At 62.0% G+C, this 56350-nt stretch carries 57 protein-coding genes (2 of these 57 only partly in view); 20 read left to right on the top strand and 37 right to left on the bottom strand.

Annotated features, from left to right (window positions below):
• The 15 genes from glpK to D3242_RS24520 all read right to left on the bottom strand — a co-directional run.
• A protein-coding gene (gene glpK / locus D3242_RS24590) for a glycerol kinase GlpK (protein WP_064985743.1) crosses the window boundary here: on the bottom strand, positions 1–1371 show its 5' portion. Its footprint begins 120 nt before the window's first position; the window shows 1371 of its 1491 coding nt (coding positions 1–1371); the start codon lies at positions 1369–1371; its stop codon lies beyond the left edge, outside the window.
• An 89-nt stretch (positions 1372–1460) separates the two neighbouring features.
• A complete protein-coding gene (locus D3242_RS24585; RefSeq protein ID WP_019858260.1) occupies positions 1461–3185 on the bottom strand; it encodes an ABC transporter substrate-binding protein in 1725 nt (574 codons plus the stop codon).
• A gap of 79 nt (positions 3186–3264) precedes the next feature.
• Positions 3265–3552: a DUF2160 domain-containing protein gene (locus tag D3242_RS24580; RefSeq protein ID WP_064985619.1), complete on the bottom strand. Its 288-nt coding sequence runs from the start codon at positions 3550–3552 to the stop codon at positions 3265–3267.
• 2 nt (positions 3553–3554) lie between these two features.
• Entirely contained in the window at positions 3555–4436 is an 882-nt protein-coding gene (locus D3242_RS24575; protein WP_394811856.1) for a carbohydrate ABC transporter permease, read from the bottom strand.
• A 37-nt stretch (positions 4437–4473) separates the two neighbouring features.
• Positions 4474–5340: a carbohydrate ABC transporter permease gene (locus tag D3242_RS24570; protein ID WP_019858264.1), complete on the bottom strand. Its 867-nt coding sequence runs from the start codon at positions 5338–5340 to the stop codon at positions 4474–4476.
• Positions 5341–6405 (bottom strand): ABC transporter ATP-binding protein, encoded by a 1065-nt coding sequence (locus tag D3242_RS24565; protein ID WP_064985621.1) that lies wholly within the window; start codon positions 6403–6405, stop codon positions 5341–5343.
• Between the two features lie 10 nt (positions 6406–6415).
• Entirely contained in the window at positions 6416–7495 is a 1080-nt protein-coding gene (locus D3242_RS24560; protein WP_019858266.1) for an ABC transporter ATP-binding protein, read from the bottom strand.
• A gap of 42 nt (positions 7496–7537) precedes the next feature.
• The gene (gene glpD, locus D3242_RS24555; RefSeq protein ID WP_019858268.1) at positions 7538–9064 is read right to left on the bottom strand and encodes a glycerol-3-phosphate dehydrogenase; all 1527 of its coding nucleotides are present in this window, start codon (positions 9062–9064) and stop codon (positions 7538–7540) included.
• A gap of 127 nt (positions 9065–9191) precedes the next feature.
• A complete protein-coding gene (locus tag D3242_RS24550; RefSeq protein ID WP_010909603.1) occupies positions 9192–9959 on the bottom strand; it encodes a DeoR/GlpR family DNA-binding transcription regulator in 768 nt (255 codons plus the stop codon).
• Positions 9960–10085: 126 nt separating this feature from the next.
• A complete protein-coding gene (locus tag D3242_RS24545) occupies positions 10086–11498 on the bottom strand; it encodes a pyridoxal phosphate-dependent decarboxylase family protein (protein WP_064985623.1) in 1413 nt (470 codons plus the stop codon).
• Positions 11499–11706: 208 nt separating this feature from the next.
• Positions 11707–12438 carry a proteasome-type protease gene (locus tag D3242_RS24540; protein WP_019858273.1) on the bottom strand — a complete coding sequence of 244 codons (732 nt, stop codon included), beginning with the start codon at positions 12436–12438 and terminating at the stop codon, positions 11707–11709.
• Between the two features lie 31 nt (positions 12439–12469).
• Positions 12470–13261 carry a transglutaminase family protein gene (locus D3242_RS24535; RefSeq protein ID WP_019858274.1) on the bottom strand — a complete coding sequence of 264 codons (792 nt, stop codon included), beginning with the start codon at positions 13259–13261 and terminating at the stop codon, positions 12470–12472.
• A 7-nt stretch (positions 13262–13268) separates the two neighbouring features.
• Positions 13269–14210 (bottom strand): alpha-E domain-containing protein, encoded by a 942-nt coding sequence (locus tag D3242_RS24530; protein WP_038646939.1) that lies wholly within the window; start codon positions 14208–14210, stop codon positions 13269–13271.
• A gap of 132 nt (positions 14211–14342) precedes the next feature.
• Complete coding sequence (locus tag D3242_RS24525) at positions 14343–15755, bottom strand: circularly permuted type 2 ATP-grasp protein (RefSeq protein WP_064985746.1); 1413 nt, start codon at positions 15753–15755, stop codon at positions 14343–14345.
• Between the two features lie 170 nt (positions 15756–15925).
• On the bottom strand, positions 15926–16162 hold the full coding sequence (locus D3242_RS24520) for an Lrp/AsnC family transcriptional regulator (protein ID WP_010909609.1): 237 nt from the start codon (positions 16160–16162) through the stop codon (positions 15926–15928).
• A gap of 253 nt (positions 16163–16415) precedes the next feature.
• On the opposite strand from D3242_RS24520, the gene D3242_RS24515 reads away from it, so the two are divergent.
• On the top strand, positions 16416–16835 hold the full coding sequence (locus D3242_RS24515) for a DUF4864 domain-containing protein (RefSeq protein ID WP_027046864.1): 420 nt from the start codon (positions 16416–16418) through the stop codon (positions 16833–16835).
• Between the two features lie 4 nt (positions 16836–16839).
• On the opposite strand, the gene tgt is transcribed toward D3242_RS24515, so the two are convergent.
• From tgt to coaD, 7 genes are all read right to left on the bottom strand, one after another.
• Positions 16840–17970, bottom strand: a complete 1131-nt coding sequence (gene tgt / locus D3242_RS24510; RefSeq protein ID WP_064985625.1) for a tRNA guanosine(34) transglycosylase Tgt — start codon at positions 17968–17970, stop codon at positions 16840–16842.
• Positions 17963–18232, bottom strand: a complete 270-nt coding sequence (locus D3242_RS24505; RefSeq protein WP_064985627.1) for a hypothetical protein — start codon at positions 18230–18232, stop codon at positions 17963–17965. Before D3242_RS24505 ends, tgt begins: the two co-directional genes overlap by 8 nt.
• Complete coding sequence (gene queA, locus D3242_RS24500; RefSeq protein WP_064985629.1) at positions 18225–19310, bottom strand: tRNA preQ1(34) S-adenosylmethionine ribosyltransferase-isomerase QueA; 1086 nt, start codon at positions 19308–19310, stop codon at positions 18225–18227. Before queA ends, D3242_RS24505 begins: the two co-directional genes overlap by 8 nt.
• Entirely contained in the window at positions 19310–19759 is a 450-nt protein-coding gene (locus D3242_RS24495; protein ID WP_019858280.1) for a DMT family transporter, read from the bottom strand. The genes queA and D3242_RS24495 overlap by 1 nt, the downstream gene beginning before the upstream one ends.
• Before the next feature lie 12 nt (positions 19760–19771).
• The gene (locus D3242_RS24490; RefSeq protein WP_019858281.1) at positions 19772–20284 is read right to left on the bottom strand and encodes a peptidylprolyl isomerase; all 513 of its coding nucleotides are present in this window, start codon (positions 20282–20284) and stop codon (positions 19772–19774) included.
• 28 nt (positions 20285–20312) lie between these two features.
• Complete coding sequence (locus D3242_RS24485) at positions 20313–20807, bottom strand: peptidylprolyl isomerase (RefSeq protein WP_010909616.1); 495 nt, start codon at positions 20805–20807, stop codon at positions 20313–20315.
• A 110-nt stretch (positions 20808–20917) separates the two neighbouring features.
• Entirely contained in the window at positions 20918–21418 is a 501-nt protein-coding gene (gene coaD / locus D3242_RS24480; RefSeq protein ID WP_019858283.1) for a pantetheine-phosphate adenylyltransferase, read from the bottom strand.
• Between the two features lie 298 nt (positions 21419–21716).
• Between coaD and D3242_RS24475 the strand changes: the two genes are divergently transcribed.
• Complete coding sequence (locus tag D3242_RS24475; protein WP_019858284.1) at positions 21717–21869, top strand: hypothetical protein; 153 nt, start codon at positions 21717–21719, stop codon at positions 21867–21869.
• A 57-nt stretch (positions 21870–21926) separates the two neighbouring features.
• On the opposite strand, the gene gyrA is transcribed toward D3242_RS24475, so the two are convergent.
• Entirely contained in the window at positions 21927–24731 is a 2805-nt protein-coding gene (gene gyrA / locus D3242_RS24470) for a DNA gyrase subunit A (RefSeq protein WP_064985631.1), read from the bottom strand.
• A gap of 174 nt (positions 24732–24905) precedes the next feature.
• On the opposite strand from gyrA, the gene D3242_RS24465 reads away from it, so the two are divergent.
• Together D3242_RS24465 and D3242_RS24460 are read left to right on the top strand one after the other, a co-directional pair.
• A complete protein-coding gene (locus tag D3242_RS24465) occupies positions 24906–26645 on the top strand; it encodes a SulP family inorganic anion transporter (RefSeq protein WP_223217728.1) in 1740 nt (579 codons plus the stop codon).
• Complete coding sequence (locus D3242_RS24460) at positions 26642–27265, top strand: ParB-like protein (protein WP_010909621.1); 624 nt, start codon at positions 26642–26644, stop codon at positions 27263–27265. The genes D3242_RS24465 and D3242_RS24460 overlap by 4 nt, the downstream gene beginning before the upstream one ends.
• A gap of 74 nt (positions 27266–27339) precedes the next feature.
• Here the strand turns inward: D3242_RS24460 and D3242_RS24455 are convergent, their stop codons facing one another.
• Positions 27340–28206: a helix-turn-helix transcriptional regulator gene (locus D3242_RS24455; protein WP_064985633.1), complete on the bottom strand. Its 867-nt coding sequence runs from the start codon at positions 28204–28206 to the stop codon at positions 27340–27342.
• Positions 28207–28291: 85 nt separating this feature from the next.
• On the opposite strand from D3242_RS24455, the gene D3242_RS24450 reads away from it, so the two are divergent.
• The 4 genes from D3242_RS24450 to D3242_RS34020 all read left to right on the top strand — a co-directional run bounded on the left by D3242_RS24450 (position 28292) and on the right by D3242_RS34020 (position 31268).
• Positions 28292–28822 carry a hypothetical protein gene (locus D3242_RS24450; RefSeq protein WP_064985635.1) on the top strand — a complete coding sequence of 177 codons (531 nt, stop codon included), beginning with the start codon at positions 28292–28294 and terminating at the stop codon, positions 28820–28822.
• A gap of 257 nt (positions 28823–29079) precedes the next feature.
• Positions 29080–30207, top strand: coding sequence for an acyltransferase family protein (locus D3242_RS24445; protein WP_081296200.1), 1128 nt, complete (start codon positions 29080–29082; stop codon positions 30205–30207).
• A 219-nt stretch (positions 30208–30426) separates the two neighbouring features.
• On the top strand, positions 30427–31056 hold the full coding sequence (locus D3242_RS24440) for a MarC family protein (RefSeq protein ID WP_019858292.1): 630 nt from the start codon (positions 30427–30429) through the stop codon (positions 31054–31056).
• Positions 31057–31064: 8 nt separating this feature from the next.
• On the top strand, positions 31065–31268 hold the full coding sequence (locus D3242_RS34020; RefSeq protein ID WP_223217727.1) for a nuclear transport factor 2 family protein: 204 nt from the start codon (positions 31065–31067) through the stop codon (positions 31266–31268).
• A 208-nt stretch (positions 31269–31476) separates the two neighbouring features.
• Here the strand turns inward: D3242_RS34020 and D3242_RS24430 are convergent, their stop codons facing one another.
• On the bottom strand, positions 31477–31902 hold the full coding sequence (locus D3242_RS24430; RefSeq protein WP_019858295.1) for an OsmC family protein: 426 nt from the start codon (positions 31900–31902) through the stop codon (positions 31477–31479).
• A 107-nt stretch (positions 31903–32009) separates the two neighbouring features.
• Positions 32010–32528: a single-stranded DNA-binding protein gene (locus D3242_RS24425; RefSeq protein WP_064985641.1), complete on the bottom strand. Its 519-nt coding sequence runs from the start codon at positions 32526–32528 to the stop codon at positions 32010–32012.
• Between the two features lie 228 nt (positions 32529–32756).
• On the opposite strand from D3242_RS24425, the gene D3242_RS24420 reads away from it, so the two are divergent.
• From D3242_RS24420 to D3242_RS24380, 9 genes are all read left to right on the top strand, one after another.
• A complete protein-coding gene (locus D3242_RS24420; RefSeq protein ID WP_019858297.1) occupies positions 32757–33071 on the top strand; it encodes an ArsR/SmtB family transcription factor in 315 nt (104 codons plus the stop codon).
• Between the two features lie 14 nt (positions 33072–33085).
• Positions 33086–33556 (top strand): SRPBCC family protein, encoded by a 471-nt coding sequence (locus D3242_RS24415; protein ID WP_120145526.1) that lies wholly within the window; start codon positions 33086–33088, stop codon positions 33554–33556.
• Between the two features lie 22 nt (positions 33557–33578).
• Positions 33579–34184 carry an ATP-dependent Clp protease proteolytic subunit gene (locus tag D3242_RS24410; RefSeq protein ID WP_019858300.1) on the top strand — a complete coding sequence of 202 codons (606 nt, stop codon included), beginning with the start codon at positions 33579–33581 and terminating at the stop codon, positions 34182–34184.
• Between the two features lie 468 nt (positions 34185–34652).
• Positions 34653–34907 (top strand): hypothetical protein, encoded by a 255-nt coding sequence (locus D3242_RS24405; RefSeq protein ID WP_223217726.1) that lies wholly within the window; start codon positions 34653–34655, stop codon positions 34905–34907.
• A 703-nt stretch (positions 34908–35610) separates the two neighbouring features.
• A complete protein-coding gene (gene uvrA / locus D3242_RS24400; protein ID WP_064985644.1) occupies positions 35611–38532 on the top strand; it encodes an excinuclease ABC subunit UvrA in 2922 nt (973 codons plus the stop codon).
• On the top strand, positions 38532–38942 hold the full coding sequence (locus D3242_RS24395; RefSeq protein WP_019858302.1) for a DUF302 domain-containing protein: 411 nt from the start codon (positions 38532–38534) through the stop codon (positions 38940–38942). The genes uvrA and D3242_RS24395 overlap by 1 nt, the downstream gene beginning before the upstream one ends.
• Positions 38939–39403, top strand: coding sequence for a GNAT family N-acetyltransferase (locus tag D3242_RS24390; protein ID WP_064985646.1), 465 nt, complete (start codon positions 38939–38941; stop codon positions 39401–39403). The genes D3242_RS24395 and D3242_RS24390 overlap by 4 nt, the downstream gene beginning before the upstream one ends.
• Before the next feature lie 59 nt (positions 39404–39462).
• On the top strand, positions 39463–40269 hold the full coding sequence (locus D3242_RS24385; protein ID WP_064985647.1) for a DUF72 domain-containing protein: 807 nt from the start codon (positions 39463–39465) through the stop codon (positions 40267–40269).
• 183 nt (positions 40270–40452) lie between these two features.
• The gene (locus D3242_RS24380) at positions 40453–41601 is read left to right on the top strand and encodes a GGDEF domain-containing protein (protein ID WP_064985749.1); all 1149 of its coding nucleotides are present in this window, start codon (positions 40453–40455) and stop codon (positions 41599–41601) included.
• A gap of 145 nt (positions 41602–41746) precedes the next feature.
• Here the strand turns inward: D3242_RS24380 and D3242_RS24375 are convergent, their stop codons facing one another.
• From D3242_RS24375 to urtA, 6 genes are all read right to left on the bottom strand, one after another.
• Positions 41747–41923 carry a hypothetical protein gene (locus D3242_RS24375; protein ID WP_019858306.1) on the bottom strand — a complete coding sequence of 59 codons (177 nt, stop codon included), beginning with the start codon at positions 41921–41923 and terminating at the stop codon, positions 41747–41749.
• 266 nt (positions 41924–42189) lie between these two features.
• Positions 42190–42885: an urea ABC transporter ATP-binding subunit UrtE gene (gene urtE / locus D3242_RS24370; RefSeq protein ID WP_013895283.1), complete on the bottom strand. Its 696-nt coding sequence runs from the start codon at positions 42883–42885 to the stop codon at positions 42190–42192.
• Between the two features lie 69 nt (positions 42886–42954).
• Positions 42955–43701 carry an urea ABC transporter ATP-binding protein UrtD gene (gene urtD / locus D3242_RS24365; RefSeq protein WP_019858307.1) on the bottom strand — a complete coding sequence of 249 codons (747 nt, stop codon included), beginning with the start codon at positions 43699–43701 and terminating at the stop codon, positions 42955–42957.
• A 5-nt stretch (positions 43702–43706) separates the two neighbouring features.
• Positions 43707–44942: an urea ABC transporter permease subunit UrtC gene (urtC, locus tag D3242_RS24360; protein WP_064985649.1), complete on the bottom strand. Its 1236-nt coding sequence runs from the start codon at positions 44940–44942 to the stop codon at positions 43707–43709.
• Positions 44939–46552, bottom strand: coding sequence for an urea ABC transporter permease subunit UrtB (urtB, locus tag D3242_RS24355; protein WP_064985651.1), 1614 nt, complete (start codon positions 46550–46552; stop codon positions 44939–44941). Before urtB ends, urtC begins: the two co-directional genes overlap by 4 nt.
• Positions 46553–46667: 115 nt before the next feature.
• Positions 46668–47978: an urea ABC transporter substrate-binding protein gene (gene urtA, locus D3242_RS24350; protein WP_019858310.1), complete on the bottom strand. Its 1311-nt coding sequence runs from the start codon at positions 47976–47978 to the stop codon at positions 46668–46670.
• A 311-nt stretch (positions 47979–48289) separates the two neighbouring features.
• On the opposite strand from urtA, the gene D3242_RS24345 reads away from it, so the two are divergent.
• Positions 48290–48688 carry a hypothetical protein gene (locus tag D3242_RS24345; protein ID WP_064985654.1) on the top strand — a complete coding sequence of 133 codons (399 nt, stop codon included), beginning with the start codon at positions 48290–48292 and terminating at the stop codon, positions 48686–48688.
• Positions 48689–48749: 61 nt separating this feature from the next.
• Here D3242_RS24345 and D3242_RS24340 read toward each other — a convergent pair whose 3' ends face one another.
• The 3 genes from D3242_RS24340 to D3242_RS24330 form a co-directional block, all read right to left on the bottom strand.
• Positions 48750–50321: a GMC family oxidoreductase gene (locus D3242_RS24340; protein ID WP_064985657.1), complete on the bottom strand. Its 1572-nt coding sequence runs from the start codon at positions 50319–50321 to the stop codon at positions 48750–48752.
• Between the two features lie 48 nt (positions 50322–50369).
• The gene (locus tag D3242_RS24335; protein ID WP_019858314.1) at positions 50370–50900 is read right to left on the bottom strand and encodes a twin-arginine translocation pathway signal; all 531 of its coding nucleotides are present in this window, start codon (positions 50898–50900) and stop codon (positions 50370–50372) included.
• A gap of 78 nt (positions 50901–50978) precedes the next feature.
• A complete protein-coding gene (locus tag D3242_RS24330) occupies positions 50979–51374 on the bottom strand; it encodes a VOC family protein (protein ID WP_064985659.1) in 396 nt (131 codons plus the stop codon).
• 253 nt (positions 51375–51627) lie between these two features.
• Here D3242_RS24330 and D3242_RS24325 point away from each other — a divergent pair, with 253 nt between their 5' ends.
• The gene (locus tag D3242_RS24325; RefSeq protein WP_038646966.1) at positions 51628–51933 is read left to right on the top strand and encodes a ribbon-helix-helix domain-containing protein; all 306 of its coding nucleotides are present in this window, start codon (positions 51628–51630) and stop codon (positions 51931–51933) included.
• On the opposite strand, the gene D3242_RS24320 is transcribed toward D3242_RS24325, so the two are convergent.
• Entirely contained in the window at positions 51930–52640 is a 711-nt protein-coding gene (locus D3242_RS24320; protein ID WP_064985661.1) for a purine-nucleoside phosphorylase, read from the bottom strand. The genes D3242_RS24325 and D3242_RS24320 overlap by 4 nt on opposite strands.
• A 90-nt stretch (positions 52641–52730) precedes the next feature.
• A complete protein-coding gene (gene cckA / locus D3242_RS24315) occupies positions 52731–55307 on the bottom strand; it encodes a cell cycle histidine kinase CckA (protein WP_019858318.1) in 2577 nt (858 codons plus the stop codon).
• 318 nt (positions 55308–55625) lie between these two features.
• Here cckA and D3242_RS24310 point away from each other — a divergent pair, with 318 nt between their 5' ends.
• Positions 55626–56350: the 5' portion of a flagellar biosynthetic protein FliO gene (locus D3242_RS24310; protein WP_064985664.1), read on the top strand. Its footprint extends 16 nt past the window's final position; only the first 725 of its 741 coding nucleotides appear in the window; it begins with the start codon at positions 55626–55628; the stop codon falls past the right edge of the window.

Raw genomic sequence — 56350 nt, 5'->3', positions numbered from 1 at the left:
CGCCTTGGGCCAGACACCAGCCTTCGAGCCGGCAAGCCAGGCTGCGCCCAGCGCGGTCGTCTCGAGGATGGTCGGGCGGTCGACCGGCGCGTCAAGTATGTCGGCCAGCCGCTGCATGGTCCAGTCCGACGCGACCATGCCGCCATCGACCCTGAGCACCGTTTTGGCAGAAGTGCCCTTCCAGTCCTTGCGCATGGCGTCGAGCAGGTCGCGGGTCTGATAGGCGACGGCCTCCAGGGCGGCGCGCGCGAACTCCGCAGGCCCGGAATTGCGGGTCAGCCCGAAAATCGCGCCGCGCGCCTCGGCGTCCCAATGCGGCGCGCCGAGACCGACAAAGGCCGGCACCAGATAGACGTTTTGCGTCGGGTCGGCTTCATCAGCCAGTTTGCCGCTTTGCTCGGCCTTGCCGATCACCTTGATGCCGTCGCGCAACCATTGCACGGCAGCGCCGGCGATGAAGATCGAGCCCTCCAGCGCATAGGTGGTCTTGCCGTTCAGCCGATAGGCGATGGTAGTCAAGAGCCGGTTCTTCGAACGCACCAGATCGCCCCCGGTGTTGAGCAGCGCGAAGCAGCCGGTGCCATAGGTGGATTTCATCATGCCCGGCTCGAAGCAGGCCTGGCCGATGGTCGCGGCGTGCTGATCGCCGGCAACGCCGAGGATCCTTATCTCGGCGCCAAACAGATTTTTCTCGGTCACTCCATAATCATCGGCGCAGTCCTTGACCTCCGGCAGCATTTTCACTGGAATGTTGAGAATGGCCAAAAGCTCGTCATCCCAGGCATTTTCCGCGATGTTGTAGACCAGCGTGCGCGAGGCGTTGGTGGCGTCGGTGGCGTGGGCCTTGCCGCCGGTCAGCCGCCAGATCAGAAAACTGTCGATGGTACCGGCGAGCAATTCGCCTTTCTCTGCGCGTTTCCTGGCGCCCTTCACCTTGTCGAGCATCCAGGCGATCTTGGTGCCCGAGAAATAAGGATCGAGCAGCAGACCGGTCTTGTGCGTGAACTTCTTCTCCAGTCCCTGCTTCTTCAGTTTCTGGCAGAGCGGCGCGGTGCGGCGGTCCTGCCAGACGATGGCGTTGTGGATCGGCTTGCCGGTCGCCCTGTCCCAGATGACGACGGTCTCACGCTGGTTGGTGATGCCGATGGCCGCGACATCGGATGCTTCGCGGCCAGCATTCTTCAGCGCAGCCTTCACGGTCGTCACGACGCTTGCCCAGATCTCTTCCGGGTCGTGCTCGACCCAGCCGGAGGCCGGATAGTGCTGGCCGAATTCCTGCTGGCCTGTGCCTGCAACCTTCATCTTGTCGTCGAACAGGATCGCCCGGGTCGATGTCGTTCCCTGGTCGATTGCGAGCACAAAACCGCTCATTGCATCCTCCGCCTTCACAAAACAGGGGAGACGGCAACATGCCGCCTCCCCCAATTTCACACGGGCGCGAGCGCCCGCATAGGGCAGTCTTACTTCTGCCAGCTCTTCACCAGTTCGTCGTAGTTGATGGTGATCGGCTTGTCCTTCTCCTTCTCGAGCTTCAGCTGAGGCGCCAGATTGCCGCCCTTGACCGCGTCGGCGTTCCAGTAGGCAAGGTCGTGCTCTTCGGCCATCTTCGGTCCGATGTCGCCCTGGACACCGGATTTCTCGATACGTGCCATGACTTTTTCCTGATCGGCGCAGAGCGAATCCATGGCTTCCTGCGGTGTCTTGGCACCAGACGAGGCGTCACCGATGTTCTGCCACCAGAGCTGCGCCAGCTTCGGATAGTCCGGCACGTTGGTACCGGTCGGCGTCCACTGCACACGGGCCGGCGAGCGATAGAACTCGATCAGACCGCCGAGCTTCGGCGCACGTTCGGTGAAGCTCTTGTCATGGATGGTGGAGTCGCGAATGAAGGTCAGGCCAACCTGGCTCTTCTTCACATCGACGGTCTTCGAGGTGACGAACTGCGCATAAAGCCAGGCGGCCTTGGCGCGGTCGGTCGGCGTCGACTTCATCAGCGTCCAGGAACCGACGTCCTGATAGCCGAGCTTCATGCCGTCCTTCCAGTAGGAGCCGTGCGGAGACGGCGCCATGCGCCACTTCGGCGTGCCGTCGTCGTTCATGACCGGCAGGCCAGGCTTGACCATGTCGGCGGTGAACGCGGTGTACCAGAAGATCTGCTGGGCAACATTGCCTTGCGACGGCACGGGGCCGGATTCGGAGAAGGTCATGCCCTGGGCTTCCGGCGGCGCATAGGCTTTCAGCCAATCAAGATACTTCTGGATGGCATAGACCGATGCCGGTCCATTGGTGTCGCCGCCGCGCGCGGTGCATGAGCCGACAGGCCGCGAATTCGCATCGACCTTGATGCCCCATTCGTCGACCGGCACACCGTTCGGCAGGCCCTTGTCGCCATTGCCGGCCATCGACAGCCAGGCATCGGTGAACCGCCAGCCGAGCGACGGATCCTTCTTGCCGTAGTCCATGTGGCCATAGACCTTCTTGCCGTTGACGTCGCGGCCAGTGAAGAATTCGGCGATGTCCTCATAGGCCGACCAGTTGACCGGCACGCCGAGATCGTAGCCGTATTTGGCCTTGAAGTCGGCCTTGTTCTTCTCGTCGTTGAACCAGTCGTAACGGAACCAGTAGAGGTTCGCGAACTGCTGGTCGGGCAGCTGGTAGAGCTTCTTGTCCGGCGCGGTGGTGAACTTCGTGCCGATGAAGTCGTCGACGTCGAGCATCGGATCGGTAACGTCCTTGCCTTCGCCCGCCATCCAGTCGGTCAAATTGCGCACCTGCTGGTAACGCCAGTGGGTGCCGATCAGGTCGGAATCGTTGACCCAGCCGTCATAGATGTTCTGGCCGGTCTGCATCTGGGTCTGGATCTTCTCGACGACGTCGCCTTCCTGGATGACGTCATGCGTGACCTTGATGCCGGTGATGGCGGTAAAGGCCGGTGCCAGCACCTGAGACTCGTACTGGTGGGTGGTCAAGGTTTCCGACACGACTTTGATTTCCATGCCGGCGAAGGGCTTGGCCGCGTCGATGAACCACTGCATTTGCTTTTCCTGGTCGGCGCGGGAAAGCGTCGACACGCCGCCTATCTCTTTGTCCAGAAAGGCTTTTGCCTCATCCATCCCGGCGTAGGCATTGCCCGCGCCGAGCAACAGGACAAGGGCCGTCGTTGATGTTAAAAATTGCCGTCGCATGTGTTTCCTCCACTGTTTCAGGTTTCAAGTGCGATCTGGAGCGGTCGCCGGCACGCGGCCGCTCCAACAGTTTCCCCCTCTATACGTAGCGGAACACGCCAATGGCGTAGACCACGGAGAGAGCGAGAGCCCACCACAGGTTGGATCCAACGAGACCCAGCCAAGCGAGATGAATAAAGGCGCTGCCAAGCAGCGACAGGAACAAGCGGTCGCCGCGCGTTGTCTCAAAGCGCAGCACGCCGACGCGCGGATTGCCGCCCGGCGAGGCGTATTCCCAGGCGCCCATGCCAACCAGCAGCAGGGCGATGACGCCAAAAAAAGCGGCCGTCGGCCACGTCCACGCCATCCAGGAGAGATCCAGGTTCATGATCACACCCTCCCCAGGGCAAAGCCCTTGGCGATATAATTTCGCACGAACCAGATGACGAGCGCGCCGGGGATCAGCGTCAAGACGCCGGCGGCGGCGAGCAGGCCCCAGTCCATGCCCGCGGCCGAAACGGTGCGCGTCATCGTGGCGGCGATCGGCTTGGCATCGGTGGTCGTCAGCGTGCGTGCGATCAGCAATTCGACCCACGAGAACATGAAGCAGAAGAAGCAGGCGACACCGATGCCGCTCGCGATCAGCGGCATGAAGATTTTTACGAAGAAGCGCGGGAAGGAATAGCCGTCGATATAGGCGGTCTCGTCGATTTCCTTCGGCACGCCCGACATGAAGCCCTCGAGGATCCACACCGCCAAGGGCACGTTGAACAGGCAATGCGCCAGCGCCACAGCGATATGCGTGTCGATCAGCCCGAAGGCCGAGTAGAGTTGGAAGAACGGCAGTGCGAACACCGCCGGCGGCGCCATGCGGTTGGTCAGCAGCCAGAAGAACAGATGTTTGTCGCCAAGGAAGCGGTAGCGCGAGAAGGCATAGGCCGCCGGCAGCGCCACCGATACCGAAATCACCATGTTCATGACCACATAGGTGATCGAATTGATGTAGCCGGAGTACCAGGCCTTCTCGGTGAAGATGGTGACGTAGTTGGCGATTGTCGGCGCGTGCGGGTAGAGCGTCATCGAGTTGACGATCTCGGCATTGGTCTTGAAGCTCATATTGATGAGCCAGTAGATCGGCAGCAAAAGTACGATGATGTAGAGCGTCGGCACGATCCACCACCAGCGCGATTCCTCGCCGCGCCGGCGCATGCGCCTGTCGAGATCGCTCTGCGACAGCGTACCGGCGAGACTTTCCGAGGCAGTCCCGTTCATCGCATTGCGCTCGGTTCGTTCATTGGCGCCAGCCATTTCAGCGCTCCGCGTCGTAGTTGGTCATCACGGTGTAGAACACCCACGACAACAACAGGATGATGAGGAAGTAGACGAGCGACATGGCCGCTGCCGGACCAAGGTCGAACTGGCCGAGGGCCGTCTTGACGAGGTCGATCGACAGGAAGGTCGTCGAGTTGCCCGGCCCGCCGCCGGTGACGACGAAGGGTTCGGTGTAGATCATGAAACTGTCCATGAAGCGCAGCAGCACGGCGATCAGAAGCACGCGCTGCATCTTCGGCAGCTGGATGTAGCGGAACACCGCCCAGCGCGAGGCCCCGTCGATCTTGGCCGCCTGGTAGAAGGCATCCGGGATCGAGACCAGTCCGGCGTAGCAGAGCAGCACCACGAGGCTGGTCCAGTGCCAGACATCCATGACGATGATCGTCACCCAGGCATCGAACGGATCCTGCACGTAATTGTAGTCGATGCCGAGCGCGTTGAGGTAATAGCCCATCAGCCCGATGTCGTTGCGTCCGAACACCTGCCAGATGGTGCCGACGACGTTCCACGGAATGAGCAGCGGCAGTGACATCAGCACAAGGCAGACCGGCACGCCCCAGCCCTTCTTCGGCATGTTGAGCGCGATGAAGATGCCGAGCGGCACCTCGATCGCCAGGATGATGAAGGAAAAGATCAGGTTGCGGACCATCGCCTCCCAGAAGCGGCTGGACGACAGCAGTTCCTCGAACCACTCGGTGCCGGCCCAGGTGAAGACATTGTTGCCGAACGTGTCCTGCACCGAATAGTTGACCACCGTCATCAGCGGGATGACGGCGGTGAATGCCACCAGCACCAGCACCGGCAGCACGAGGAACCAGGCCTTGTTGTTCCAGGTCTTGTCCATCTATGCCCCCATCTCGACGCGCCAGGAATCGGCATAGATGTTGATGCCGGCCGGATCGAACCGCACCTTCGGTTCGGCTGGCACGGTCTCGTCCTCGCCGATGACGGCAGCGATGTCGCGCCCCTCCAGCTTGGCGCGAACCACCTTGTGGCGGCCGAGATCCTCGACCTTGCTGATCGAGACGGCCATGCCGTCACGGCCGAGCCGCACATATTCGGGGCGGATGCCGAGTTCGACGGCGCCGGAGGCTTTGGGGGCTCCGGGCAGTTCGATCCGCTGCGAGCCAAGCGTCGCCGTCTTGCCGTCGATCCCCACCGGCATGACGTTCATGCCCGGCGAGCCTATGAAATAGCCGACGAAGGTGTGGCGCGGCCGTTCGAACAGTTCGGCCGGTGTGCCGATCTGGACGATGCCGCCATCATACATGACCACGACCTGGTCGGCGAAGGTCAGCGCCTCGGTCTGGTCATGGGTGACGTAGACCATAGTGTAGCCGAAGCGGCGGTGAAGCTGCTTCAACTGTGAGCGCAGCACCCATTTCATATGCGGATCGATAACGGTGAGCGGCTCGTCGAACAGAATGGCGTTGACGTCGGAGCGCACCAGGCCGCGGCCGAGCGAGATCTTCTGCTTCTGGTCAGCGGTCAGGCCCCTCGCCTTCTTCCTGGCCCAGGACGCCAGGTCGATCATCTCCAGCGTCTCGCGCACCTTGCGGTCGACATCGGCCTCCGGCACGCCGCGGTTGCGCAGCGGGAAGGCCAGATTGTCGTAGACGGTCATGGTGTCGTAGATGACCGGAAACTGGAACACCTGCGCGATGTTGCGTTCCTGCGTCGACAGATTGGTCACGTCCCTGCCGTTGAACAGCAACTGGCCGTGCGAGGGGTGCAGCAGGCCCGAAATGATGTTGAGCAGCGTGGTCTTGCCGCAGCCGGATGGACCGAGCAGCGCATAGGCGCCGCCATCCTCGAATGTGTGGTGCACTTCCCTGAGCGCGAAATCGGCATCCTTCTGCGGGTTCGGCAGGTAGGAATGCCTGACATGGTTGACGTCGATGCGCGCCATATCGCTCTCCTCAAGCCGCCAGCTTCGGCGCGGTCACGGCGCGGCCGTGCTCGTCGAAGACCATGATGTGACGCGGATCGATAAACACCTCGACCACTTCGTCGGTCTCGAAATCCCTGATGCCGTGGGTCAGCATGACCCAGCGCACGTCGGCAAAATCGAGATGGATGAAGCTCTCCGACCCGGTGATTTCCGTGATGGTGACCTTGGCCCGCACAGGCACGGCGCCGGCGTTGGGCCGTTCGAGCGACAGATGGTGCGGCTGGAAGCCGATCGTGTAATTGCCGTCGGCGATGCCGACGAGTTCGGGCGGCACCGGCAGCTTCACCCCGCCTTCGAGCAGGAAGTCGACGCCCTTCTTGGCCAGCACGATGGTGTTGAGCGGCGGATCAGCGAAGGTCCTGGCCGTCACCAGGTCGACCGGCTTGCGGAAGACGTCGATGGTCGGTCCGAACTGCGTGATGCGGCCTTCCGACAGCGTTGCCGTATTGCCGCCGAGCAGCAGCGCCTCGTGCGGTTCGGTCGTGGCGTAGACGAAGATGGTGCCGGCGGCGGCGAAGATCCTCGGCAGTTCGGCCCGCAACTCCTCGCGCAATTTGTAGTCGAGATTGGCGAGCGGCTCGTCGAGCAACACCAGGCTGGCATTCTTGACGATGGCGCGCGCCAGCGCGGTGCGCTGCTGCTGGCCGCCCGACAGGCTGAGCGGCGTGCGGTCGAGATAGGGCGTCAGCTTCAGCAGCGCCGCGGCCTCGCGCACCTGGCTGTCGATCTTGCCTTGCTCCCCGCCGGCCACCCGGAGCGGCGAAGCGATGTTCTCATAGACGGTCATCGCCGGATAGTTGATGAACTGCTGGTAGACCATCGCGATCTTGCGCTTCTGCACCGGCATGCCGGTGACATCGTGGCCGTCGAACCAGACCGAGCCGGAGGTCGGCACATCGAGACCTGCCATCAGCCGCATCAGGCTGGTCTTGCCGGAAAGCGTCGGCCCGAGCAGGACGTTGAGCGAGCCATGCTGAAGCGTCAGCGACACATCGCGTACGTGCTCGACCGCACCGACCGTCTTGGTGACGTTCCTCAGTTCAAGCATGACGCCTCCTCCCAGGCTTTCCGCATCAGCTCAAGACCCTCTTCATTCGGCGGCCGCGACATGCCGCCGGCTTATGCCGCGCATGAATTCATCGAGTGCCGCCACCTGCTCGCGGTTGAGATGCAGGCCGCGCTTGGTGCGGCGCCACAGTACATCCTCTGATGTGACGGCCCATTCATTTTCAACGAGATAGCGCACTTCGGCCTCATAGAGATCGCCGCCGAAATTGCGGCCGAGCTCGGCATTCGACTTGGCAAGACCAAGCAGACGCTGAGCCCGCGTCCCGTAAAGCCGGGTCAGTCGGCGGGCGAGACGCGCATCGAGGAAAGGATAGGCTGTCTTAAGCTTCGCCACTTGCGCGTCGAACCCGGTCGCCGGGAAGTCGCCGCCCGGCAACGGCGCGTCCGATGTCCACGGCTTGCCGCGCTTGCCGAGAAAACCTTCGATCTTCTCCAGCATCGATTCCGACAGCCGGCGGTAGGTGGTGATCTTGCCGCCGAACGCATTGACGATCGGAGCTGCACCCTCGCCGCCATCGGCCTTCAGCACATAGTCGCGCGTCGCTTCCTGCGCCTTGGAGGCGCCGTCGTCATAGAGCGGGCGCACGGCCGAATAGGTCCAGACGATGTCGGAGCGCTTGACGGGTTGCGCGAAATACTCGCTGGCCGCGGCGCAGAGATAATCGATCTCGGTGTCGCTGATCTTCACATCGTGCGGATCGCCGGGATAATCCCGGTCGGTGGTGCCGATCAGCGTGAACTCGTCCTCGTAGGGAATGGCGAAAATGATGCGGCCATCCTTGTTCTGGAAGAAATAGGCGCGCGGATCGTCGAACTTCTTGGCGATGACGATATGGCTGCCCTGCACCAGGCGGACATTGTGCACATCGTTGAGGCCGACGACACCGGAAAGCACATGATCGACCCACGGTCCGGCGGCATTGACCAGCAGCCGCGCCTTGATCTCTTCCGTCTCGCCGCTCTGCAGGTTCTCGATCTTGATTGTCCAAAGGCCGTTTTCGCGACGCGCGCCGACCACCTTCGTGCGGGTCCGGATCGTTGCACCGCGATCAGCGGCATCGCGTGCGTTGAGCGCCACCAGCCGCGCATCGTTGACCCAGCCGTCGGAATATTCGAACGCCTTTTTGAACAACGGCTTCAAAGGCTTGCCCGCCGGATCGCTCGCCATGTCGAGCGTCCTGGTCGCCGGCAGCAATTTGCGCCCGCCAATGTGGTCGTACAGGAACAGGCCGAGCCTGATCAGCCAGGCCGGGCGCAGCCCCTTGGCATAGGGCAGCACAAAGCGCATCGGCCAGATGATGTGCGGCGCGTTCTTCCACAGAACCTCGCGCTCCATCAGCGCCTCGCGCACAAGGCGGAACTCGTAGAATTCGAGATAGCGCAGGCCGCCATGGATCAGCTTGGTGGAACCGGAGGAGGTTCCGCTGGCGAGGTCGTTCATCTCGGCGAGAAAAACCGAAAACCCGCGCCCAACGGCATCGCGGGCTATGCCGCAACCGTTGATACCGCCACCTATGACGAAAATATCCCGGACTGAAGACGTGTCCACTTAACTCCTCCACGATTTCGCATTGCACCATTTTTGGTCTTTTGCGAAACCGTGGCGGAATTATTTCGAACTCATAACGAATGTCAAACGAAATATAACAAACCCGTGAGACGATCGTGAAAGGGCCTCACCCCAGCGACGTCTCGATCAGCTGAACCTCGGCCTCCTGGCAGATCTTGCGCACCGAGGGGATGTCGCAGCGGTCGGTGATGAAGGTGTTGACCTGCGACAGGTGACCGATACGCACCGGCGCCGTGCGCTCGAACTTGGTCTGGTCGGAGACCAGAATCACATGCCTGGCATTGGCAATGATCGCCTGCGCCACCTTCACCTCGCGAAAATCGAAGTCGAGCAAGGCGCCGTCATGGTCGATGGCCGAGGCGCCGATAACGGCGTAGTCGACCTTGAACTGCCTGATGAAATCGACCGCTGCCTCGCCGACGACGCCACCATCGGAACCGCGCACCACCCCGCCGGCAATCACCACCTCGATCGAAGGATATATACGCATCCTATTGGCAACATTGATATTATTGGTGATCACCATCAGGCCGTTGTGGTCGAGCAACGCCTTGCTGACCGCTTCCGTCGTGGTGCCGATGTTGATGAACAGCGAGGCGTTGTCGGGGATCAGCCTTGCCGCCGCGCGGCCGATCGCCTCCTTCTCGTCCGCGGCGATCTTGCGCCTCGCCTCATACTCCATGTTCTCGATACCGGACGGGAACAATGCGCCGCCATGGATGCGCGAAAGCAGACGTTGGTCGCAGAGATCGTTGAGATCCTTGCGAATGGTCTGCGGCGTCACGTTGAAATGCGTGGCCAGATCGTCGACCAGCACGCGGCCATGGTCCTTGGCCATCTGGATGATCTCGGCATGGCGTGGCGACAGATACATGGGCGACCTCCCGTTTTCGTTTTTCTTGTCTATAGCCGAAAACGAAAGCAATGAAAAGGCATAAGCCGGCTAATGGAAATCACCTGATTGCAAAGGCGAACTCCAGCGCAATCCAGTATTGGCCGGTCAGACCATGCCACGCGCGATTTCGGTGATGACGGCAAAAGCCGCATCGACATCGCTAGCGGTCGCCTCGAACTGGCCGACCTGGAAGCGGATTGCCACCTGCCCGTCGACCCTCGTCTGCGTCAGGTAAATGCGGCCATCGTCGTTGATCGCATTGACCAGCCGCAGATTGTGCGCGTCGGCATCGGCGCTCGGGGGCGCCCTGTGCCGGAACGAAAACAGCGACAGCATCGGTTCGCTGACGATCTCGAAATCCGGCTCCCTTGCCAGCCGCGCGGCAATACCCTCGCTCCAGGCGACATGGTTGCGGATCATGGCGCGCAGGTTTTCCAGCCCGTGGGCGCGCAGCAGGAACCACAGTTTCAGGGCGCGGAAGCGCCGGCCGAGCGGCACCGACCATTCGGAATAGTTGATGATGCCGTCACGGCCATGCGTCTTCAGGAATTCGGGCTTGATCGCCAGGGTGCGAACAAGATCCTCCGGCTGGCGGATGAACTGCATCGAGCAATCGAATTGGGCGCCGAGCCATTTATGCGGGTTGAAGACGATGGAATCGGCCAGTTCGACACCGGCCCAGAAATGGCGAAATTCGGGGCAGATCATCGCCGATCCGGCCCAGGCGGCGTCGACATGCAGATAGAGCCCGTGGCGTTTGGCCACCGCGGCGACAGCAGCGACATCGTCGGTGCCGCCCGTGCTGGTACCGCCAACGCTGGCGATAATGCCGGCGGGCAGCATGCCGGCCTCGCGATCGGCGACAATCGCCGCCTCGAGTGCTGCCGCATCCATGGCGCGAAAGCGGCCATCGACGGGAATGCGCACAAGATTGTCTTCGCCGATGCCCGACACCCAGATCGACCGGTCGATCGACGTGTGCACCTGATCCGAGGAATAGATGCGCAGCCGCCCCTGCCCGGCCAACCCCTTTTTGTTGCCTTGCCAGTCCAGCGCCCGCTCGCGCATGGTCAGCACGGCATTGAGTGTCGCCGACGAGGCCGAATCCTGGATGACGCCGGAAAATCCTTCGGGAAGGCCAAGTGCCTGGCGCATCCAGTCGACGGTGCGGGTCTCGAGTTCGGTCGCCGCCGGCGAGGTCTGCCAAAGCATGCACTGCGCGGCCATTGCGGAGACGAGATACTCAGCCACCACCGAAACCGGCGCCGCATTGGCCGGGAAATAGGCGAAGAAGCGCGGGTGCTGCCAATGCGTCATGCCCGGCACGATCTTCTCTTCGAAGTCGGCGAAGATCCTGTCCATCGGCTCGGCGTCTTCGGGCGGCGAGGCTTCAATGCTCTTGAAAATGTCGCCCGGCTCGACCAGCGGCCGCACCGGCCGGTCGCGCAATGAATTGCGATAATCGGCGCCCCAGTCGGCGGCACGCCGCGACCACTGCCGGAACTCGTCATTGTTCATCCTGTCCTCCCCGACACGAATGCAATGCCGGCACTCTTCGCCCGGCTCTCAGATTCATCAATAATTAACATGTGAAATAGATGCAAGCGCCGGCAGCTACCGCAAGCGCCCTAAAGCGCATCGCTTGATCGGATCCAAGCGATGCGCTTTAGATCCTTGTTCTTGTGCATGTCGTTCCCCCGAAACCGGGACTTTTGGGCGACATACATCACCCCGGAAAATCCGGCAGGCTGGCAAAGGCGCTCTTCAGCGCATTCGACCAGCCATCGGAGATGGTGCGATAATATTGGTCGTCCTGGCCGATCCGCTTCTTCAGGCCGACCTTGAAGGAATCCTTCTCCAGGAACAGCAGGTCGAGCGGCAAGCCGACCGACAGGTTCGACTTGAGTGTCGAATCGAACGACACCAGAAGCAGCTTCACCGTCTCGGCAAGGCTCATCGTGCGCTCATAGGCGCGGATGATGATCGGCTTGCCGTACTTGGTCTCGCCGATCTGGAAGAACGGCGTGTCGTCGGTCGATTCGATGAAGTTGCCCTCGGGATAGATCATGAACAGCCGCGGCGGACTGCCCAGGATCTGGCCGCCCAGGATGAAGGAGGCGTTGAAATAAGAATCGGCCTTCTCGCCGGCGGGTGATGCCTGCGCGATCACCTCTTTCACCGTATCACCGACCAGCCGCACCGTCTGGTACATCGATGGCGTTTCGAGCAGTTTCTCGTGGCGGTCGGTCACCGCTTTGGTGCGCTCGTCAAGCAGGCTGACGACGGCCTGAGTCGTCGCCAGATTGCCGGCCGACATCAAGACGATGACGCGCTCGCCGGGCTGTTCCCAGACATGCATCTTCTTGAAGGTCGAGATCGAATCCATGCCGGCATTGGTGCGCGTGTCCGACATGAACACGAGCCCGCGATCGATCTTCAGGCCGACGCAATAGGTCATGGAATCTCTTCTGGCACTAATCCTTGCCGGATTACTGCTCTACCGTGACGGTGACCGCAAGCCGTTCTTGCGCCTGTCCCAGTCGAATTCCCGACACCGGTGAGGCGTCGCGGTAGTCGCGGCCGGTTGCCACCTTCACATAGCGTTCGTCGGGAGAAATACCGTTGGCGGGATCGAAGGCAACCCAGCCGAGACCCGGAACATGCGCTTCGGCCCAGGCATGGCTTGCCGCCTGCTCGACAGAATCCATCATCAGATAGCCAGAAACGTAGCGCGACGGAAATCCCATGGCGCGCGCGGCGGCGGCAAAGATATGGCTATGGTCCTGGCAAACCCCGGTCTTCAGCGCCAGCGCCTCTTCGGCCGGTGTGGCCGCATTTGTGGTGCCTGGCGTGTAGGCGACGCGCTCGCCGATCATGGCCATCAGCCGGTGCAGCCTTTCGATGTCGGTTCCCGGGCCGACCGCTTCGGCTAGCTTACGGATGCCGCCACCGATGGTGGTCAAGGGCGTTTCCTGCGCGAACAGCCACAGCGGCGCAAAGCCCTGATGCGACCCGCAAACGCCTGACGTATCGCGCGTCACCACCTCGCCGGACGCCTCGACCGTGATGAAATCGTGGTCGCCCTCGACACTCAGCAGCCTTGTGTCGTTGCCGTAGTGATCGGTAAACCGCACTTCCTCGCGCGCTCCTTCGACCTTCAGCGACCAGGACAGCACCGTCTGCGTCTGCCCGCTCACCGGCAGCAGCCGCAGCCGCTGCAGCAGATATTGCACCGGCGCATCGTAGCGGTATTCGGTCCGGTGGGTGATCTTGAGCCTCATGGCTTCCTCAATAAAACCGGTAATCCTGCGCGATCTCGTCGCCGAGCCGGGTGTTGTCGCGAATGAACCCGGCAAGGAACTCATGCAGGCCTGCGTCGAATATATCCTTGATCGACCCGGCCCTCAGCATGGCTTGCGTTTTCTCCGCCGTCGCGTGGCAGGCATGACGTTCGCCGTAATCGTCGCCGAGGAACTTCAGGTGCTCGGACAGGAAGCGGTAGCAGAAGGTCAGCGAACGCGGCATGCGCACGTTGAGGATCAGGTAGTCGGCGATGTTGGTCGGCTTGTAGTCCGCATCATAGACCCAGCGGTAGGAACGATGCGCCGACACCGAGCGCAGGATCGATTCCCATTGATAATTGTCGAGTGTCGAGCCGACCCAGGAGATCGACGGCAACAGCACGTAGTACTTCACGTCGAGGATGCGCGCCGTGTTGTCGGCGCGCTCGACATAGGTGCCGAGCTGCGAGAAGTCGAAAATCTCGTTGCGCAGCATGGTGCCGTAGAACGAGCCGCGGATCAGCGCCGTCTCGCGCTTGATGGCATCGAGCACGCTTGGCAGGTCGCGCTCGTCGATTGGCCTCGCCAGCATCCGCTTTAGTGACATCCAGGCTTCGTTGATGCTTTCCCAAGTCTCGCGCGTCAGTGCCGTGCGCACCATGCGGGCATTGTTGCGGGCCGTTTCGATCGACGACATGGTGCTCGACGGATTCGAGGTGTCGCGCAAAAGGAAATCAGCGACATCGGCGGCCGTATAGTCCGAATACTTCTGCTTGAAGGCGACGTCGGAGCCGGCGCTGAGCAGCACGGAATTCCATTCCTCCGACGCGCTTTGCGTGCGGGTCAGCGCCATGCGCAGGCCGGCATCGACCAGCCGCGCCATGTTTTCGGCCCGCTCGATATAGCGGTTCATCCAGTAGAGCCCGTTGGCGGTGCGGCCGAGAAGCATGGGGAGGCCCTTCGGGTTAGTGAGTAGGGAATAGTGAGTAGTCCGTAGTAAATAGTTGAACTTCAATGAAATATGGCATGCGCTTCCCTCGACAGCTGACTACTCACTACTGACTATTCCTACTCACTCACTTCAATCATCCAACACCCAGGTATCTTTCGTTCCGCCGCCCTGCGACGAGTTCACGACCAGAGAGCCTTCCTTCAAAGCCACGCGCGTCAGGCCGCCGGGCACGATCTGGATGCGGTCGGAAACCAGCACGTAGGGCCTGAGGTCGACGTGGCGCGGCGCCAGTCCCTTGTCGGTCAAGATCGGGCAGGTCGACAGCGCCAGTGTCGGCTGGGCGATATAGTTCGAAGGCTTCGCCGCCAGTTTCTTGGCGAAGGCCTCGCACTCATTCTTGGTCGCCGCCGGTCCGACCAGCATGCCGTAGCCGCCGGAGCCGTGCACTTCCTTGATCACCAGTTCGTGGATGTGCTCGAGCACATATTTCAGGCTGTCCTCCTCCGAACAGCGCCAGGTCGGGATGTTGCCGAGGATCGCCTTGCGGCCGGTGTAGAATTCGACGATCTCGGGCATGTAGGAATAGATCGCCTTGTCGTCGGCGATACCGGTTCCCGGCGCATTGGCGATGGTGATGTTGCCGGCGCGATAGACATCCATGATGCCGGGTATGCCGAGGGCCGAATCCGGCCGGAAGGTCAGCGGGTCCAGGAAGGAATCGTCGACGCGGCGGTAGAGCACGTCGATCTGCTTGTAGCCCTCGGTCGTGCGCATCGCGACATGGCCGTCGACGACCCGCAGATCCTGGCCCTCGACCAGTTGCACGCCCATCTGGTCGGCAAGGAAGGCATGCTCGAAATAGGCGGAATTGAAACTGCCGGGCGTCAGCACGGCAATGGTCGGCGCGCCCTTGGTGGTTTGCGGCCGAACCGCCGCCAGCGACTGGCGCAGCAGTTGCGGGTAGTTCTCCACCGGCCGCACCTTGATCTTCTGAAACAGCTCGGGGAACAGCTGCATCATCGTCTCGCGGTTCTCCAGCATGTAGGAGACACCGGACGGAGTGCGCGCATTGTCCTCCAGCACGTAGAACTCGTCCTCGCTGATGCGCACGATATCGACGCCGATGATGTGGGTGTAGACGCCGGCTGGCGGCCGCACCCCGATCATCTCCGGCAAGAACGCCTCGTTCTTGGCGATGAGGTCCCGGGGAACGCGGCCGGCACGCAGGATCTCCTGCCGATGGTAAATGTCGTCGAGGAAGGCGTTCAGCGCCTGCACCCGCTGCTCGATGCCTTGCGTCAGGCGCCGCCACTCGTTGCCTGAAATGATGCGTGGAACGATGTCGAAGGGGATCAGCCGCTCGGAGGCCTCCTGCTCGCCATAGACGGCGAAGGTGATGCCGGTCTTGCGGAAGACGCGTTCGGCGTCCTGCATCTTCTCGGTAAGTCTGGCTGGATCCTGCTCCTTCAGCCAGCGATCATAAGCCGAATACGGTCTTCTCAATCCGGAAACTTCCGGAAGCATTTCATCGAACGCTGCCAATCGCATACTCCCCTGTGACGCCATTTCACTGGCGTCGCCGAATAAAATCAAGCGCAATCGGTGATTTGGGAGATGCGGACGATCAGTATGTTGCAGCTGCCTAAAATTGAGGCAGTCGAAATACGACCTTGATCAGGCTTTGCCTCGTGCCCGGGCAAATGCATTTCCGGCTAGAAGGCGCGGAAGGTGACGACCGTAAACGTGTCCTTGATGCCGGGGAGAATCTGCACCTTCTCGTTGACGAAATGGCCGACGTCTTCCTCGTCATCGACATAGAATTTGGCGAGCAGGTCGTAATTGCCGGCGGTGGAATAGATTTCCGAAGCGATCTCGGCATCGGCAAGCGCGCTGGCAACCTCATAGGATTTGCCTAACTCGCATTTGATCTGCACGAAAAACGCCTTCATGGCTTCGTCCCGCTAAACGTCCAAGTCCAAGCGGCCCTTCTGGCAGACTGGAGGCGGCCTTTCAAGCACTGGAATCCGCACTTAGCCGGCGCGGCCCCTGGCCACGGCCTCGCGCAGCTCCGCAACAGGCATGACATTCCGGTGGCGAATATTCGCAATCGGTGAAACCGGGATGCACCGCCAAGCGTATGTTATCGTGCGTGTTCGGACATCATTTTTGAGGGATCATTCCGAGGGACAACGGAGACAGGCCATGCGCCGCGCTTTTTTCGCATTCGCAGTCATTCCATTCCTCTTCATATCCTCGGCCTTTGCCGGCGATGCCGAAATCAAGGCAGGCCAGGCCGTCATCGACGGTCAGTTGAAGGCGCTGCTGGCCGATGACGGCGCCAAGGCCTACAGCTTTGCCGCCCCGAACGTGAAGCAGGTGTTCCCGACCGTCGATGCCTTCATGAACATGGTGACCAATGGCTACCCGCCGGTGCGCAAGCCACAGTCCTATGCCTTCGGCAAGGTCGAGCAGACAGGTCCGGGCTCGATTATCCAGCAGGTGCTGATCGTCGGACCCGACGGCAAGGATTACGAGGCGGTCTATACGCTGCAGCAGCAGCCCGACGGCACGTTCCAGATCACTGGCTGCAGCCTGCGCGCATCCAACTCGCTAAGCACCTGAGGTTCTACAGGACCGGTATATCGCCCCTCGCCCAGCCCTCTGATATCTCGGCTCCACGCGCCTCGAAGCTGCCGGTCTCGATCGCAGCGCGAATGTCCTGCATCAGCTTCTGATAGTAGGACAGGTTGTTCCAGGTGAGCAGCATAGCGCCCAGCGCCTCCTGCGAGCGCACCAGATGGTGCAGATAGGCGCGCGAATAATCGCGCGCCGCGGGACAATCGCTTTCCTCGTCCAGCGGGCGCGGGTCGTCGGCATGGCGAGCGTTGCGCAGATTGACCTTGCCGCGCCTGGTGTAGGCCAGGCCGTGCCGGCCGGCTCGCGTCGGCATCACGCAGTCGAACATATCGATGCCGCGCGCCACCGATTTCAGGATATCGTCAGGCGTGCCGACACCCATGAGATAGCGTGGCTTGTCCGCGGGCAGTTCGGGACAGGTGATGTCGAGCATTTCGAGCATCACCGCTTGCGGCTCGCCGACCGCCAGGCCGCCAACCGCATAGCCCTTCAAGCCCATCGCGCTCAGCGCCTGCGCCGAACGCACTCGAAGTGCTGCATTGTCACCGCCCTGCACGATGCCGAACATCGCCTTGCCCGGCTGGTCACCGAATGCCGTCTTGCAGCGCTCGGCCCAGCGCAGCGACAGTTCCATGGCGCGCTCGATCTCCTTCATCTCGGCCGGCAGTGCCGTGCATTCGTCGAGTTGCATCTGGATGTCGGAATCGAGCAGGCCCTGGATCTCGATCGAGCGCTCCGGCGACATTTCGTAGGGCGCGCCATCGATATGCGAGCGGAAGGTGACACCTTTTTCGGTCAGTTTCCTGAGCTTCGACAGCGACATCACCTGGAAACCGCCGCTGTCGGTCAGGATCGGATGCGGCCAGCGGGCGAATTCATGCAATCCGCCAAGCCGCGCGACACGCTCGGCGCCGGGCCGCAGCATCAGGTGATAGGTGTTGCCCAGGATGATGTCGGCGCCGACGCCACGCACCTGGTCCATATACATGGTCTTGACGGTGCCGCCGGTGCCGACCGGCATGAAGGCGGGCGTGCGGATTTCGCCGCGCGGCATGTCGATGACACCGCGCCGCGCCTTGCCGTCGATGGCAAGGACCTTGAAGCTGAACGGCTTAGCCATTGAATTCCTTGTCGTGGGTCGGCGCGTCAGGCGCCTGTCTGTCGAGCGACTGCCGATATTGGATGCAGCCGCGCATGAATTTAGGCCAGGGCGGAACGGCGATCGACGGCTCGGTCTTTTCAGGCAGCAGATCCCACAGATCGGGGTGATGCCAGCAGAGATCATGGCCTGACGTGTCGCGATGCGCGCGAATGCCGGCGCGCAGTTTCTTCACCTCGGCAATCAGGGCATCGCGATCAAGGGTCTGCAGGTCATCATCCATCGCTCATCTCCGGTCGATACAGCAGGCTTGCGTCTCCATAGGAGTAAAACCTGTAGCGGTTCGCGATGGCATGCGCATAGGCGGCGCGCATCGTATCGAGGCCGCTGAAGGCCGAAACCAACATGAACAGCGTCGAGCGCGGCAAGTGGAAATTGGTCATCAGCATGTCGGCGGTGCGAAAGCGATAGCCGGGCGTGATGAAGATGTCGGTCGGACCCGACCACGCAGGCACCGTATCGTCCTCGCGCGCCGCACTCTCCAGCAGGCGTAGCGAGGTCGTGCCGACGGCGATGATGCGCCCGCCCCTCGCCTTGGCCGCGTTCAGCGCATTGGCTGTTTCCCGGCTGACCGAACCGATCTCGGCATGCATCTTGTGGTCGGCGGTATCGTCGGCCTTGACCGGCAGGAACGTCCCGGCGCCGACATGCAAGGTCACGAAGTGGCGCTCGACGCCTTTGGCGTCAAGAGCCGCAAAAAGCTCCGGCGTGAAATGCAGGCCAGCGGTGGGCGCGGCAACCGCTCCTTCCTCCCTTGCATAAATCGTCTGGTAGTCGGCACGGTCGCGCTCGTCATCATCACGCTTCGAGGCGATGTAGGGCGGCAGCGGAATGTGGCCGACGGTATGCAGCGCCTCGTCGAGGAACGGCCCCGACAGGTCGAAGCCAAGCAAGGCCTCGCCGCCCTCGCCCTTCTCGATCACCGTGGCATCGAGTTGGCCGAGGAAGCAGGAATTGCCGTCATGGCCGAAATGGATGCGGTCGCCGGCGGCAATGCGCTTACCCGGCCGCATGAAGGCGAGCCACCGGTCCGGCGCCACGCGCATATGCAGCGTGGCCTCGACTTGCGCCTGTGCATCGCCGCGCCGCCTTATGCCTTTGAGCTGCGCCGGAATGACCTTGGTGTCGTTGAACACCAGCACGTCGCCGGCTCTGAGCAGGGATGGCAGGTCGCCGACTGTGCGGTCATCAAGCGCCTCCCCCTGTCTGACCACGAGCATCTTGGCGCTGTCGCGTGGCTCGGTGGGGCGAAGCGCGATACGCTCCTCCGGCAGGTCGAAGTCGAAGAGATCAACGCGCATCAGTAGAGCCGGATAAGCAGCGCTCCGGCCAAGAGCAGCACCGCGCCGGCGACACGGCCGAGCGAAATTTCACGCACCGCGACACCGAGGAAGCCGATGCGGTCGATGAGCATGCCGGCGAGCAACTGGCCGGCCACCAGGAACGCCATCAGCGCAGCGGCGCCGATGCGCGGCGTCAGGATTGTGGAAAGAGTGACATAGAAGCCGCCGAGCATGCCGCCGACAACGAACAGCCAGGGCGCCGGCGCCTTCCAGTCGAGCGAAATGCTTTGTAGCTTCATCACCGTAACGGCGATGATGCCGAGCACGATCGCGCCAGACAGAAACGAGAATGCAGCCGCCGCGACCGGGAGACCCAGGCCGCGCGCCAGCTGCGAATTGATCGGTGCCTGAATGGCAATGAAGGCGCCGGACAGGATGCCGAGAAGCGACCAGACGACGCCCATCATTGTCGTTTCGCCTTACTTGACGTCGGCCGCGACCTTCAGCGACACGATCTTGTCGGGATCGACGACCGGCTCGCCGCGCTTGATCTTGTCGACATTGTCCATGCCTTCGATGACCTGGCCCCAGACCGTGTACTGGCGGTTGAGGAAGGCGGCATCGTCGAAGCAGATGAAGAACTGCGAATTGGCCGAGTTCGGGTTCTGTGAACGGGCCATCGAGCAGGTGCCGCGGCCGTGGTTGGCGTTGGAGAACTCAGCCTTCAGGTCCGGCTTGTCCGAGCCGCCCATGCCCGCGCGCGACGGCGCGAAGGTGGGCTTCGAGGAATTGCCGAACTTCACGTCGCCGGTCTGCGCCATGAAGCCATCGATGACGCGGTGGAAAACCACGCCGTCATAGGCGCCTTCCCTGGCCAGTTCCTTGATGCGGGAGACATGGCCGGGGGCCAGATCGGGGAAAAGTTCGATGACGACCTTGCCCTTGGTCGTTTCCATGATGAGCGCGTTCTCGCGGTCCTTGATTTCGGCCATGTCAGATATCCTTTTGAGAAAACAGAAATTACTTGTCGGCGGCGATGCGCACCTTGATCATCCGGTCGGGGTCGGAGACCGTACCATTGTCCGCCTCGTCACCCTTCTTGATGTGGTCCACCAGTTCCATGCCGCTGACGACATTGCCGACGATGGTGTACTGGCCGTCGAGCGGCGGCGCCGGCGCGAACATGATGAAGAATTGCGAATTGGCGGAGTTCGGATCTTGCGAGCGGGCCATGCCGACCACGCCGCGCTTATAATGCTCGGTCTGCGAGAATTCGGCCGGCAGGTCAGGCAGGTCCGAACCGCCGGTGCCGACGGCCTGGGAGTTGAACCCCTTCTTCATGTTGCCGAACTTGACGTCGCCGGTCTGCGCCATGAAGCCGTCGATGACGCGGTGGAAAGCGACATTGTCATAGGCATGGTCACGCACGAGCTTCTTGATCTGCGCGACATGCTTGGGCGCCAGATCGGGCCGCAACGCGATGGTCACGTCGCCGTCCTTCAGCGTGATGATCATGGTGTTTTCGGGATCGGCGGCATAGGCCGAGACCGAGGCGGTCACAAGACCGGCAAGCACGACGAGGAACGAGGCGAGCCTTTTGAGCTGCATGAGGATTTTCTCCGGGCTTATTTCGCGAATTTTGCGGTGAGCGCGCCAGCAACAGCCGCCGGCACGAAGGGGCGTATGTCGCCGCCCATCGAGGCTATCTGGCGCACAAGTGTGGCGGTAATGGTGCGCACGGACGGGCTGGCGGGCAGAAAAACCGTCTGCAGCTCGGGCGCCATGGTTTCGTTCATGCCGGCCATCTGCATTTCGTAGTCAAGATCGGTGCCGTCGCGCAGGCCGCGGATCATGATCGAGGCGCCCTGCTTCCTGGCGGCCTCGATCACCAGCCCGTCGAAGGCAACGACCTTGATGCGAGCGCCATCGCGGCCGAATTCGGCCTTCGTGGCGGCTTCGATGAGTTGCACCCGCTCCTCGAAGGAAAACAATGGCTTCTTGCCCGGATGAATGCCGATCGCGGCATAGACGATGTCGGCCACGGCCAGCGACGCCTTCAGCACATCGAGATGGCCGTTGGTCAGCGGGTCGAAGGAGCCTGCGTAAAGTGCGGTGCGTTCAGTCATGGCAGGTGCTTCTAATGCATGATCCCAAAAAGTGGAAACCGGTTTTTGGAAAAGATCATGCTCAAATGAAAGCTAGAGCCTGTTCCATCTTCAGTCCACCAAGATGGAGCAGGCTCTAGCGACCCTCTCTCGCAAAGGCAAATCCGATCGGCGCGGAGCGCATGAACCTTTTCCAGCACATGAACGACAGATGAACACGCTGATCACGAAGCCTTCACGCAGCGTTCACTAGGTTGCACCTTAATAAGATGAAACCAAAATCCCATCTATCCGTTGTAAGGCGCAGGAGAACACGCAAATGCTGATCTACATGCTCGCCACCGCAATGACAGTCGCCATGCTGATCGCCACCGTATTCGGGCTGCATCAGGAGGCACAACGCATCCGCGTCAAGGCAACCACCAAGCGCTTCGAAGGCTTCGGCCCCCGCAAGCCGTATCGTCACTACTAAGTCAGTTCTGGACTTGCTGCCGCGCCGGCCGGTGGGCCGGCGTTGCTATGTCTGGACTTACTCAGCGCCGTCTGGGCCAGCGTCCGTCCCGGGAGCAGACTCCGCACCGCCCTCCATGGTCTCTTCGCTTTCCTCGTCCGATTGCGGCTCGGAAATCCGCTCGACCGAAACCACCTTCTCACCCTCGGCGGTATTGAAGATGGTCACGCCCTTTGTGGCGCGGCTGGCGAAACGGATGCCGTTGACCGGCACCCGGATGACCGTGCCGCCATCCGACACCAGCATGATCTGATCGTCATTGCCGACCGGGAAGGTCGCCACCAGCTGGCCGATCTCGGCCGTCTTCGACACGTCGGTGGCGCGGATGCCCTTGCCGCCGCGCCCAGTCAGGCGGAAATCGTAGGACGACGAGCGCTTGCCGTAGCCATACTCCGTTACCGTCAGCACGTACTGCTCATGCGCCTTGAGGAACTCGTAGCGCTCGTCGGAAAGCTCAGCCTCCTCGCCGACCTCTTCATTGGTCAGCGCGATCTCTTCCTCCTCACCGGCCGCGATGCCAGCGGCAGCCCGCCGTTCAGCCGCGGCTCGCTTGAGATAGGCGGCGCGTTCGGCGGGCGGCGCATCGACATGCTCGATCACCGACATAGAGATGATGCGGTCGGTCTCGGCCATGGTGATGCCGCGCACGCCGACGGAATTGCGACTCTGGAAGACGCGAACATCGCCGACCGAGAAGCGGATGCACTGGCCGGAGCTGGCGGTCAAAAGCACGTCGTCATTGTCGGTGCAGGTCTCGACGCCGAGGATTTCGTCGCCTTCCTCCTCCAGCTTCATGGCGATCTTGCCATTGCGGTTGACCTGGACGAAATCGGACAGCTTGTTGCGGCGCACGGTGCCGCGCGTGGTGGCGAACATCACGTCGAGTTCGCCCCAGCTGGTCTCGTCCTCGGGCAGCGGCATGATGGTGGTGATGCGCTCGCCCTGCTCGAGCGGCAGCATGTTGATCAGCGCCTTGCCGCGTGACTGCGGGTTGCCGATCGGCAGCCGCCAGACCTTTTCCTTGTAGACGATGCCGCGCGAGGAGAAGAACAGCACCGGCGTGTGCGTGTTGGCCACGAACAGCCTTGTGACAAAATCCTCTTCCTTGGTCGACATGCCGGAGCGGCCCTTGCCGCCGCGGCGCTGCGCCCGGTAGAGCGACAGCGGCACGCGCTTGATATAGCCGGAATGGCTCACCGTCACGACCATGTCCTCGCGCTGGATCAGGTCCTCGTCTTCCATATCCGCGCCGCCGTCGGTGAGCTCGGTGCGGCGTGGCGTGCCGAACTCGTCGCGCACGGCGGCAAGCTCGTCCTTGACGATCTGCTGGACACGCGCCCGGGACGACAAAATGTCCAGATAATCAACGATTTCGGCGCCGATCGTGTTCAACTCGTCGGCGATCTCGTCGCGGCCGAGCGCGGTCAGGCGCTGCAGACGCAGTTCGAGGATGGCGCGCGCCTGTTCCTCGGACAGATTGTAGGTGCCATCCTCATTGATGCGGTGGCGCGGATCGTCGATCAAAAGGATCAGCGATTCGACATCACCCGCGGGCCAGCGTCGCTCCATCAACTGCTCGCGCGCCGTCTGCGGATCCGGCGCGGTGCGGATCAGCTTGATGACCTCGTCGATATTGGCGACGGCGATGGCAAGACCCACCAACACATGGGCGCGGTCGCGCGCCTTGCGCAGCAGGAATTTCGTCCGCCTTGTGATGACCTCTTCGCGGAAGGAGACGAACGCCTTCAGCATGTCGGTCAGGGTCAGCAGTTCCGGCTTGCCGCCATTCAGCGCCACCATATTGGCGCCGAAAGAGGTCTGCAGCGGGGTGAAGCGGTAAAGCTGGTTGAGGATGACGTCGGCGACGGCGTCGCGCTTCAGCTCGATAACGACGCGATAGCCCTGGCGGTCGCTTTCGTCGCGGATGTCGGAAATGCCTTCGATGCGCTTGTCGCGCACCAGTTCCGCCATCTTCTCGATCATCGAGGCCTTGTTCACCTGGTAGGGGACCTCGGTGATGATGATCGATTCACGGTCATTGCCGCGCTGTTCGATGTTGACCTTGCCGCGCATGACGATCGAGCCACGGCCCGTAGAATAGGCGCTGTAGATGCCGGAGCGGCCAAGCACGATGCCGCCGGTCGGGAAATCGGGGCCAGGAATGATCTCCATCAGCGCCGGCAGGTCGATCGCCGGATTGTCGATGATGGCGATGGCGCCGTTGCAGACTTCGCCCAGATTGTGCGGCGGGATGTTGGTGGCCATGCCGACGGCGATGCCGCCGGAGCCGTTGACCAGCAGATTGGGAAAGCGCGCCGGCAGAACCTTCGGTTCGGTGTCCGAGGCATCATAAGTCTCCTGGAAATCGACCGTGTCCTTGTCGATGTCCTCCAGAAGCTCATGCGCGACCTTGGTCAGCCGCGATTCGGTGTAGCGCATGGCCGCCGGCGGGTCGCCGTCGATCGAGCCGAAATTGCCCTGCCCGTCGATCAGCGGCACGCGCAGCGACCAGTCCTGCGCCATGCGCACCAAGGCGTCATAGATCGAGGCGTCGCCATGCGGATGGTATTTACCCATCACGTCGGCGACCGGGCGGGCCGACTTCACATATTTGTGGTTCCAGTGGTAACCGCTCTCATGCGCAGCATAGAGAATGCGGCGATGCACGGGCTTCAGGCCGTCGCGCACATCAGGCAGCGCACGGCTGACGATCACGCTCATGGCGTAAGAAAGATAGGAGCTCTGCATCTCCTCGATGATGGAGATCGGCTCGATGCCGGTGGGGCCGCCGTCGGCGCCGCGCGGTGTCTTTTGGTCGGTCAAATCGGATCACAATCTAATCAGGAATCACTGACCGCTTATATAGGAAGCAAGGCCGAAACTCCAATGTCCGCGGCACTTTTCCAGTGTCATTTTTGGTGGTAATTTCAAAAGGATACCACTGATTGCGACGATATGGCCACAACGCTTTTCGCCGCCACAAGGCAAAAGCCGGCAATGGACCAACTTTCCCACGCGAAAGCCGCAAGCGCCATGAGTTGGCGCCGGTGGCTGCCTTTGCAGGCGCTGAGCGGCTGGCAGCTCCGGGATCTCAATGGTGATCTGATCGCCGGCCTGACATTGGCGGCGATCGCCATTCCCGAGCAGATGGCAACGGCCCGGCTCGGCGGCTTTGCCCCCGAGATCGGTTTTTTCGCTTTTGTCGCCGGTTCGGTGGCGTTTGCCCTGTTTGGCGCCAATCGTCACCTCTCGGTTGGCGCGGATTCGACCATCACGCCGCTGTTCGCCGGCAGCCTGGCGCTGCTCGCCACATCCGGCTCGCCGCATTATCTGGCACTGGCGGCCATGCTGGCGTTGATGGTCGGGCTGATCGTAACCTTGAGCGGCGTCTTTCGCCTCGGCTGGATCGCCGATCTCCTGTCGGTGCCGGTTACGACAGGTTTTTTGGCCGGCATCGCAGTCCATATCATCGTCTCACAGATGCCCGGACTGCTCGGCCTGCCTGCCGAGAGTGGAGAAACCTTGCGGCGTGTCGGCGAGATTGCCGGCAATCTCCATCTCACCAATCCCTGGAGCCTGGGGCTCGGCCTCGGCGTGTTCGCGATCGTGTTCTGTTCGGAACGGATCAGCGCCCGCATCCCAGGCGCCCTGATCGGCATGGTGCTTGCCACGATTGCGGTCGTCGTCTTCGGCCTCAGGAATCACGGCGTCGAGGTGCTTGGCGCTCTGCCAAACGGCCTGCCGGGCGCCTATTTGCCGGTGACGAGCCTCGGCGATGTGCAAGCGCTCGTTCCGCTGGCGCTGCTGATCGCCATTGTCGTCATGGTGCAGACGGCCGCCACCTCGCGGTCCTTCGCCTCGCAACAGGACGCCTCGCCCAACGTCAACCGCGATTTCGTCGGCGTCGGCGCCGGCAGCATTTTGTCGAGCCTGTTCGGCGCCTTTGCCGTCAATGCCAGCCCGCCGCGTACAGCCATCGTCTCCCAGTCGGGTGGCCGCTCTCAACTGTCCGGCCTCACTGCCGCGGCCATCGTGCTGGCGCTCGGTGCCTTTGGCGGCGCCCTGCTCGCCAATGTTCCGCAGGCCGCCTTGGCCGGGGTCCTGATGTTCGTTGCCCAGCACATATTGCGCTGGAAGGTGTTCGCCGGCGTCTATCGACAAGCGCCGGTCGAATTCGTGTTGATCCTGGTCACCATGGCGGCAATCGTCGTGTTGCCGATCGCAACCGGCGTGGCGGTGGGCATCGGCCTGTCGCTGCTGCATGGCATATGGAGCGCGACGCGCACGGAGCCTATCGAGCTCGAACAGGTGCCGGGCACGTCCGTCTGGTGGCCTCCGGCCAAGCCCAGCGCTGGCGAACAACTCCCGGGAGTGCTGGTCGCGGCCTTCCAGGCGCCACTGTCCTTCGTCAATGCCGATCGCTTCAAGCGCGGCGTTTGCGACCTTGTCGATGCCAGGGACGAAACCGTGAAACTGGTCGTGCTGGAGGCCAGCAACATCGTCGAAATCGACTACACCGCCGCGCAGGCCCTGATCGACACCATCCTTCATTGCCGCAAGGCGGGCGCGGTCTTTGCCATAGCGCGGCTGGAATCGCTGCGCGCCCAGGCGGCGCTGGCGCGGTTCGGCATTGCTGAAATGGTGGGCCCGCAACGTATATTCCACAGCGTCGACGCGGCGATCAAATCACTTAGTCCGGGAAAACAGCAGCAGCAAGGACAGGATGGAGTGTCATGATCGACCCGCGAGAACCCATTGTCACGCCGGTTCCCGTCGAGGAATTGAGGCCGACGCAGATAACGGTCGGCATGCGGGAAGTTGCGTTGAAGCGCCAGATGATCCGGGAGCAGGACGCCAAGAAGAAGACCGGCGCTTTTCTCGGCAAACACATGGTGCCGGTCGTGTTGGGTCCCAAGAATCGCAACTACGTCACCGATCACCATCACCTCGCTCGCGCCCTGCTCGAGGAAGGCGTCAAGGACGTGCTTGTGACCGTGATCAGCGACCTGTCCGCGCTCGACAAGGACACGTTTCTTTTCGTGCTCGATAACAGAGGCTGGATGCACCCGTTCGACGAGAGCGGCCGGCGCCGCGATTACTCGGCTATTCCCAAGACAATCGGCGAACTGATCGATGATCCTTACCGGAGCATGGCAGGCGAACTGCGCCGGATGGGCGGCTTTGCCAAGGACACGACGCCGTTCAGCGAATTCATCTGGGCGGATTTCCTCCGTCGGCGCATCGATCGCAACGCGGTTGCGAAGAACTTCGACAAGGCGATGAAAGAGGCACTCAGCCTGGCCAAGGGCAAGGACGCGGACTATCTGCCGGGCTGGTGCGGCCCGACCTCGGACTGAGCCTGCCTCGGCCTAATGCATGTCGCCCAAAAGTGACCTCGGTTTTGGGAGAACGACATGCATAAAGACAAAACCTAAAGCGCGTCTCGACGCGCTTTAGGCGCGCGTATGACGATGCGGCCCGATCGGCTGGCGCGATAATCGCCCGGCGTCTGACCCATGACCCGTCGAAACCGGCGGTTGAACGTCGACAGGTCGTTGAAGCCAGCGTCGAAGGCGATCGCCGAGATCGCGTCGGCGGACAGGCGCAGCCGCAATGCCGCACGGTGCAGGCGGGTCTTCAGCAGGAACTGGTAGGGCGTCATGCCGGCGACCTGCCGGAAAATGCGCAAGAAATGATAGGGACTGGTCGCCGTCTCATCCGCCAGTGTCGACAGCGAAACCGGCCCGTCGGCATCCAGTTCTATCCGCCGCACGGCTTCGGCCACGCGTTTCTGATCGCGGCGGCTAGGTCCGCGCCTAGTGGATGTGGCGCCGGAAACCGTGGCCACAGCCGCGGCGGCAATGCGCAGGGAAAGTTCCTCGAAGGCACCCTTGTCGGCCATTTCGCGCGCGGCCTCCGCCTCGGCCAGCAAAGGCGCCAGGGCCGGCAAGGGCGGCAGGCGCGGCGCTTCGAAGGCAAGCGTGCTCGCGCCCGGCACACCGGCGATGATCCGTTCCATGTAGACAGGCTTGAAATGGAACGAGAGACAGCGGTCGCCGCTGCCATGTTCGTGCCCGCATTCATAGCAGGTGCCGGAATTGCCGAGCAGCAGCGCGCCGGGCGCCATCATGCCCGTTCCCTGCTGCGCGCGGTAGCGGAACGTGCCGCTGGTGACCGCCGCGATACAGAAATCCCGATGGGCCTCCTCGAACGGCCGGTCGCCCGCGCCGGCCGTGCAGATCACATCCGCCACATGCCAGCCGGGTCCGGATGCGAGAGTGCGGGTCGTCGCTGTCATGGCCGAAATATAGCAATTTTTCCCAAGCCCAGAACCCCGTCAGCGCCTACTCCTCGCGGTCTCCTGACAGAAAGAGACCGCAGTCATGTTTGACCCCTTTGCCGAAGCCCTGCACAGTCCCGGTCCGATCGGCGGGCTTGCCGAAAAACTGGACCTTTACGGCCGCTTCGTCGGCGCCTGGACTTTCGACGCCTCGCGCCACCTCGAGGATGGCACCGTGCTGACCGGGCGTGGCGAGGTGCATTTCGGCTGGGTGCTCGAGGGCCGCGCCATCCAGGACGTCTGGATCCTGCCCGCACGGAACATCGGTTCCCAGCCGTCCCTCGGCAAGTGGACGTTCTACGGCACGACGCTTCGGATCTATGATCCCGGCGCGGACGCCTGGCACATTTTCTGGAGCGATCCGCGCAATCAATATTTCAGCCGCCAGCTCGGCCGGGCCGAGGGCGACGCGATTGTGCAGGTCGGCGCCGACGGCACCGGTTCCTCGGTGCGCTGGAGCTTTTCGCGGATCACCGAAAATTCCTTCCGCTGGCTCGGCGAGCGCTCGCACGACAATGGCGCGACATGGCGGCTGGAGGTCGAGTTCCTGGCGCGGCGCGTTGCAACAGCCTGAACCAGCAACCTCTTGTAACGATAGGGAAAACCATGTTCGATCATATCTCGATCGGCATCCGCGACGCCATTTCCTGATTGTACGCATGAGAAATCCCTTCCGCCCGGCCCGCGCGGGCAGATTCCATGTCGAACTTTTCAGAAATGGCGAGCTGGCTTGGCCGGCCCCATTGTGAAAAAGAAACTGCTGAGACGACGCGCGTATTGAATCGGCGACGGGCGACGATATAGGGTCGCCCAAGGCAGGGTTTTTCTCCAATGGCCAAGAACGCCGAGATTGAAATTCTGCGCGCGATCTCCATCCTCATGGTGATCACTGCGCACGTTCCGTTCATACTGGCTTGGGAATCGGCGTATTGGTGGCCTGTATTCAGGGTAGCTAATTTTTGGGCTGGCGTGGATATCTTCTTCGCGATATCGGGATTTGTGGTCACTGCCACGCTACTGCGCCATATCCGGTCTGAAACGCCCCTCATCGCCTTGAAGTCGTTTTGGATCCGGCGTTTCTTTCGTCTCGCCCCGCTTTCCTGGATGACCTTGGCTCTCTCGATAGTGTTGGCCGCCACCTGGAACGGGTTCGGCTTTTTCGGCAGCCCGCAGAACAATTTCTACGACGCCGTGGCGGTTGTGATCTACGTCCAGAACTGGCACTTTTTCCAATGCCTGTCAGCCGGCTGGAAGACATGCGGCATCAACCTTCATTTTTGGTCGCTGTCCTTGGAAGAACAGTTCTATATCGCCCTTCCGCTGGTGTTCATCTTCTCGCGTAAATGGCTTGCAGCGATCTGTGCTCTCCTCATCGTCATCCAGTTTCCGCTTTACCGACCCAACACCTCATGGCTTTGGATCACGCGGACCGATGCCATCTCATGGGGCGTCCTCATCGCGCTGTTTTCGCAGCATGCCGACTATTGGCGACTGGCTCCCACCATCTTTCGCCACCGCCACATCGGTCTTCTCTTCGCGGCGCTCGCCATCACCGCCATTTGTTTCCTGTCGGGCGGACTGATCGTTTCGTTCTATGTCGGGTTGATAGCTCTGCTGGCTGGCTCTCTGGTCTGGATCGCCTCTTATGATCGAGGCTACCTGTTCCGAAACGCGGAAAACCAACGTCTGCTGCTTTGGATCGGCAAGCGCTCCTATGCCATCTACCTTTTCCACTCCATAGCCTTCAGGCTGGTCAAAGAGGGCTGCGCCCGCTACGCCGGCAGTGCGGAAGCCATCCGGAACTCGGCGCATTCCGTCGTTATTCTGGCGGGGGGGCTCATCCTCACCGCCGCCATCGCCGAGATCGCGTGCCGCCTCATCGAAGCCCCATTCCAGACAAAGGGACGAGCCATGGCGCAGCGGATAGTTGCGCCAACGACTGTTGCCGTCCCGACTTAATTTCAGGGCCTAACGGCCGCACCGTTGTTATCGCCGATTGGCCGGCATCGGAGGAATCTGTCTGCCTTGGCGACCCGGACGGCTATCGCCTGGACGCCTATTGCAGCGCTGCCGGCTAACCCTGTTGAGCTCCGCAGTTTCGCAGTCAAGACAGTTCCCACCGACCGGGCTTTGCTCTACCAATGCGAAGGCGGGCTCGGCCCGGCGGGAGGGTCAGCGATGCCGAGTTTCGACAGCCTGTTCAATGCCTTCGTCACCATTCTCGTGACCATCGATCCGCCGGGGCTAGCGCCGCTGTTCCTCGCCGTGACGCGCGGCATGAACCGCGAGGAGCGCCAGCAGGTTTCGGTCCGCGCCTCGGTCATCGGCTTCCTGGTGATGGCGCTGTTCGCGGTTGCCGGCGCCTCGATCCTGTCGGTGTTCGGCATCACGCTGCCGGCTTTCCGCGTCGCCGGCGGGTTCCTGCTGTTCTTCATCGCCTTCGAAATGGTCTTCGAGCGGCGGCAGGACCGCAAGGAGAAGATCGGCGACGTCGCCATCACCAAGGACATGATCCACAACATCGCCGCCTTCCCGCTGGCGATCCCGCTGATCGCCGGTCCCGGCGCGATTTCGGCGACGGTTCTGCTTTCCGGCTCGTTTCAGGGCTTTGCCGCGCAGACAGCACTTGTCGGCATCATCTTCGTCTGCCTCGCCATCACCTACCTGGTGTTCGTGCTGTCGGAACGCATCGACCGCATCCTCGGCCAGACCGGCCGCTCGATCCTGACCCGCCTGCTCGGCGTCATCCTGGCCGCACTGGCGGTGCAGTTCGTGGCCGACGGCATCAAGGCGCTGATGGCGGGGTGAGGTTGGGAATGGCTGTCGATCCCAGGATTGTCGAACTGGAGTTGGCATTGCTGAAGGCGCCAACCCGCTCTGATCCGCGTTTTCTTGACGCCGTTCTCGACGACAGCATGATCGAGTTCGGCAAATCCGGTTTCGAATATGACAAACGATCGATCCTGGCGGCGCTGACGGATTCGAGGAACAGCCAGCGCCCGACGATCATTTGGAGATGACCGATATCAGAGCGGTTCAACTGGCTCCGGAGGTCGTGCTTCTCACCTATCGCCTGCGACCCAGAGCAGAAAACGCAGTCGCGTCGTTACGCAGTTCTATCTGGAAACATTGTGACGGGAATTGGCGACTGGTGTTCCACCAGGGAACTCGTGCAGCTTCGACAGCCTCATGAGTCAGGCAGGTGATTCCAAGTAAGTGCCGCCTGCCCTACTTCGCCGCCGTATCAATCACTTCAAAATCATGCGTGATCGTGGCCGTCTTGGCCATCATGGCGGAGGCCGAGCAGTATTTTTCGATCGAAAGATTGATCGCGCGCTGAACCTTGTCGGACGACAACGCGCGGCCCCTGACGATGAAATGCATATGGATGCGGGTGAACACCTTTGGGTCGGTCTCGGCCCGATCGGCGTCGAGTTCGACGATGCAGTCCTCGACCGCCTCGCGACCCTTTTCCAGTATATGAACGACATCATAGGCCGAGCAGCCGCCGGTGCCGATCAGCACCAGCTCCATCGGGCTCGGACCCGGCGTCTTGCCTTCAGGGCCAGGTGCCGTTCCCAGCACCACCTTGTGGCCGCTGCCGGACTCGCCGATGAAGGTGCGCTCTTCGACCCACTTTATCCGTGCCTTCACCGCTTTGTCCTTTCAGTCCTTTGATCCCAAATCAACAATGCAAAACCCCGAAAGTCCATGCGGGACCCTCGGGGCGTATCGATCACACGCCGTTTGGTTGCTTTCGATCAGAAGGGGATCTCGTCGTCCAGTTCGCGCGACGAACCGCCGCCACCGCCGCCCCTGGGGGCGCCGCCGCCACGGTTGAAGCTCTCGTTCGGGCTGGACTGGCCGAAATCGGAACCGCGGCTGCTGCCGCCGCCGGAATAACCACCGACCTGGCCGCCCTCACCCTGGCGTCCGTCGAGCATCTGCAGTTCGCCGCGGAATCTCTGCAGCACGACTTCCGTCGTGTACTTGTCAGCGCCGGTCTGGTCCTGCCATTTGCGCGTCTGCAGCTGGCCCTCGACATAGACCTTCATGCCCTTCTTCAGATACTGCTCGGCCACCTTGGCGATGCCCTCATTGAAGATGACGACATTGTGCCACTCGGTCTTTTCCTTGCGCTCGCCGGAATTCTTGTCGCGCCAGCTTTCCGACGTGGCGATACGGATGTTGACGACCGGCTCGCCCGAGTTCAGGCGGCGGATTTCAGGGTCCGCGCCGAGATTGCCGACCAGAATGACCTTATTGACGCTACCCGCCATGATTTTTCTCCGCGCTCATCCGAGAAACAAATTTTTGTCGCAGCACCTTACAGGCTACGAACGTCAGCCGCCTGCTAAGGCTGGCTTTTCCCACAAGGTTTTTGTTCCCTTTTCGTTCCTATATGCACTGTTGCTGATTGTCAAGGAATGGCAACAATGCCCGAGCCCATCATATGGGATTCAAAACAGCGCTTGCCAAATCAATAAGTATCGACTTATGCTTTTGTCATGATCGAAGCAGAAATTTTCCGCGCTTTGGCCGACCCGACGCGCCGCGCCGTCTTCGAGCGCCTCGCCGCAGCTGAGATGAGCGTGTCGGAATTGCGCAGCGGCCTGACGGTGTCGCAGCCGGCAGTGTCGCAGCATCTGGCGGTGCTGCGTGGCGCCGGCCTGGTGATCGAGCGGCGGGCCGGCCGCAACGCCTATTATCGTGCCGATCCGCAGGGGCTTGCCCCCTTGCTCTCCTGGATCGAGCGCTACCGAACCTTCTGGCCGGAGCGCATCGAAAGGCTGAAGACGGTTTTGAAGGACATGGATCAATGACGAGCGTGGGATCAATGAACGCAGGAAACCAGAGCGAAGCGACCCCGGATGTGCTCGAGTTCGAATACGACCTTGCCGAACCGCCGGAAAAAGTATGGCGGGCGCTGACCGTGCCTGAACTGCTCGCCGCCTGGATGATGCCGAACGATATCAAGCCTGAGACCGGCAGTCGTTTTGCCTTCGCCGGGCTGGACACTGCCATCGAATGCGAAATCCTCGACGCCGAGCCGGAGCGCTTGCTGCGCTATTCCTGGCGTGAGCAGCCGGGCGACGCTGGGGATCCGTTCGACAGTGTCGTCACCTTCACGCTCGCCCGCACCGTTTCCGGCGGTACGCATCTGCGCATCGTCCATGACGGTTTTGCGGGGAAAGCGATGCCTGCCGTCGCCATGGCCGGCGCCGGCTGCCGGCTCTCGCTTGGATTGCAAGGGCGCGCAAAGCCTGTCGCCGCGAACATACCGAACACCCTGCTGCTCGCAGCCTGAACACGGAAATCGGAGACGAAAAATGAGTGGTCTTGCCAGTCTGGTGCCGATGGTGATCGAGCAATCGAGCCGCGGTGAACGCGCCTTCGACATTTTCTCGCGGCTGCTGCGCGAGCGCATCATCTTCATCAATGGCGAGATCAACGACGATGTCTCGGCGCTGGTTTGCGCGCAGCTTTTGTCATTGGAGTCAGATAATCCCGACAAGGAGATATCGCTCTACATCAACTCACCGGGCGGCGTGGTGACCAGCGGTTTCGCCATCTACGACACGATGCAGTACGTCAGTTGCCCGGTATCGACCGTGTGCATGGGGTTCGCCGCCTCGATGGGCTCGTTCCTGCTGATGGCGGGCACGCCGGGGCGCCGCATCGCGCTGCCGAACGCCACCGTTCTGCTGCATCAGCCGTTGGGTGGCTTCCAGGGCCAGGCTTCCGACATCCAGCGCCATGCCGAGCGGATCGGCAAGACCAAACAGCGCATGGCCGAACTCTACGCGCAGCATTGCGGCCGCAGCTATGAGGAGGTCGAACGCACGCTCGACCGCGACCATTTCATGACCGCTCGCGAGGCCCAGGCATGGGGCATTGTCGACCATGTCTTCGACACCCGCAAAAAGGCGGCATGAGGCTGATTTTGGTCATCAATCAAATGCAGATGCACTAAATGCAGAAAATAGTTTTTATCACCTATCAATGAATTCGGCGCTATTGAATCCGTTGAATTATCAACAGAGGCATAAATGCCAAAGCCTAACGATCCAAACAAACGAGCATTACGCGCTATATTAGCTATAGCAGGAATATGCATGGCATTTTTCTTGCTAGTTAATGTTCCCGGAGGGTATGGATGTCTGGCGCGTGGCGGCGACGTGCGAATCGAAGGTATATCCATTCGCTGCTACATGGATTTTAGCAACTGGCAACCAGGCCAGCCAGCACGCCCTGTGTCAGACTAATATAGAGATTTGAAGACCTTGAAGCCTGATCACCACATTGAAGGCTGACGGCGTCGCATCCATTTCGCCGCCGCTGGTCTGGTTTCGCAATGAGCGCGGCACTATAGTCATGCCATGCGCTACCGCCTGAACAGACTGATGACAGCCATTGCGATCACCGCAGCGACGTCCGGCGGGGCTTTTGCCGCGGACAATACCTCCCAGGCACAGAAAGGCGCCCTGCCCGGCGTGAACGGTGATTATCGCATCGCCAAGCCGGCTCCCCAGCCGGAACCCGACGATGCGTTCCCCAGCAACGGCAACGGCACGTTCAAGATCGGCGATACCGATGTCAGGATTTCCGGCACCATCACGGTCGATATGGCCACGGGCGGGTTTAAGCCCCCAAGGTGAGCAGCCCCTCCGCTGGGCCAGTTCAGCCATTTCCTCAAACGAACAGCCCCGCCGTGCCTTAGGCAAACGGACGGGGCTTTTCTGGATCTCAAATCCATATTTTGCCGGGAGTGTACTGCCGGCGTTTGATTTCGGATGCTACGCGGCGTCAGCCGACGATCCGACTAGCAGTCTCTGATTTTTGGGGAATACGGCAAGTCACGGTTTGTCGGGTGGCGCAAACGCTAAACCCTGGCACTTATGCCTGCCGCGGCTCCAACGAGGCGTGGAGCCCTTGGGGACTATCCGGTGGCGTCATGCTCCGCTCCTGTGTCCGTTGCGACATTGTCGTAGCGAAGCGCAAATCGCAAGTACCTGCGGCGTCTCGCAGGCCGCCTTGGGGCGGCGAGGCCATCGAAAGACGGCCGGCTTCGCTGACCCCAGGAGACTGCTCCCCTGAGCCGGCCACGTCAACCTTCAATAGCCGGTTACGGAAAATTGTGATCGCCGGGAGGTTACGTACAGGTCAGGTTTCTGCACAGCTTTGTCAGGAGCGTGTTCGGCCTTTGTTCTTTCTGCTTGCCCCTTCGCGTGAAAGGCGGTTAAACGACTTCTGTCGGGAATTGTGGCGTCTCTCGACGTGGCGGCAAAAACACCTACATAGGGGATGGCCGGGACAATCCCGCCAATCCCACGAATTCCAGATCTGAGGCGGCGACCGGCGATGGCCGACCATAAATTCCTTTCCATTCGCGGGGCGCGCGAACACAATCTGAAGAATGTCGATCTCGATTTGCCGCGTGACAGCCTGATCGTCATGACCGGCCTGTCGGGCTCCGGCAAATCGTCGCTCGCCTTCGACACCATCTACGCCGAAGGCCAGCGCCGCTATGTCGAGAGCCTGTCGGCCTATGCCCGGCAATTCCTCGAAATGATGCAGAAGCCCGACGTCGACCAGATCGACGGCCTGTCGCCTGCCATCTCCATCGAGCAGAAGACCACGTCGAAGAACCCGCGTTCCACGGTCGGCACAGTCACCGAGATCTACGACTATATGCGCCTGCTGTTCGCGCGTGTCGGCGTACCTTATTCGCCGGCCACCGGCCTGCCGATCGAGAGCCAGACGGTCAGCCAGATGGTTGACCGGGTGCTGGCGCTGGAGGAAGGCACGCGCCTGTTCCTGCTGGCGCCGATCGTGCGCGGCCGCAAGGGCGAGTATCGCAAGGAACTGCTGGAGTTGCAGAAGAAGGGTTTTCAGCGCGTCAAGGTCGACGGCGTCTTCTATGAGATCGCGGATGTTCCGGCGCTCGATAAAAAATACAAGCACGACATCGACGTCGTCGTCGATCGCATAGTCGTGCGTGGCGATCTGGCCACGCGTCTTGCCGATTCCATCGAGACGGCGCTGAAGCTCGCCGAGGGGCTGGCGGTGGCCGAATTCGCCGACAGGCCGCTCGATTCCAGCCAGACCGGCGAGGATTCGGTCAACAAGTCGAAGAACGAGACGCATGAGCGCATCCTGTTCTCGGAAAAATTCGCCTGTCCGGTATCCGGCTTTACCATCCCCGAGATCGAGCCGCGGCTGTTCTCGTTCAACAACCCGTTCGGCGCCTGCCCGACCTGCGACGGTCTCGGCAGCCAGCGCGCCATCGACCCCAATCTCGTCGTGCCCGACGAAAACGTCTCGCTGCGCGACGGGGCCGTCAGCCCATGGGCGAAGTCGACCTCGCCCTATTACGTGCAGACGCTCGAAGCCTTGGGCAAGGCCTACAACTTCAAGCTCGGCGACAAGTTCAAGGATTTGAGCGCCGAGGCCCAGGACGCGATCCTGCGCGGCACCGGCGAGCGCGAAGTCACCTTCCAGTATGATGACGGCCTGCGCTCCTACAAGACGACCAAGACCTTCGAAGGCGTTATCCCCAATCTCGAACGGCGCTGGAAGGAAACTGAATCCGCCTGGATGCGCGAGGAGATCGAGCGCTTCATGTCGGCGACGCCCTGCCCCGTCTGCAAAGGCTATCGGCTGAAGCCGGAAGCGCTGGCGGTGAAGATCGGCGGCAAGCACATCGGCGAAGTCACGGAACAGTCGATCCGCAATGCCGACAAATGGTTCACCGATCTGCCTGCGCAGCTCAACGATAAGCAGAACGAGATCGCGGTGCGCGTGCTTAAGGAAATCCGCGAGCGCCTGCGCTTTCTCAACGATGTCGGGCTCGACTATCTGACATTGTCGCGCAATTCGGGCACGCTGTCGGGCGGCGAGAGCCAGCGCATCCGCCTGGCGTCGCAGATCGGCTCGGGTCTGACCGGCGTGCTTTACGTGCTGGACGAGCCGTCGATCGGCCTGCATCAGCGCGACAACACGCGCCTCCTCGATACGCTCAAGCACCTTCGCGACATCGGCAACACCGTCATCGTCGTCGAACATGACGAGGATGCCATCCTGCATGCCGACTATGTCGTCGACATGGGGCCGGCCGCTGGCATCCATGGCGGCGAGATCATCGCCCAGGGCACGCCGCAGCAGGTGATGGCCAACCCCAATTCGATCACCGGCAAATATCTGTCGGGCGCGCTTGAAGTGGCCACCCCCGGGGTCCGGCGTGAGGCGAAAAAGAACCGGCGCCTGAAAATCGTCGGCGCGCGCGGCAACAATCTGAAGAATGTCACCGCCGAGATCCCGCTCGGCACCTTCACCGCTGTCACCGGCGTGTCGGGCGGCGGCAAGTCGACCTTCCTGATCGAGACGCTGTTCAAGGCGGCCTCGCGCCGCATCATGGGGTCGCGCGAACATCCGGCCGAGCATGACCGCATCGAGGGTCTGGAATTCCTCGACAAGGTCATCGACATCGACCAGTCGCCGATCGGTCGCACGCCGCGTTCGAACCCCGCCACCTATACCGGCGCCTTCACGCCGATCCGCGACTGGTTCGCCGGCCTGCCCGAAGCCAAGGCGCGCGGCTACCAGCCGGGACGCTTCTCGTTCAACGTCAAGGGTGGCCGCTGCGAGGCCTGCCAGGGCGACGGCGTCATCAAGATCGAGATGCACTTTTTGCCCGACGTCTACGTCACCTGCGACGTCTGCCACGGCAAGCGCTACAACAGGGAGACGCTCGACGTCCTGTTCAAGGGCAAGTCGATCGCCGACGTGCTCGACATGACCGTCGAGGAAGGCGTCGATTTCTTCGCCGCCGTGCCCGGCGTGCGCGACAAGCTCGATACGCTGAAGCAGGTCGGCCTCGGCTACATCCATATCGGCCAGCAGGCGACGACGCTGTCCGGCGGCGAGGCGCAGCGCATCAAGCTCGCCAAGGAACTGTCGCGCAAGGCGACCGGCAAGACGCTCTACATCCTCGACGAGCCGACCACCGGCCTGCATTTCCACGACGTCGCCAAACTCCTGGAAGTGCTGCACGAACTGGTCGACCAGGGCAACACGGTGGTGGTCATCGAGCACAATCTCGAAGTGATCAAAACCGCAGACTGGGTGCTCGACCTTGGCCCCGAAGGCGGCGACGGCGGCGGCGAACTGGTTGCCCAGGGTACACCGGAAGCGATCGTGCGTGAGAAGCGCAGCTACACCGGCCAGTTCCTCAAGGAGCTGTTGGAGCGGCGCCCCGGAGGCAAGCGCGAAGCGGCGGAGTGATGGCTGGGGATGGTCTCATCACGGTTCAGAGCCGCTTTGGCGTGACCGAAACCATCGACCGCCTTGCTGAGGTGGTCAAGCGTGCCGGCCTAGTCGTCTTCGCGCGCATCGATCATGCCGCCGGCGCACGTGATGTCGGCGCTGCGTTGCGGCCAACCGAACTGCTGATCTTCGGCAACCCCAGAGGTGGCACCCCTCTCATGCAGGACAGTCAGCTTGCCGGCATCGATCTGCCCGTCAAGGCGCTGGGCTGGGAAGATGAACAAGGCAATGCCTGGCTGTCCTACAACGATCCGCACTGGATCGCCGGTCGCCACGGCCTGGGCGATGTCAGCCGCGCTGCAGTCGCGGCGATTGCCACAGGCATGGAGAAGGTGATCGCCGCTGCTGCTGGAATGGATCAGTCATGAGACTTGCCCGCCCTGAAGATCTTGCTGCGATCGTCGCGCTGACGGAAGCCGCCTACGCCCCCTACAACGCCATACTCGACGCACCGCCGATCCCGGTGACCGAAGACTACGCGCCGCGCATCGCGAACGGCGAGGTCTGGCTGCTGGAGAGCGGCGGCGAACCTGCCGGAGTGCTCACACTGGAGCGGCATGCGGATCACGCGATGATCTTCTCCGTCGCTGTGTCGCCCGCCTTCCAGGGCAAGGGTTTTGGCACAGAGCTGCTCAATCACGCGGATCAACAGACGCGCTTGTGGGGCCTGCCGGAGATACGGCTCTACACCAATGCGAAAATGGAGCGGAACATCGCGCTCTATCTCGCCTACGGTTATCGCGAAACGGGTCGCCGGCCCAACCCCTACCGGCCAGGATGGGTGCTGGTCGACATGGCAAAACCGGTCGACGAGACCACGACAGCCTGATTTTCTGAACGCGGCCAGACTTCTGAATTTGGCCAGACACCGCACTCGGGAGGACGATAATGAGCAAATCGGGAACAATCCGCTCCGGCATGGGCGGCTGGACCTTCGAGCCCTGGGACACGTCCTTCTATCCGGACAAATTGTCGAAGGCCAAGCAACTGCACTACGCCAGCCGGCAGGTGCCGAGCATCGAGGTCAACGGCACCTACTACTCCAGCTTCAAGGAGCCGACCTTCGTCAAATGGGCAAGCGAGGCGCCGGACGGTTTCGTCTATTCGCTGAAGGGCAACCGCTTCGTCACCAACCGTCGCGTGCTGGGCGAAGCCGGGGAATCGATGATGCGCTTCCTCGGTTCCGGCGTTGCCGCGCTCGGCGACAAGCTCGGCCCGATCCTGTGGCAGTTCGCGCCGACGAAAAAGTTCGATCCGGACGATTTCGAAGCCTTTTTGAAACTGCTGCCGGAGAAACAGGATGGTGTCGCACTGCGTCACGCGCTGGAAGTGCGCAACGACAGTTTCATCGTGCCGGAATTCGCGGCGCTTGCCCGCAAATACAAGGCGGCGATCGTCTATGCCGACCATGCCAAATATCCTGATATCGCCGACATCACCGGCGACTTCGTCTACGCACGGCTGCAGACCGGCTCGGACGACAATCCCGATTGCTACACGCCGAAGGGCCTCGACGAATGGGCGGTGCGGGCAAAGACATGGGCGGAAGGCGAGCAGCCGGCCGATTTGCGGCGCGCCGATCCCGCCACCGACGCGCCTGTGCAGCCGCGCGATGTGTTCGTCTACTTCATCACCGAAGGCAAGGCGCGCGCACCGTTCGGGGCGATGGCGCTGATGAAGCGGGTAGCCGGCTGACAAGCATCCGTTGTTGTTCGGCTACATGCTGTAAGCGCATCATCTATGCGTTTTGCGCGTAGCAAAGCGCCTATTCCTGGGCATCTTCGCCACGATCGTAACCATATCGACACTTCCTTGCTGCATGAATGCGGCGACGCCAAGCCGCACAGCTTGAGCCGCCGCCGGCAGGGAAAGAGGGGCATGTCGCTCGACTACACTTCACTTCTGCTGGCCGTCGGTTTCTCCGCCGCTTGCCTGAGCCTGACGTTGTTCGGCATGTGGCTGACCGCCCGCACGGAGCGGTTCCTGCTGACATGGGCGATCAGCCTGGTGTTCGTGGTCGGCGATATCTTTGTCTATGACGCCTATATCGACATGCCCGGGCGCTTGCTCGGCATCGCCACCCTTGCCCTTTTGCTGCTCGGTTTCTCGACCATGCTGGGTGCGGCCTACCAGTTCAGAACCGGCGGCTCGCCGCTGCCGCGAGCACTGTTGGGCTGTGTTTCACTGGCAGTGACGCTGCCTCCCATGGCTCTGGGCTATGATGGCCTTGGCTTCATGTTCGAGAACCTGTTCGCCGCCTTGCTCCTGTTCGCGACGGCATTCGAATACTGGCGCGGCCGCGACGAAGCCCCTGCCCTGACGGTCGGCATCACCGCGCTCTACTCGGCCACTGCCGTTTCCTTCATGCTGTGCGCGGCGGTCCTGGCATGGGACGGCAAGCTGGTGCTCGGCCATGCACCAAGCAACTGGGCCGAGGAACTGAGCCTCATTGTCGTCATCGCCAGTATGACGGGTATTGGCGCCCTGTCACTTGCGCTCAACCAGGGGCGTCTGGCGAGGCATCACCGCCGCAACGCGCTCACCGATCCCTTGACCGGCCTGCTCAACCGGCGCGCGCTGTTCGACATGCATGGCCATCTCCCGGTCGGCGCCTTCACCGCCGTGGTCGTCTTCGATCTCGACAATTTCAAAACCATCAACGACGAGTTCGGCCACGCGGCGGGCGACGAGGTGCTGAAGGTGTTTGCGAGCGAACTCGCCGGTAATCTGCGCCAGACCGACGTTGCCGCGCGCATGGGCGGCGAGGAATTCGCGCTGGTATTGAAGCGCACCTTGCCGGAAGCGGTCGAGGACGCGGCAGAGCGCATCCGGACCGCCTTCGCGACACGCCTGATAGAAACCGAAACCGGCTCACTGACGTGCACGGTCAGCGCCGGTTTTGCATTCGGCAGCAAAGAGGGGCTCAGCTTCGACAAGGTGCTCAGTGCCGCCGACAAGGCGCTCTACGACGCCAAGCGCGGCGGTCGCAACCGCGTCACCGCCTCTCCGTTCCGGCGCGCGAGCTGACCGCGCGTATCATGCCGAGCTGTGACCATTGGATGGGCGAAAGCGGCTCCAATGCATGTCGCCCAAAAGTGGCCCCGGTAGAACGACATGCATGAAATCAAGGACCTAAAGCGCGTCGCAGGAATCCATTCAGACGCGACGCGCTTTAGGCCGCCATCACGATTTCATTGAAAGTATCGAGGTCGACGTAGAACACCTTGGTGATCTCCTCGATCAGGTCGTCGTATTCGCAGCCCTGTGACCTCAAAATGTTGATGGCCGCGATGATGTCGACCCGTTCGGTAAGCCGCCGCTTCTGGTAGTCCTCGACGAAACGTTCCATGGCTGTCCCTTAGCCTGTGTGCCCAAACGCGTTTGAACGACAAAGATCGCAGGAGGGAAGCTAGGAAGCCTTGCTTGCGTGGAACTTGCCGGCCTTCGCCGCGCCCTCGATCTGCGATAACCAGACTGATACGGAAGCGGCCGACTCACAAAGCCAACAAAAGACTAGCATGCCGCCTCTGGCGCGCCAGAGATGCGGATCGCTGGATGAAAGAATATTGGACTTGCCAAGGACTTTGGATCGTCAGCTGAAGTCCAGCACCGATTCTAGACGGTAAGGAACTTTCGTACATCAGCCCGGTCTAGATCTTCCGCCGGGCCAGTATGGACGATCTGGCCCCGGTCCATGATGTTGACCTCGTCGGCAAGCTCGCGGCAGAAGTCGAGATATTGTTCGACCAGCAGCACCGCGATACCAGCCTGGTCGCGCAAATAGCGGATGGCGCGGCCGATGTCCTTGATGATCGACGGCTGGATGCCTTCGGTGGGCTCATCCAGCACCAGCAGCTTCGGCCGCATCACCAGCGCCCTGCCGATGGCGAGCTGCTGCTGCTGACCGCCCGAAAGGTCGCCGCCGCGGCGGCCAAGCATCTGCTTCAGCACCGGAAACAGCTCGAAGACATGCGCCGGCACGTTGCGGTCGGCACGCTTCAATGGCGCAAAGCCGGATTCCAGGTTTTCGCGCACCGTGAGCAGGGGAAAGATCTCCCTGCCCTGCGGCACGAATGCGATGCCCGACCGGGCGCGGTCATACGCCGCGCTCCGGTCGAGCGCCTTCCCCTCGAAGGCAACGCTTCCGCTCGTCAGCCGGTGGTGGCCGACGATCGATCTCATCAAACTGGTCTTGCCGACGCCGTTGCGGCCGAGCACACAAGTGATCTTGCCGGCGCCCGCCTTCAGCGAAACGCCGCGCAGCGCCTGGGCGGCGCCGTAGTGGAGCGTGGCGTTGGAAACTTCGAGCATGTCAGCGCCTTCTCCAGAACCGGAGAAACGACAGATCGAAGCGATGAAATTGCACCCGCCAGATCATGCTCATCTCCCCAGATAGACTTCGACGACACGTTCGTCGGCTGAGACGAAATCGAGCGTGCCTTCCGACAGCACCGAGCCTTCGTGCAGGCAGGTGACCTTGACGCCGAGTTCGCGCACGAAATGCATGTCGTGCTCGACGACGATGACCGAATGGTCGCGCGCAATGTCCTTGAGCAGCCGCGCGGTCTCTTCGGTTTCCGCATCGGTCATGCCCGCGACCGGCTCGTCGACCAAAAGCAATTTCGGGTCCTGCGCCAGAAGCATGCCGATCTCCAGCCACTGTTTCTGGCCGTGACTGAGATTGGCGGCCAGCTCGTGGCGCTTGTCGCCCAGCCGGATGACGCCGAGAATGTCGTCGATCTGCCGCGCCTCGGCCGCAGAGCGACGGTGGAACAGCGCCGGGAAGATCGAACGCGGCCCCTTCAGCGCCAGCATGAGATTGTCCTCGATCGTATGGCTTTCGAAGACCGTCGGCTTCTGGAATTTGCGGCCGATGCCCATCATGGCGATCTCGGCCTCGTCATGCCTGGTGAGATCCACCTGGCCGTCGAAGAACACTTCGCCCTCGTCGGGCCGCGTCTTGCCGGTGACGATGTCCATCATCGTCGTCTTGCCGGCGCCGTTGGGGCCGATGATGGCGCGCATCTCGCCCTTGTCGAGCACCAGCGACAGATTGTTGATGGCGCGAAAACCGTCGAAGGAGACCGAGACGCCGTCGAGATAGAGGATGGTGTTCGACTTGCTCATGGTCGCTACTCCGCCGCCTGCGGTTCAGGGTCGGACAAGGACCACTCGCCCGGATTCCTCGCCGGCGAGCGAGCGGGCCTCGAGGTCGCGGACGCCACTACGACCTTGGTGCCGGCCTCTTCAGCGACGGAGGCCGCCCGCAGCGCCTTCGCATTGCCGCGCCAGCTGTCCCACATGCCGATGATGCCCTTCGGCAAGAGCAAGGTGACGGCGACGAACAGGCCGCCGAGCGCAAACAGCCACAATTCCGGCAGCACGCCGGTGAACCAGGATTTGCCGGCATTGACCAGCAGCGCGCCGATGATCGGCCCGACGATGGTGCCGCGCCCGCCGACGGCGGCCCAGATCACCACCTCGATCGAATTGGACGGTTCGAACTCACCGGGATTGATGATGCCGACCTGCGGCACGTAAAGCGCGCCGGCAATGCCGGCCATGACGGCCGAGACGGTGAAGGCGAACAGTTTCACATTCTCCGCCCGCCAGCCGAGGAAGCGCGTGCGGCTTTCGGCGTCACGCACCGCCATCAGGAGCTTACCGTATTTGGAGCCGACGATCGCCCAGGTGATGAACACGGCGAGCGCCAGCATCACCGCGCTGGCGGCGAACAGCGCCGAACGCGTTGCGTCGGCCTGAACGTTGAAGCCCAGAATGTCCTTAAAATCTGTCAGGCCGTTATTGCCGCCGAAACCCATATCGTTGCGGAAGAAGGCCAGCAGCAGCGCATAGGTCATCGCCTGGGTGATGATGGAGAGATAGACGCCGGTGACGCGGCTGCGGAAGGCGAACCAGCCGAAGACGAAGGCGAGCAGGCCGGGCACCGCCAGCACCATGATCGCCGCAAACCAGAAATGGTCGAAGCCATGCCAGAACCACGGCAATTCCTTGTAGTTCAGGAACACCATGAAATCGGGCAGGATCGGGTTGCCATAGACACCGCGCGAGCCGATCTGGCGCATCAGATACATGCCCATCGCATAGCCGCCGAGCGCGAAGAAGGCGCCGTGGCCGAGCGAAAGTATGCCGCAATAGCCCCAGACCAGGTCGAGGGAGAGCGCCAGCAGCGCATAGCAGAGATATTTGCCGGTCAGCGCCACGATATAGGCCGGGACGTAGAGGGCGCTGGTTGGCGATACCGCAAGGTTGAGCAGCGGCACGACAATCGCCGCGGCCAACAGGATGAAGATGGTGATGGCGATGCGGCGGTCGGCGCCGGCGGCGAAGAAGCGTCCCGTGATCATGCTTCCACCGCCCTGCCCTTGAGCGCGAACAGCCCGCGCGGGCGCTTCTGGATGAACAGGATGATCAGCACCAGCACGACGATCTTGCCAAGCACCGCGCCAGCGTAAGGCTCGAGGAACTTGTTGACGATGCCAAGCGAAAACGCACCGACCAGCGTGCCCCAGAGATTGCCGACGCCGCCGAAGACGACGACCATGAAGCTGTCGATGATGTAGCCGCGGCCGAGATTGGGCGAGACATTGTCGATTTGGCTGAGCGCGACACCGGCGATGCCGGCAATGCCGGATCCGAGCGCGAAGGTCAGCGCATCGACCCACGGCGTCCTGATGCCCATCGAGGCAGCCATGCGGCGGTTGGCGGTGACGGCGCGCATCTGCAGGCCCCAGGGCGTGCGCTTCATCACATAGAGCAGGACGCCGAAGACGGTGAGCGCGAAGACCAAGATCCACAGCCGGTTCCAGGTAATGGCCAGCTGGCCGATATCGAACGAACCCGACATCCAGGAGGGGTTGCCGACCTCCTGGTTGGTAGGCCCGAAGATCGAGCGCACCGCCTGCTGCAGGATCAGCGACACGCCCCAGGTCGCCAGCAGCGTCTCCAGCGGCCGTCCGTAGAGGAAGCGGATGACGCCGCGTTCGATGGCGAGGCCGACGAGGGCGGCGACCAGAAAGGCCAGCGGCAGCGCGATCACCAGCGACCAGTCGAACAGGCCGGGAAAGGATGTGCGGATCACCTGCTGGACGACGAAGGTGGTGTAGGCGCCGAGCATCACCATCTCGCCATGCGCCATGTTGATGACGCCCATGACGCCGAAGGTGATGGCAAGCCCGATCGCCGCGAGCAGCAGCACCGAGCCCAGCGAAATGCCGTACCAGATGTTCTGCCCGGCATCCCAAAGCGCCAATGTCGAATTGATGTTGGCGATCGCGGCTGTCGCGGCTTCCTTCACCGCTCCCGAGGCGTTGGCCTCGACCGAGGTGAGCAGCGAAACCGCGTCACGGTCGCCGCGCGCGCCGATCAGCGCGATGGCTGCCAGCTTGTCGGCTTCAGGCCGGTCCGAGACAAGGATCGAGGCAGCGCGGGCCTGCTCCAGCAGAGCCTTGACGCTGGCAACCGTCTCCTTGGCGATCGCCGCGTCGAGCGGTTCGATATTGGCCGCGTCGGGCGTTTTGAACATGGTGTCGGCGGCGGCGATGCGGACAGTCGGGTCCTTGGCGCCGAGCGTCAGCGTGCCCAGCGCGTCGCGGATGACGCGGCGCAGCGTGTTGTTGACCTTAATCTTGGTGATGTCGTCCTTGGCCGCCTCGCCGGATGCCTCGCCGCTCAGCGGATCGGAAAGCTGGACGCTTTCGCCGGCTTCCTTGCCGACGAAGACCACGGAATCGGCCTTGCGGATATAGAGGTTGCCGTCGGCGAGCGCAGAAAGCGGCCGTTCGACCAGGGGATCACCGGCGGCCGCCAGTTCATGGACGACAGCTCCGATCTCCGAAAAGCCCTTGGCCGTCGCGAATTTGGCGATGATGCCACGCAGGTCGGCTTCCGCCGCGCCCGAAGACGACAGCGTCGCCAGCAGGAACAGCAGTGTCAGGCCCGTGCGGATCAACGTCATCGGCTTATGTTAACCCTTGGAGGTTGAATTGGGCGTCCGGACGGTGGAGGAAACCGTCCGGACGCGCGCGGTCCGACTAGGTCAGCCCGGGTCTGACTAGTCAGCCCGGGGAGGATCAGTTCGTTCCCTTGCCGCCGCACTTGCCGGTGGCAACGTTGAAGTTGCCGCACGACAGAGGCTTGCGCCAATCGGAGATCAAATCCTTGGAGTCCGGCAGGTAGTCGGACCATTCGTCGCCCATCACCAGGCCCGGCGTGCGCGAAACCGTCTCGAACTGGCCGTCGGCCTGGATTTCGCCGATCAGCACCGGCTTCGTGATGTGATGGTTCGGCATCATCGTCGAATAGCCGCCCGTCAGGTTCGGCACCGAAACGCCAATCATGGCGTCGATGACCTTGTCGGGATCGGTGGTGCCGGCCTTCTCCACCGCCTTCACCCACATGTTGAAGCCGATATAGTGGGCTTCCATCGGGTCGTTAGTGGTGCGTTTGTCGTTCTTGATGAACTTGTGCCAGTCGGCGATGAACTTCTTGTTTTCGGGTGTGTCGACGCTCTCGAAGTAGTTCCACGCGGCGAGATGGCCGACCAGCGGTGCGGTGTCGAGACCGGCCAGCTCTTCCTCGCCGACCGAGAAGGCCATGACCGGGATATCCTCGGCCTTGATGCCCTGGTTGCCGAGTTCCTTGTAGAACGGCACGTTGGCGTCGCCGTTGACGGTCGAGACGACGGCGGTCTTCTTGCCGGCCGAACCGAACTTCTTGATCGCCGAGACTTCGGTCTGCCAGTCGGAAAAACCAAACGGCGTGTAGTTGACCATGATGTCTTCGGCCGCGACGCCCTTGGCCTTCAGATAGGCTTCGAGGATCTTGTTGGTGGTGCGCGGATAGACGTAGTCGGTGCCTTCCAGCACCCAGCGCTTCACCGAGCCGCCATCCTCGCTCATCAGATAGTCGACCGCCGGAATGGCCTGCTGGTTGGGCGCGGCGCCCGTGTAGAACACGTTGCGCTCGCTCTCCTCGCCCTCATACTGGACGGGATAGAACAGGATGTTGTCGAGCTCGGAGAACACCGGCAGCACCGATTTGCGCGACACCGAGGTCCAGCAGCCGAACACCGCCGCGACCTTATCCTTCGAAATCAGCTCGCGCGCCTTTTCGGCGAACAGCGGCCAGTTGGAAGCCGGATCGACGACGACGGCTTCAAGCTTCTTGCCGAGCAGGCCGCCCTTGGCGTTCTGCTCATCGATGAGCATCAGCATGGCGTCCTTCAGCGTCGTCTCCGAAATCGCCATCGTCCCCGACAGCGAATGGAGAATGCCGACCTTGATCGTATCGTCGGCCGCCCTGGCGGGAGCCGACATCAACAGACCGGCGGCAACCACGCTCGCCGAAAACATTTTTGTTATTGTCGAGAAATTACCCCTCATACGGAAGACTCCCAAGCTGGTTGATTGCACCGCAACGATACAATGCAACCCCCATGCCAACCGCTGACGGGGCGCTGAAAAACGGCAAATAGACCAACATTATCAGACGACTATTATATTAGATTGAACAAACATAAGAGAGCCGGTTAAGAATTGGTTGAGGGAAATTTGCGCAGCGCACACAGCATCTGCCCAAATTTTGCCCAATTTCACCAAATGCCTAGATTTTGGCCTCTGCGCGTGGGCGGGGCGACAAATGTTGCGGCCCAGCACAAGAATAGGGCAAGCTCCCTGCTCAACCGAGCGACGTCATGGCATCCCTGATTTCACGCATTTTTATCGGCACCGCGCTTCTGGCGGCAGCGACCGGCGCCGCACAGGCCGACTTCAGCGACGGCAAGATGCCTGACGGCACCTATCACTGCGAAGTCTACCTGCTCGGCATGTTCCTCGACCTCGGCGACATCACCATCAAGGGGAACGTCTATACAGGCCCTGTAACCTTCGGAACCGCCCAGCTCGCCTACAACTATCAGATGAACGCAACCGGCGAGATCACCTGGCTGGGACCGCTCGGCGGCTACACCGCCGGCGGCAACTCGCTGTCGATGACCCAGGCGACACTGGACGGCCAGAACCCACCCTCCTTCGATATCATCATGAAGCAGCCCGACGGAGCCTTCACCGCCTCGACCTGCACAAGGGGCTGAACGCCCAAAAAAGGCGCGGAACCCTGTCGGGTCCCGCGCCAGCAGGCAGTCGGGAGGTGGACTAGATGCTTCTCGCCGACATCTGGGCGGCGATGTAGTCGGCTTGGCGGATCGCCAGCGACACGATGGTCAAGGTCGGGTTTTCGGCGGCACCCGTCGTGAACTGGCTGCCGTCCGACACGAACAGGTTCTTGATGTCGTGCGTCTGGCCATGCTTGTTGACGACGCCATGCTCCGCCTTCTCGCTCATCCGGTTGGTGCCCAGATTGTGGGTCGAGGGATAGGGCGGCGTCGGGAAGGTGCGCGTCGCACCAACCGCATCGTAAAGCGCTGAAGCCTGCTTATAGGCATGGTTGCGCATCGCCGTGTCGTTCGGGTGATCGTCGAAATGCACGTCGGCGATCGGCATGCCGTGTTCGTCCTTCTCATCGGCATGCAGCGTGATGCGGTTCTCCTCGCGCGGCATGTCCTCGCCGACGATCCACAGGCCGGCCATATTGTCATAGTGATCGAGCGCGGTAGTGAAGGAGCGCCCCCAGCCGCCAGGGTTGAGGAAAGCCGCCATGAACGGCAATCCAAGCGACAGCGTCTCGAACTCGTAGCCGCCGACGAAGCCACGTGACGGATCATGCCGCGCCTCGTCGCGGATGATGCCGGCCATGGTGGTGCCGCGATACATGTGCACCGGTTTGTCGAAGACGGCATAGACCGATCCGGTGGTGTGGCGCATGTAGTTCTTGCCCACCTGCCCTGATGAATTCGCGAGCCCATGCGGAAATTTGCTTGATTGCGAATTGAGCAGCAGGCGCGGGCTTTCGATCGAATTGCCGGCCACCGCGACGATACGGGCCTTCTGCTCCTGCAACTTGCCGTCCTTGTCGGCATAGACGACGCCGGTCACCTTTCCCTTGGCATCATGGTTGATCTTGATCACCATGGCGTTCGGCCGCACTTCGAGGTGGCCTGTCGCTTCGCCCTTGGGGATTTCGGTATAGAGGGTCGACCATTTGGCGCCCCATTTGCAGCCCTGGAAGCAGAAGCCGGTCTGCTGGCAGGAGTTGCGGTCGTCGCGTTCGACCGAGTTGATCGCCATGTTGCCGGTATGGCATTCCTTGTAGCCGAGCTTGTCGGCGCCGGCCTTCAACACCTTGAAATTGTTGTTGCCCGGCAGCCGCGGCCAGTCATTGGTGCCGGTCACGCCCATCTTGGCTTCCGCCTTGGCGTAATAAGGCTCCATCTCGGCCAGCGAAATCGGCCAGTCCAAAAGATTGGCGCCGGCCTGCTTGCCGTAAGTCGACAGCGTCTTGAACTCATGCTCCTGGAAGCGCAGCGACGCGCCGGCCCAGTGCGTGGTTGAGCCGCCGACCGATTTGACGATCCAGGCCGGCAGGTTCGGGAAATCCTTCGCCACACGCCAGTCGCCGGATGTGGTGCGCTTGTCCTTCCAGGCGAGCTGGGCGAACGATTCCCACTCGTCATTGATGAAGTCCTCATATTCGTGGCGGGCGCCCGCCTCGAGGATGACGACATCGATGCCCTTCTGCGCCAGTTCGTTGCCGAGCGTGCCGCCGCCGGCGCCCGAGCCGATGATGACGACCACGCCGTCATTCTTGAGATCAAATTGTGCTGCCACGGTTTCCTCCCATGAGATCGGTCAAAAAGCGGTTACGGACAGAGCGGCTCAGAGCCACTCGATGTCGTTGAAACCGCGCGCGATGTAGCCGCCCTTGGAGTAGGACTCGCCCTCGTAGCCGAAGATCGGCCACACCTCTTTCTGGTTGTAGAGACTGACGACGAGACCACCGCGCACCGCCTGGAAGAAAGGCGTCTTCTCGATCTCGGTGAGCAGCGCCACACGCTGCTCTTCCCAGCCGAGCCCGCGATAACCACCCTTGCCAGCCTTGCTGTCGAGATCGGCGATGCCCTTCTCGATCAGCTCCTTGTGGGCAGGATCCTTGGCGGCTGTCTCGTCATGGCCTTTGACGGCGATAGCGTAATATTTGTCCGGCACCTGGTCGTGCGGATAGATGTCGCGCGCCACTTGGATCAGTGTCGCCATCGTCTCGGGCTTCAGCGCCGAGGTTTCAAGCCCCCAGGCCTGTTCCGGGCTGATGACCGCGCTGCCGGAGATGACGAGCAACGCGCCGATGCTGCCGCGTTTGAGAAGCTCACGACGTGAAAGTCCAGGCTTTCCGTCATAGATCGTGACCATAGTTTCCTCCCTGCTTGCTGTTTGCACCCTTCGGGTGCCGTTGCTGGCGCCGCGCCGGTGCACGCGGCGGGTTGTCCCCTATTGGAAGCGCCCCCCTCGCTGCAGGACCTCGATCTTGTAGCCGTCGGGGTCCTCGATGAAGAAAAAGCGTGCGATGAGCGACCCGTCGCGGTTGAACTCGACGATCTTCTTCGGATTGAAGCCGAGCGCACCGAGCCGGTCATGTTCGCTGTCGAGATCGGCGACAGAGACGGCCAGGTGGCCATAGCCGTCGCCAAGCGCATAAGGCTCCTGCCGCCCCTTGTTGACGGTCAGCTCAACTTCGAAAGGCGTATCGGTATTGCTGAGATAGATCAGCGTGAAGGTCTCGAAATCCAGCCGCTGGGCAACCTCCAGCCCGAACGCCCTGGTGTAGAAGTCGATGGACCGGGCCTCGTCGATAACCCGGATCATGGTGTGGATTGCCTTCGCCAAATCAGACCCCGCAGCGTTCGTACTTTCGAAGCCGATTATGCGCGCCGGCGAAAAAAGGTGGTGGCAGCCGATTACCACGCATGCGGCTTGAAAATGGCTAGTGTCGCCCAAGATTCCAGGGAGGCCATCGCCTTAAGGACGAAAGTCTGATTGCCGTTATCGACGGTCCGGTCGAAGATGAAATCGCAGGCAGTGTTCAAAAGGCGCCGATGGCTCCGTCGACGCCCAAGACCAACAATAACGGGAGGTACCAATGTGCAGAGTGTTTGCCGCACAGGATCCGGAAGGCTATCGCCAGATCAACCGGTCGATCCGCATTGATGGACATTCGACCAGCATCCAGCTCGAGGCAACGTTCTGGACCTTGCTGGACGAAATCGCCGACAGCCAGGACCTGACGACGCCGAAATTCATCTCGAAGCTGTATGACGAAGCCATCGAGATCAACGGCGAGATACCCAATTTCGCATCCATGCTTCGCACCACCTGCGCGCTCTATCTGCGCGGCCATCGGCCCAGCGTGGACGAGCGAATGGCGTTGAAGCAGGAAGCTGCCTAGCGCCCCCCAGCGATTTCGAGCGCCAGCCGGCTCATATCGGTGAAAAGCGCCTGGCGCTCGGAATAGTCGGCCTCTTCGCCGGTAACCAGATTGTCGACAACGGTCAACAGCGACAACGCCCTCGCGCCGAAATGCGTCGCGATGCGGTAGAGCGCGCTGGTTTCCATGTCCACGGCCAGCGCTCCGAGTGCCCTTGCCTCGGCATATCGAGCGTGCGTTTCAGGATGGTAGAATATGTCGGTGCAGACTGTCAGGCCGGCATGGTGGTCAATGCCGAGTTCGGCTGCCTTGGCCAATGCGCGGGCGAGCAACGCCGGATCCGGACCGGCGTCAGCGTCATAAAGGCCAAAGACCTGGCCACTCTCCTTGTTTTCCGGCCGTGCCGATTGCGAGATCACCAGGCTGCGCAGCTTTACCTCGGCGCTCAGGCCACCGCAGGTCCCGGTGCGGATCAATGTTCGGATGCCATAATAGTCGAGCAATTCGTGGGTATAGATCAGGAACGACGAAACCCCGATACCCGTTGCCTGAATGCTGATGGGCCGGCCGCGATAAAGGCCGGTAAAGCCGAGAGCACCCCGCCTGCGATTGACGCAGCGTGGCGCTTCGAGAAATGTCTTCGCCATCCATTCGGCGCGCTGCGGGTCACCCGGCAACAGCACCGTTTCGGCGTAGTCGCCCTTGCCTGCCTCTATGTGTGGCGTCAATCGCTGCTCCCCCAAGCCCGCCTACCCTCTCGCCCGCAATCATGGCGCTGTCGGGGCGTTGTGCAAGGCAGACCACTGGAGAAAGCTAAATTAGGACTCCAGCATATCCTTGACGATCGTCGCCAGTTGCTTGAGCGAGAACGGCTTCGGCAGGAAGCCGAAATGCGCGTCGGCCGGCAAGTTCCTGGCGAAGGCGTCCTCGGCATAGCCGGACACGAACACGAACTTGATATCCGGCTGGCGCTTGCGCAACTCGCCAAGCAGGGTCGGCCCGTCCATTTCCGGCATGACCACGTCCGAAACGACGATGTCGACCTTGCCGCCCAGGGCTTCGAACACTTCCAGCGCCTCGACGCCCGAGGATGCCTCATGCACCGTATAGCCCCGAGAGGTCAGCGCACGCATGCCGCCCATGCGCACGGCATCCTCGTCCTCGACCAGCAGCACCGTGGCCGACCCCGACAGGTCCTTGGTGCTGTCGACCGGCTTGACCGGCGTGGCACTCGGGGTTTCCCCGAGTTCGGCCGCCTTCTTCGCTTCCGCGATGTGGCGCGGCAGGAAGATGCGGAAGGTCGATCCCTTGCCGACCTCGGAATCGCAGAAAATAAAGCCGCCTGTCTGCTTGATGATGCCGTAGACCATGGACAGGCCAAGGCCGGTGCCCTTGCCGACCTCCTTGGTGGTGAAGAACGGTTCGAAGATCTTCTTCAGCACGTCCGGCGCGATGCCGCTGCCGGTGTCTTCGACCTCGACCACGACATAGTCGGCCGCGGCGAGTTCGCGATAGGAGAAGATCTTGCACTCCTCGGCGGTGACGTTGCGGGTGCGCACGGTGAGATCGCCGCCAGCGGGCATCGCGTCGCGCGCATTGACCGCCAGATTGACCACCACCTGCTCGAACTGGCCGATATCGACCCTGACCGGCCACAGGTCCCGGCCGTGGTCGATCTTCAGCTTGATGTCGTTGCCGACCAGGCGGGCAAGCAGCATCCTGAGATCGGCGAGCACGTCGGTGAGGTTCAGCACTTCCGGCCGCAGCGTCTGCTTGCGCGAGAAGGCCAGCAACTGCCTGACCAGTGAAGCCGCCCGATTGGCGTTCTGCTTGATATTCATGATGTCGGGGAAGGACGGGTCCGACGGCCGGTGATTGGTCAAAAGCAGGTCCGACGCCATGATGATGGCGGTCAGCACATTGTTGAAGTCGTGGGCGATGCCGCCCGCGAGTTGCCCGACCGCCTGCATCTTTTGGCTTTGTGCCATCTGCCCTTCGAGCGCCTTCTGCTCGGTCGTCTCGACGGCGTAGACGATGGCCGATTCCTCTGCGCCCTCGCCGCCGGTGCCGTCGGCGACGGCATTGACGTAGAAACGGATATGCCGCTCCTCGTTGCCGGGCAGCACGGTGTCGATCGGCTCGATGTCGGCCTGCCGCTGCCGGGCCTTCTCGAATGCCGCGGCAAAGGCCGGCCGCTCGCGCTCATGGATCACCGTATCGAGCCGCACGCGGCGGTCCACGGCATCCCGGTCGACGACCGAGGAAAACAGCGACAGGAAGGGTGCGTTGGTGCGCAGGATGCGCCCGCTGGCATCGACACCCGCGATCGCCATCGGCGTCGAATTGAAGAAGCGGGTGAAGCGCACTTCCGAGGCGCGCAGATCGGCCGAGGCATCCTCGCCTTGCGTGCGGTTGAGCACGATCGTGCGCGTCGGACCGCCGATGCCTTCGCGGCTGGCCGAAACGCGATGCATGAAGCGCACCGGCAGCGCCTCTCCCGTCATCGTCGTCAAATCAAGATCGATGACCGCGTTGCGCGTCGTGCCGGGGTCGGCCTTGACCGAGCGCACCAAAGCCATGCCGTCGCCGGCAACGATATCCGGCAAGGTGACGGCGCCGGGCGTGAAACTGGCAAGATCGATGCCCAGCCATTCCGCGAGCGTGGCGTTAATGTAGGTGACGCGACCGTCCTGGTCGGCGGAAAAGAAGCCGGCCGGGGCGTGGTCGAGGTGATCGATGGCCTTCTGCAGGTCGAGGAAGAAACGCTCCTGCTCGGCCCGCTCCTGCGAAATGTCGGCGAGTTGCCAGGCCAGCATCGGCAGGCGCTGGCCCGGAACGTTGAAGGTCCGGGCGCGCGCCCGGTACCAGCGGGCGCCCGCTTCGGCTCCCGGCCGGATCGACTGCGCCAGCCGAAACTCGCCGTCGCCCGGCTGCCCGTCACGCAGGCCGGAGGCCAGCCGGTAAATCGTCACCGAGGCCTCGGGAACATCCGAAAGGAGCCCTTCGACCGTCTTGAGGTCGGCGGCCGAGGACGCTCCGGTCATGTCGGCATAGGCACGGTTGGCGTAGACGACGCGGCCCTTAGTGTCCGTCACCAGCAGGCCCTGCGCCATCGAATCGACGAAAGCCTTGGACAGTTCATCGCCAGTCGAGCGCGGCGTGACTTGTACGAAGCCGATCGCGGTCGCGAACAGAAAGCCGACGCCGATCATCGCGAGCACGCCCAGCATGCCGAGCAGGAAGGGATCGCCTAGGCGCTCGCGGAACAGACCGAAGACGATCGCGGCCCCCGTCAGAACGACGATGAAGATGATGAGCCGGGTGACCGCACCCGGTCGCGTGTTCTGGTCGACGATCGGTACCGGATAGAAATCGCCGCGCGCTTCCTTGGCCATATGCCCCCTGCTCGTGAAGTCCGACGTTCCGACACCCGCCCCTAATGCATGTCGCCCAAAAGTGACTTCGGTTTTGGGAAAACGACATGCACGAAAACAAGGCCCTAGAGCGCCTCGCGTGAATCCGCTTCAGCGCGACCCGCTTTAGCCGGTTGAATCACATTCTCCCAGTCCGGAAAAGGCCCGGGCGGCAAATGTCAGATAAAAATGATACCGGCCGTGTTTCAAGCTGTTCACGATGCGTGAAAGGCAACTTGCGGTGGCCAGCCGCAACGGTCTAGTGTCGCGTCTCTTTCCAAGACCGATCAGGGGAAACCAATGCAGTGGCTGGATAGCGTGGCGGGCCCTGGTTATGCGGCGGCACTCCTGTGGACCTTCGCGGCGCTGATCCTGCTGGTCATCGTGCTCGTCATCATCAGGCTGGTCCGCAACCTGACCTTCGGCACGTTCGTCGCCGGTGGCCGGAACCGTAAGACGCGGCTCGCCGTCATGGACGCCACCGCCGTCGACAGCCATCGTCGGCTGGTGCTGGTGCGCCGCGACGACATCGAACATCTGCTTCTGATCGGCGGTCCGACCGACGTAGTCGTCGAACGCGACATACGCCTTGCCGCGCCGCGCCGTCCAGCGCTGACCGGAGATGGCGGTCTGCAGCCCGTCCCGGCCACCGCGGCCCCGGCGGCAAAACCGCGGCCGCCTCAACCGGCTCCCGCACCGGCACGACCTGCGCCGCAGCCGGCGACCTCGGCGCCGCCTGCCCGCCCGCGCCCGGCAGCGCCACCACCAGCCCCAGCCCCCGCACCGAAACCGGCGCAACCCTATCAATCGACCAACGTCACGCCGCTGCCTGCCTATGGCTCCGCCAACGCCAATGCTGTCAGGCACGCGCCACCGCCACCGCAGAACAGTATCGACGACGCGCTCATGAAGGACCTGGAGGTTTCGCTCGACCAGCCGCGATCCGGTGGTCCGGTTGGCAAACCGGTGGCCAAGGCGCCGCAATCGCTCGACGATGAAATGACCAGGCTTCTGGGCGAACTTTC

The sequence above is a fragment of the Mesorhizobium jarvisii genome (assembly GCF_003601985.1).
Classification (GTDB): Bacteria; Pseudomonadota; Alphaproteobacteria; order Rhizobiales; family Rhizobiaceae; genus Mesorhizobium; species Mesorhizobium jarvisii.
The sequence above is the reverse complement of the archived record's forward strand: the minus strand, read 5'-3'. Positions and strand labels throughout refer to the sequence as shown.

Bases quoted from the DNA above. Each gene is read 5' to 3' on its own strand.
- D3242_RS24585 (WP_019858260.1), bottom strand. From the start codon at position 3,185: ATGCGACGGCAATTTTTAACATCAACGACGGCCCTTGTCCTGTTGCTC.
- D3242_RS24580 (WP_064985619.1), bottom strand. From the start codon at position 3,552: ATGAACCTGGATCTCTCCTGGATGGCGTGGACGTGGCCGACGGCCGCT.
- D3242_RS24575 (WP_394811856.1), bottom strand. From the start codon at position 4,436: ATGAACGGGACTGCCTCGGAAAGTCTCGCCGGTACGCTGTCGCAGAGC.
- D3242_RS24570 (WP_019858264.1), bottom strand. From the start codon at position 5,340: ATGGACAAGACCTGGAACAACAAGGCCTGGTTCCTCGTGCTGCCGGTG.
- D3242_RS24565 (WP_064985621.1), bottom strand. From the start codon at position 6,405: ATGGCGCGCATCGACGTCAACCATGTCAGGCATTCCTACCTGCCGAAC.
- D3242_RS24560 (WP_019858266.1), bottom strand. From the start codon at position 7,495: ATGCTTGAACTGAGGAACGTCACCAAGACGGTCGGTGCGGTCGAGCAC.
- D3242_RS24550 (WP_010909603.1), bottom strand. From the start codon at position 9,959: ATGTATCTGTCGCCACGCCATGCCGAGATCATCCAGATGGCCAAGGAC.
- D3242_RS24545 (WP_064985623.1), bottom strand. From the start codon at position 11,498: ATGAACAATGACGAGTTCCGGCAGTGGTCGCGGCGTGCCGCCGACTGG.
- D3242_RS24540 (WP_019858273.1), bottom strand. From the start codon at position 12,438: ATGACCTATTGCGTCGGCCTGAAGATCGATCGCGGGCTCGTGTTCATG.
- D3242_RS24535 (WP_019858274.1), bottom strand. From the start codon at position 13,261: ATGAGGCTCAAGATCACCCACCGGACCGAATACCGCTACGATGCGCCG.
- D3242_RS24530 (WP_038646939.1), bottom strand. From the start codon at position 14,210: ATGCTTCTCGGCCGCACCGCCAACGGGCTCTACTGGATGAACCGCTAT.
- D3242_RS24520 (WP_010909609.1), bottom strand. From the start codon at position 16,162: ATGAAGGCGTTTTTCGTGCAGATCAAATGCGAGTTAGGCAAATCCTAT.
- D3242_RS24515 (WP_027046864.1), top strand. From the start codon at position 16,416: ATGCGCCGCGCTTTTTTCGCATTCGCAGTCATTCCATTCCTCTTCATA.
- tgt (WP_064985625.1), bottom strand. From the start codon at position 17,970: ATGGCTAAGCCGTTCAGCTTCAAGGTCCTTGCCATCGACGGCAAGGCG.
- D3242_RS24505 (WP_064985627.1), bottom strand. From the start codon at position 18,232: ATGGATGATGACCTGCAGACCCTTGATCGCGATGCCCTGATTGCCGAG.
- queA (WP_064985629.1), bottom strand. From the start codon at position 19,310: ATGCGCGTTGATCTCTTCGACTTCGACCTGCCGGAGGAGCGTATCGCG.
- D3242_RS24495 (WP_019858280.1), bottom strand. From the start codon at position 19,759: ATGATGGGCGTCGTCTGGTCGCTTCTCGGCATCCTGTCCGGCGCCTTC.
- D3242_RS24490 (WP_019858281.1), bottom strand. From the start codon at position 20,284: ATGGCCGAAATCAAGGACCGCGAGAACGCGCTCATCATGGAAACGACC.
- D3242_RS24485 (WP_010909616.1), bottom strand. From the start codon at position 20,807: ATGATCATCACGCTGAAGGACGGCGACGTGACCATCGCGTTGCGGCCC.
- coaD (WP_019858283.1), bottom strand. From the start codon at position 21,418: ATGACTGAACGCACCGCACTTTACGCAGGCTCCTTCGACCCGCTGACC.
- D3242_RS24475 (WP_019858284.1), top strand. From the start codon at position 21,717: ATGCTGATCTACATGCTCGCCACCGCAATGACAGTCGCCATGCTGATC.
- D3242_RS24465 (WP_223217728.1), top strand. From the start codon at position 24,906: ATGGACCAACTTTCCCACGCGAAAGCCGCAAGCGCCATGAGTTGGCGC.
- D3242_RS24460 (WP_010909621.1), top strand. From the start codon at position 26,642: ATGATCGACCCGCGAGAACCCATTGTCACGCCGGTTCCCGTCGAGGAA.
- D3242_RS24455 (WP_064985633.1), bottom strand. From the start codon at position 28,206: ATGACAGCGACGACCCGCACTCTCGCATCCGGACCCGGCTGGCATGTG.
- D3242_RS24450 (WP_064985635.1), top strand. From the start codon at position 28,292: ATGTTTGACCCCTTTGCCGAAGCCCTGCACAGTCCCGGTCCGATCGGC.
- D3242_RS24445 (WP_081296200.1), top strand. From the start codon at position 29,080: ATGGCCAAGAACGCCGAGATTGAAATTCTGCGCGCGATCTCCATCCTC.
- D3242_RS24440 (WP_019858292.1), top strand. From the start codon at position 30,427: ATGCCGAGTTTCGACAGCCTGTTCAATGCCTTCGTCACCATTCTCGTG.
- D3242_RS34020 (WP_223217727.1), top strand. From the start codon at position 31,065: ATGGCTGTCGATCCCAGGATTGTCGAACTGGAGTTGGCATTGCTGAAG.
- D3242_RS24425 (WP_064985641.1), bottom strand. From the start codon at position 32,528: ATGGCGGGTAGCGTCAATAAGGTCATTCTGGTCGGCAATCTCGGCGCG.
- D3242_RS24420 (WP_019858297.1), top strand. From the start codon at position 32,757: ATGATCGAAGCAGAAATTTTCCGCGCTTTGGCCGACCCGACGCGCCGC.
- D3242_RS24415 (WP_120145526.1), top strand. From the start codon at position 33,086: ATGAACGCAGGAAACCAGAGCGAAGCGACCCCGGATGTGCTCGAGTTC.
- D3242_RS24410 (WP_019858300.1), top strand. From the start codon at position 33,579: ATGAGTGGTCTTGCCAGTCTGGTGCCGATGGTGATCGAGCAATCGAGC.
- D3242_RS24405 (WP_223217726.1), top strand. From the start codon at position 34,653: ATGACAGCCATTGCGATCACCGCAGCGACGTCCGGCGGGGCTTTTGCC.
- uvrA (WP_064985644.1), top strand. From the start codon at position 35,611: ATGGCCGACCATAAATTCCTTTCCATTCGCGGGGCGCGCGAACACAAT.
- D3242_RS24395 (WP_019858302.1), top strand. From the start codon at position 38,532: ATGGCTGGGGATGGTCTCATCACGGTTCAGAGCCGCTTTGGCGTGACC.
- D3242_RS24390 (WP_064985646.1), top strand. From the start codon at position 38,939: ATGAGACTTGCCCGCCCTGAAGATCTTGCTGCGATCGTCGCGCTGACG.
- D3242_RS24385 (WP_064985647.1), top strand. From the start codon at position 39,463: ATGAGCAAATCGGGAACAATCCGCTCCGGCATGGGCGGCTGGACCTTC.
- D3242_RS24380 (WP_064985749.1), top strand. From the start codon at position 40,453: ATGTCGCTCGACTACACTTCACTTCTGCTGGCCGTCGGTTTCTCCGCC.
- D3242_RS24375 (WP_019858306.1), bottom strand. From the start codon at position 41,923: ATGGAACGTTTCGTCGAGGACTACCAGAAGCGGCGGCTTACCGAACGG.
- urtE (WP_013895283.1), bottom strand. From the start codon at position 42,885: ATGCTCGAAGTTTCCAACGCCACGCTCCACTACGGCGCCGCCCAGGCG.
- urtD (WP_019858307.1), bottom strand. From the start codon at position 43,701: ATGAGCAAGTCGAACACCATCCTCTATCTCGACGGCGTCTCGGTCTCC.
- urtC (WP_064985649.1), bottom strand. From the start codon at position 44,942: ATGATCACGGGACGCTTCTTCGCCGCCGGCGCCGACCGCCGCATCGCC.
- urtB (WP_064985651.1), bottom strand. From the start codon at position 46,552: ATGACGTTGATCCGCACGGGCCTGACACTGCTGTTCCTGCTGGCGACG.
- urtA (WP_019858310.1), bottom strand. From the start codon at position 47,978: ATGAGGGGTAATTTCTCGACAATAACAAAAATGTTTTCGGCGAGCGTG.
- D3242_RS24345 (WP_064985654.1), top strand. From the start codon at position 48,290: ATGGCATCCCTGATTTCACGCATTTTTATCGGCACCGCGCTTCTGGCG.
- D3242_RS24335 (WP_019858314.1), bottom strand. From the start codon at position 50,900: ATGGTCACGATCTATGACGGAAAGCCTGGACTTTCACGTCGTGAGCTT.
- D3242_RS24325 (WP_038646966.1), top strand. From the start codon at position 51,628: ATGTGCAGAGTGTTTGCCGCACAGGATCCGGAAGGCTATCGCCAGATC.
- cckA (WP_019858318.1), bottom strand. From the start codon at position 55,307: ATGGCCAAGGAAGCGCGCGGCGATTTCTATCCGGTACCGATCGTCGAC.